The sequence below is a fragment of the Ferriphaselus sp. R-1 genome, assembly GCF_000746095.1.
Taxonomy (GTDB): Bacteria; Pseudomonadota; Gammaproteobacteria; order Burkholderiales; family Gallionellaceae; genus Ferriphaselus.
The window spans coordinates 15,172-72,842 of the sequence record NZ_KN050808.1; the positions used below are offsets into that span (position 1 = coordinate 15,172).

Here is a 57,671-nt window from a genome sequence, read left to right on the forward strand (position 1 = left end):
GTGGCCAAGCCTGTCGAGGTGGCCAAGCCTGTCGAAGTGGCCAAGCCTGTCGAGGTGGCCAGGCCTGTCGAAGTGGCTAAACCAGTCGAGGCCGCCAAGCCTGTCGAGGATGCTGTAGCGATGCCGTTCGCGGGGTCGAAACCTGTCGTCAAGGCAGTTGCGAAGCCTGTTCCGGCCAAGCCTGTCAAGGTCGAGCAGCCTTCCCGGCTAGCACCTGCGGTGGAATCAGCCAAACCAGCGGATGCGCCGGTGGTTGAGCCTCAGCCTGCGTTGAGCAAGCCTGTGGTCAGCAAGCCGATGGCGAAGAGCAAAGCCGTGGAGGTCGTGCCGCCGTCGGAGGTGGCTACACCAGAGGTGGCCCCATCCCAGCCATTTTCGCCGTCGCGGCCAGTGAGAAAGTAACGCCCTGCTCGGGTGAATTGCGAATGCGCCCCCTCTGGGGGCGTTTTCGTTTGTATAATCGGCCATGCCCACCAATATCCCCAATTTATTGACCTGGTTCAGGATCTGGATGATTCCGGTCTTCGTTTGTCTGCTCTATCTGCCGGATACCTTGCTCGATGTCCATCAGAAGCATCTGTTCAGTACGCTGATCTTTGCGTTGGCTGCGGTGACCGACTGGCTGGATGGTTATCTGGCCCGCTCGCTGAACCAGACATCGGCCTTCGGTGCCTTCCTTGATCCGGTCGCTGACAAGTTGATGGTGGCTGCTGCGCTGATCGTGCTGGCGGAGTTGGGCCAAGTGGCGGCGTTCATTGCATTCATCATCATCGGACGGGAGATCACCATTTCCGCCTTGCGCGAATGGATGGCCCAGATCGGTGCCAGCAAGAGTGTGGCGGTGTCGATGATAGGGAAGGTGAAGACGGCATTCCAGATGCTGGCCATCTTGCTGCTGCTGTATCAGGAGCCTGTGATGGGGGTGTCGGCACATCAGGTGGGCACCTGGCTCATTTATCTGGCGGCTGTGCTGACGCTTTGGTCCATGGTGTATTACCTGATGTTGGCCATGCCCCAGATTTCCCGCAAGCAACGCGAGTGAGTCGCAGCCCTGTCGCTGTCCCGCAACAGCGCATCCAACTCGGTCCTTCCTACCTGCTAGCCATGGCAGTACTTGTCGCGCATGGGGTTGCCACGGTCTCCATCGTGGTTCTGGCTGTACCCGCCTGGGTCAAGGTCGCCGTGATCGCGGCACTGCTGTTCAATTGCGCATATGAGCTTGCTCGCGTCGCCCTGTTGCGGGCATCGTCGTCGTGTGTGGCGTTGCGGCTGGATGACTCGGGTGTCGGGATGGAATTACGCGATGGTCGGTCGATGGTGGTCAAATTAGGTGCTGACTGCCTGGTGACTCCGTGGTTGATCGTGCTGGCCCTGATCTCCGAGGATGAGCGGACCACTCGGCGACTGCTCATTTTGCCGGACAGTTTGAATGCCGAGTCGTTTCGGGCCTTGAGGGTCTGGTTGAAGTGGGGCTGGGCAGGCTAGGGCTGCGCGCGCTTGAAGTTGGGCGGTGTGAGGATCGTCGGTTGCGCGCCAGGGAGCGATTCGGGGTAATCCTTGCTGAAATGCAACCCCCGGCTTTCGCGGCGTTGTTGTGCACTGCGTACGATAAGGTCGGCGGAGAGTACCAGATTGCGCAACTCCAACAAGTCTGAGCTGATCCGGAAATGGGCGTAGTACTCGTCGATCTCGTCGTGTAGCAGGCGAATCCGGTTGGCCGCCCGCTGCAAGCGTTTATTGGTGCGTACGATGCCCACATAGTCCCACATGAAGCGGCGCAGCTCGGCCCAATTGTGCGAGATCACCACTTCCTCGTCAGCGTCGGTCACCTGGCTTTCATCCCAGCCAGGCAACTCGGGCAACGTGGCGGGTGGTTGGGCCAGGATGTCCTGTGCAGCGGCTTCCGCGAAGGTCAGGCATTCGAGCAGCGAATTGCTGGCCAGTCGGTTGGCACCGTGCAGCCCAGTGTAGGCGGTTTCCCCGATTGCATAGAGGTGGTCGAGATCGGTGCGCCCGTTCAGGTCTGTGATCAGCCCGCCGCAGGTGTAGTGAGCAGCCGGCACGACAGGGATGGGCTGCCGGGTGATGTCTATCCCCAACGCATGGCAGTGGGCAAGTATGTTGGGGAAGTGTTCCTGCAGGAACGCTTCCGGCTGGTGGGAAATATCCAGGTAGACGCAGTCCAGTCCGCGTTTTTTCATCTCGAAGTCGATCGCACGGGCCACGATGTCACGTGGAGCCAGTTCTGCGCGTGCATCATGCCAGGGCATGAAACGTGTGCCGTCAGGCAATTTGAGCAGCCCGCCTTCACCACGTACTGCTTCAGAGATCAGGAACGAGCGCGCATGGGGATGGTAGAGGCAAGTCGGGTGGAACTGGATGAATTCCATGTTCGCGACCCGGCACCCTGCGCGCCAGCCCATGGCAATCCCGTCACCAGTGGCGGTGTCCGGGTTGGTGCTGTACAGATAGACCTTGCCTGCGCCGCCGGTGGCCAGCACGGTATTGTGTGCTGTGAGCGTGGTGACTTGGCCGGTGACGCAATCGAGTGCGTAGGCACCGTAGCAACGATCATTGGGCAGGCCCAGCTTAGCACCAGTGATCAGGTCGACCGAGTTGTACCGTTCGAGTATGGTGATGTTGGGGTGGGCGGCGGCGCGCGCAGCCAACGTGGCCTGTACCGCATGACCCGTCGCATCGGCGGCGTGAATGATGCGGCGATGGCTGTGCCCGCCTTCTTGCGTCAGGTGATAGCCGCGCTCGCTGGCTTCATCCCGGGTGAAGGCGACACCCTGTGCGATCAGCCAGTCGATGGCGGCCTTGCCATGCTCGACGACGAAGCGGGTGGTGGCCTCGTCGCACAATCCGGCACCGGCGATCAAGGTGTCGCGGATATGGGCTTCGAAAGAATCATCGGATGACAATACGGCAGCGATACCGCCTTGCGCCTGTCCGCTGGCCCCATCCAGAGTGGATTTCTTGGTGATCAGGCCGATCCTTTGCTGGTCGGCCAGTTTGAGTGCCAGTGAGAGACCGGCAAGTCCACTGCCGATGATCAGGGTGTCGAAGCGCACGGAAATTTGGCTAGAGTGATTATGGGCCGAACTATATCCGAAAATCCCGTGTGCAGGGAATGTGGGAAAAATTCCGACATGGGTGAACTAATTGCCAGGCGGATTGTCTGTTCTCACGTGTAGTTTGAAGCTTACCGAACCATCCCTGTGCGGTTATACTAGCGCGCCCTTGTGAGGGCACATATAGCGAGTATAGCGAGACAGAGATGGGTGACAGGGAAGTAGATCAACAACTGGTGGAGCGGACGCAGCGCGGAGACAAGCGCGCGTTCGAGTTGCTGGTCGCCAAATACCAGCGCAAGCTGGGACGGCTGATCTCACGCTTCATCCGCGATCCGGCGGAGGTCGAGGATGTGACGCAGGAAGCGTTCATCAAGGCTTACCGGGCATTGCCGGCCTTCCGTGGAGAGAGTGCGTTCTACACGTGGCTGTACCGTATCGGCATCAATACGGCGAAGAATTACTTGCTGGCAAGTGGGCGACGCGCTCCGACCAGTACGCCATTCGATGCCGAAGAGGCCGAAAGCTTCGAGGATGCCGGCTTGCTGCACGAAGTCAGTACGCCGGAGAATGAGATGATGAGCCGGCAGGTGGTCGATGCGGTGAACGCCTCCTTGCAGCAACTGCCGGATGATTTGCGTACCGCATTGACGTTGCGAGAGATCGAGGGTCTGAGCTACGAGGAGATCGCCAGCGTGATGAATTGCCCGGTAGGAACGGTCCGCTCGCGCATCTTCCGGGCCCGCGAGGCCATCGCACAGAATTTACGCCCACTGTTGGGCACCAACAAAGATACGAGGTGGTAGCTATGAAACAACAAATCTCCGCACTGATGGATGGTGAGCTGTTTGATGATGATGCAGAAGCGCTGCTCGATGTCATGAAGCGCCATCCCGAGGCAGACGAAGATTGGCAGACGTACCACCTCATCGGCGACATCCTGCGTCAGCCGGATCAGGCTCATGCCGATATCAGCGCCAAGTTGCGTGCCCGTTTGCAGGCTGAGCCCACGGTGTTGGCCCCCAGAGCGAGCACGCGCCAGCAGAAGGCCCGCTGGTTCGCGCTGTCCGCCGCCGCTTCGGTGTTGGCCGTCGGGGTGGTCGCATGGATGTCAGTGCAGATCTCTCCGGAAGCCGCTCCCCAGGTCGCGGCCCAACAGCAAGAGCTCAGTGTACGCCCCGCCAGTTACTCCACCGAGGGTGGGGTCGATGATTACTTGATGGCGCATCAGGAGATGTCGCCCAGTTCGGATATCCGGGGAGCCGCGCCCTATGCGCGGACCGTGATTTCTGGGCAGACGGGACGATGATAGTCCGTTGCCTGCGCTATCTGGCGGTGGGGGCCGTTTGTGTGGCTTTGCCCGTTCAGGCTGAACCGGGCAGCCCGGTCGATACCGGTTGGTTACAGACTTTGGCCTTTGCTGCCCACAAGACCGAATTCAGTGGTACGTTCGTCTACCAGCACGGTAGCCATGTGGAGACGTCGCGCATCGCCCATCTGCTGGATGCCAAGGGGGAGCACGAACATATCGAATCGCTGGACGGCCCCCATCGCGAGGTCTATCGGGACAACGGTCAGGTGTGGTGTGTGCTGGGCGAGCACCAAAGCGTGCGCGTAGAGAAGAGTGCGAATCGACGTTCTTTCCCGGACTTGCTGCCCGAGCAACTCACTTCGCTGCGCGAAAACTACCAGATCCATGAGGCCGAGCGTTCCCGTGTCGCCGGGTTCGAGGCGCAAGCGATCATCTTCAAGCCACGCGACGGTTTGCGGTACACCCACAAGATGTGGGCCCATCTCGATTCCGGGCTGCTGTTGAAGAGCATCATGCTGGACGAGCGAGGGGCTCCGGTGGAGCAGTATGCGTTCACCCAGTTGAGTGTGGGCAAGAATCTGGATCGTACCTGGCTGGCCTCGGTGAACACACCTCCGGAGGTGTCGCAGCCAAAGCCAGCTTTGACTGTGCTGGGCAATACGGGCTGGCGGGTGGATGCCATACCGGCAGGATTCAAAAAATTGACGGAGATTCGTCGCCCCTTGCGTGACCGGAAACAACCTGTGATTCAGCAGGTTTACAGCGACGGATTGGCAGGTGTCTCGGTGTTCATAGAGCCGGAGCGCCGCCCGGATGAGGTCGGCGGGCTGACCAGCCACGGGGCCATCAATATCGTTAGCCGTTCCATGGACGGCTTTCGCGTGACCGTAGTGGGTGAGGTGCCTGCCCGTACTGTGATCCAGATAGCCGATTCCGTGCGTTACGCCGGTCAGTGACCATGCTGGAAGCACGCGCCATCGTCGTCCGTACCGATGCCCGGCAAGCCTGGGTCGAGGCGCGTCATGATGTCTCCGGCTGCGCCACCTGTCAGGGCAAGGGCTGCGGCAGCAGCAAACTTTCGCAGATGTTCTGCTCCAACAAGGAGCGCCTGTTCCGTGTCAAAAACCCGATCGCCGCCCAAGCCGGGGATGAAGTGGTCATCGCCATCGGCGAGGGGGCGGTATTGCACGGGGTGGCGATGGTGTACCTGTTGCCTTTGACCGGATTGCTGCTGGGCGGGATGTTCGGAGCTGCCCTGGTGCAGCAGGTAGGTCAGCGTGACGGCTACGCGGCATTCGGGGCGGGGACGGGGTTGTTGCTCGGCTTTTTCTTGTCACACGTACTGACGCGGCGTCGCAGCAAGGCCGGCGGACAGGCCTATATCGCCCGACGCTGGCAGGGAGATTGATCGATAAACTGGAGGAAATATGTGGTCCAATTTTCTTAAGTCATTGGTTTTTGTTCTGTCGTTCCAAGCAAGCGTGGCTTCGGCCAGGGAGTTGCCCGACTTTACTGAGTTGGTCGAGAAGCAAGGCCCTGCCGTAGTCAACATCAGTACCGTCCAGGTCGCGAAATCACCGCAGCAAACGTTTCCCGGCCTGGCCGAGAACGACCCCTTTTTCGAATATTTCCGCCGTTTCTTTCCTCAGCAAGCGCCGCATGACCAGGAGGTCCAGTCGCTAGGTTCCGGTTTTATCATCAGCCAGGATGGCTACATCCTGACCAACGCCCATGTGGTCGACAGTGCCGACAAGATCACGGTGCGGCTGACCGACAAGCGCGAGTTCAAGGCCAAGGTGATCGGAGCAGACAGGCGTACCGATGTGGCCGTGCTCAAGATCGAAGCCCAAGGCTTGCCCGTGGTGGCGACCGGCGCGCCGGACGCGCTCAAGGTCGGGGAGTGGGTAGTGGCGATAGGCTCGCCATTCGGTTTCAGCAACAGCGTGACAGCAGGTATCGTCAGCGCCAAGGGGCGCTCCTTGCCCAACGATAAGGGCGAGAACATCGTGCCCTTCATCCAGACCGATGTGGCGATCAATCCCGGCAACTCCGGTGGTCCCCTGTTCAACATGAAAGGCGAGGTGGTCGGTATCAACTCGCAGATCTACAGCCGTTCCGGCGGCTATATGGGCTTGGCGTTCGCCATTCCCATCGATGTGGCACTGGATGTCGCCGGGCAGCTGCGTACCAGCGGCAAGGTTACGCGCGGGCGTATCGGCGTGTCCATCGAGGAGGTGACGACTGACAAGGCTGAATCCTTCGGGCTGGGCAAGGCTCAGGGCGCGCTTATCAGCAGCGTGGAGAAGGATGGCCCGGCGGATAAGGCCGGCATCCGCTTCGGCGATGTGGTACTCAAGTTCAATGGCAAGGTGGTGGCCACGGCGGGCGACTTGCCGCGCATGGTGCGCAACGCGCGGCCTGGAAGCCAGGCGAGCGTCGAAGTATGGCGCTCTGGTGCAGTGAGGGAGTTGAAACTGACCGTCGGCGAGATGCCGAACGACAACGAGGCCGAGGCCGCGCCGCGCGGGGGCAAGTCGCCGACTGCCGAAGCGAACTATCTGCCACGTCTGGGCATCAGCGTCAGCGAGCGGAGTGCCGAACAGAAAACGCCGCGCGTCAGCGGCGGGCTGGTCGTGGAAGAGGTAAGGGGCAGTGTCGCACGCCAGGCCGGATTGCAACGTGGGGACGTGATCCTCGCCATCGGCAATATCGAGATCGTCAGCCTCGCACAGTTCAACAGTGTGCTGAAGCAAGTCCCGAACGGCAGGAATGTCGCATTGCTGGTACGTCGGGGCGAAGGGGCCTCCTACGTGGCCATCAAGCTGGACGAGAGATGACCCGCTGACCTTTCCTCGGGGCGGTCCGTGCGCCGGATCGCCCACCGTGTCCAGCGCATCGCCTGACCGAATTGCAGTCTTAATCCCGCGTTATTCCGGCCATTGCATTTACTCCGGGTGCCGATAATGGGCATCAGCAAGATTGTCATTTGAGCGGGGAAGCAATGGACTGGCTAGTTAAGCTGCAAGACATCATCAAACGCGCGGGGTTGCGCACGCTGGCAGGGCCGGTACTGATCATCATGATCCTCGGCATGATGGTGCTGCCCTTGCCGCCGTTCCTGCTCGACATCCTGTTCACCTTCAACATCGCCATCGCCATCATGGTATTGCTGGTGAGCATGAACACCACCAAGGCGCTTGATTTTGCGGCCTTCCCGACCATTCTGCTGATCACTACGCTGTTGCGGCTGTCGCTCAACGTGGCATCCGCCCGTATCGTGCTGCTGGAAGGACACACCGGACCGGATGCGGCGGGTAAGGTGATCGAGTCGTTCGGCGAGTTCCTGGTCGGCGGCAACTATGCGGTCGGTATCGTGGTGTTCGCCATTCTGGTGGTCATCAATTTCGTGGTGATCACCAAAGGTGCCGGTCGTATCGCCGAGGTCGGCGCGCGCTTCACTCTGGATGCGATGCCGGGCAAGCAGATGGCCATCGATGCCGATCTGAACGCCGGGCTGATCGGCGAGGACGTGGCGCGTAAACGCCGAGCCGAGATCGCACAGGAAGCCGATTTTTACGGGGCGATGGACGGTGCCTCGAAGTTCGTGCGTGGCGATGCCGTGGCCGGCATCATCATCCTGCTCATCAATATCGTCGGTGGCTTCGTGGTCGGGGTGTTGCAACATAACCTGGACGTGGCGACAGCGGCCAAGAACTACACCTTGCTGACCATCGGTGACGGGCTGGTCGCACAGATCCCGGCGCTGGTGATCTCCACTGCCGCCGGCGTGGTCGTCAGCCGGGTCTCGACCGAGGAGAACATCGGTCAGCAGCTTATCGGGCAGCTGTTCAGCCAGCCGCAGGTGATCGTATTGACGGCCATCATCATCGGCATGATGGGGGCCATCCCAGGTATGCCGCACATTTCATTCTTGTTGCTGGCAGCGGCGATGGGTGGTCTGGCCTACTGGCTGCTCAACAAGCAGAAGGTCGAACGTGAGGCCCCGGTGGCCGAGGCGGCCCCGGTCACGATGACCGAGTCGCAGGAGGCTAGCTGGGAAGATGTGGCGCAGGTCGATGTGTTGGGGCTGGAAGTCGGCTATCGTCTCATCACCATGGTGGACAAGACTCAGGATGGTGACTTGTTGCGTCGCATCAAAGGGATACGCAAGAAGTTCACCCAAGATATCGGCTTCCTGCCGCCGCCGGTGCATATCCGCGATAATCTGGACTTGCGTCCCAATTCCTATCGCATCAGCCTGAAAGGGGCCGAGATCGGGGCGGGAGAAGCTTTCCCGAGCATGTTTCTGGCGATCAATCCCGGCAATGTTTTGGGCGACCTGCCCGGTACGCCGACCAGAGATCCCGCCTTTGGCTTGCCCGCCGTGTGGGTGGAGGCATCCATGCGTGAGCAGGCGCAAGGCATGGGGTATACCGTGGTGGATGCCGGCACCGTGGTTGCCACGCACTTGTCGCATCTGATCCACGTCTATTCGGCGGAGTTACTGGGTCGGCAAGAGGTGCAGCAGCTGCTGGATCATCTGGGCAAGATAGCTCCCAAGCTGACCGAAGACCTGATCCCGAAACTGATGCCGCTCGCTACCGTGCAGAAGGTGATGCAAAGCCTGCTCGATGAGGGCATGCACGTGCGCGACATGCGTACCATCATCGAGACGCTGGCGGAATATGCACCGCAGACGCAGGACCCGTATCAACTCACCTCGCTGGTGCGCATCGCGCTGGGGCCGGCCATCGTGCAGCAATACTGCCCGTCGGCGCAGGAGTTGCAGGTGATCGGCATGGATAAGGAACTGGAATACATCCTGATGCAGGCGATGCAGGCGGGTGGCGGCCATTCCGCCATCGAACCCGGCTTGGCCGATACCCTGTTGCGCGAGGCCCGCTCGGCAACGCAAGAGCAGGAGCAGCTGGGCTTGCCTACGGTCCTGTTGGTGCCCGGCCAGTTGCGTGTCCTGCTGGCCCGCTTCCTGAAGCGCGCCTTGCCCCAGTTGCGCGTGATCTCGCACGAAGAGGTGCCGGACTTCAAATCGGTGCGGGTCACTGCGATGGTGGGAGGTCGGGCCTGACCCTGCCATGCAGGCCGGGTGAGCAAATACTGAAGACATCCGGCGTGTTGCGGAGTAACTTCTTACCTGTGAGGTCTGGCATGCAAAACTATTGGATGGCGTTGCTCGTTGCATTGCTTGCAGCGGCGTGTGGCAAGTCGGAGGAAGTGCCGTATCAGCCTACGTTCAGCCAGCCGGCGAGCGCGGTCGTCAAGGAGTACGTTGTGGGAATCCACCCCCTGCACAATCCCGCGCGACTGTTTGAAGTGTATGGCCCGATCATTGATACGCTCAATGCCGCGATTCCCGGTACCCATTTCCAACTTGAGGCATCGCGTAACTACGAAGAGTTCGACAAGAAGCTCTACAGTGGGCATTTCGATATTGCCATGCCCAATCCCTATCAGACCGTGCGCTCACTCAAATTTGGCTATCGGGTATTTGGCAAGATGGGGGACGATGAGGACTTTCGCGGCATCATCTTGGTGCGCAAGGATTCCGGCATTCGCTCTGTCGCCGACCTCAAGGGCAAGAAGGTTTCCTATCCTGCGCTGACCGCATTGGCAGCTACCATGATGCCGCAGTACTACCTGCATACGCATGGGATCGATGTGAACCGGGATATCGAGAACCGTTATGTTGGCTCGCAGGAGTCGTCCATCATGAACGTGTACCTAGGGGAGGTCGCGGCGGGCGCGACCTGGCCGGTACCGTGGAAGGCTTTTGTGAAAGAGCACCCGGAGCAGGCAGCGCAAATGGAAGTGAAATGGCAGACCGAGGCCTTGCTCAACAACGGTTGGGTCGCGCGTGCGGATGTGCCGACTGAGGTGGTGGATAAAGTAGCCAAGACCTTGTTCGCGTTAAACTCCAGCGAAAGCGGCCGCAAGATTCTGGAGCGTCTTCCCATCTCAAGGTTCGAGTTGGCAAGCAACGCGACCTACCAGCCTGTCGTTGATTATCTGGATCGGTTCTCGCGGACGGTGCGACCGATCGAACGTTGAACAGCATGGATATCAATACGATAAATAACAGATTGTTTGTTGGCTCCAACCGGATGCGGATGATGCTCTGGTTCGGTGTCACCGCGTTGGCGCTGATGTTGAGTTTCGGCTATTGGCAGCTCAACCAGCAGCGTGACTTTGTCTTCAGTGCGACCAACGAGCGAGCCAGTGCGATCAGCCACGAGATGTCGGTGAGCGTTACGTCCTGGGCGCTTGCCGGTGACCTGGTCGGCTTGCAGGAGGTGTTGCTCGGGTTTCGTGCTGCACAGGATCTGCAACATGCTTTTTTCATCGACAATCATGGACGAGTTTTGGCCTCGACCCATCCGGAGGAGATCGGGCTGGTGGTCAGTGACCCCCTCAGCCTGAACTTGTTGGCATCCAAGGTGCATGAGGAGCGCGTGCTCGCCAATCAGGAGAACCTGATCGCGGTCGCGCATCCGGTGGTGGCGGGGGAGCGTCTGGTCGGCTGGCTGCGTGTGGAGATGAGCCGTGACTCGGCGAATTCCAATATCGCAGCGCTCACCCGTGTGTGGCTCAACTTTACGGTCATTTCGGTGTTGCTGGTCATCGCTATCTCTGTCGTGCTTTCCAGGCGGCTCACCCGTGGCCTGAATCATCTGATGGCCATTGCTGCACAGGTCGCGCAGGGGGATAGGCAGGCGCGTGCCCAGATTCGGACGCATGATGAGATCGGTGTCCTGGCTGCGCATCTGAACGAGATGCTGGACACCCTGGAGCAACAGCGACATGACTTGCTGGCGACCACGGTTGCCTTGCGGGAATCGAGGGAGGGTTTTCAGCGTCTGTTGAATACGATGGCCGAGGGAGTGTACGAAGTCGATACGCAAGGCGTGTGCCTCTTCGTCAATCAAGCGTTCTTGCGGATGCTGGGCTATCAGGAGGCGAGTGAGGTGGTTGGGCAGCGCATCCATGAGTTGATCCACCATCACCGGGCGGATGGCAGTGACTACCCGTCCAGCGAATGCAAGATTTATCGCGCTTACGTGAAGGGTGAGGAGCTGAATGTTTCGGATGAGGTGTTTTGGCGCAAGGACGGCAGCGCGCTACCGGTCGAATATTGGTCGCATCCCATCGTCAGCAAGGGCGAGATCGTCGGTGCGATAGCCACCTTTGTGGACATCACTGAGCGTAAGCGGGCTGAAGATGCCCTGCGCGAGAGCGAATCGAAGATGCGCGAGATCGTGGAGAATGCGCCGTTCGGTGCGCATCTGTATGAGCTGATGGTCGATGATCGTTTGGTGTTTGTGGGAGCCAATCACGCGGCTGATTCGATCTTGGGAGTCAGCAACCAGCAGTTCATCGGCAAAACCATCGAAGAGGCGTTCCCTCCCCTGCAAGACACTGACATTCCTGATGCTTATCGCAGCGTGGCGGCGACCGGCAAGCGTTATGAGGTTGAGCAGATCGCCTATTCGGAAGGCAAGATTCATAGTGTTTTTGAAGTCCATGCGTTCCAGACCGGGAAGAACCGTATGGCCGCGTTTTTCAGCGACATCACTGAACGGAAAGGCCACGAAGAGCAGATACGCAACCTGGCGTTCTTCGATGCGCTTACTCAGTTGCCCAATCGCCGCCTGCTTATTGATCGCCTGAATCAGGTGATGGCGGTTAATAAGCGCAGCGGTTTGTTCGCTGCATTGATGTTCCTCGACCTGGACAATTTCAAGCCATTGAATGACTTGCATGGCCATGCTGTGGGCGATTTACTGTTGATCGAGGTAGCCAGTCGCTTGAAACGGTGTGTCCGGGAAATGGATACCATAGCCCGCTTCGGCGGTGACGAGTTCGTGGTCATGTTATCGGAGCTGGACGAGAGCGAAGCTGAATCCACCCAGCAGGCACGAGCCATCGCAGAAAAAATTCGCAGCCACCTTGCCGAGTCTTACGTCTTGGCGATCAAACGTGAGGGAAGTGCAGACACCACGGTGGTCCATCATTGCACGGCCAGCATCGGCGTGATCGTTTTTCAAAGTAATGGAGTTGCGCAGGATGAGCTGCTGAAACGTGCCGATGACACCATGTACGAGGCTAAGGAGCTGGGGCGGAACTTGGTGCATTTTTACGGCGAGGGGGCGGTGTCGAATCGCATTGATGCACTGGCGGAGCCGATATCCGGAGCCAAGTCGGATGAATAAACGTCTGCTCGCTTCGCTGGTGTTGCCATTCATCACCTGCGGCCTGCAATGGCTACTGTGGGATAGCGTGATCAAGCCCTACGTCTGGTTCCTGTTTTTTCCGACGGCATTTTTCGGCGCCTGGTTAGGTGGCATCCGTGGCGGCTTGGGCAGTGGCATGATCGGAGCTCTGCTGGCCTGGTATGTTTTCATGCCACCGCAATTTACCTGGGATATCCGTGGAGTCGGGCAGATCGCATCCATTCTGCTGTTCATCGGCATGTCCGGCTTGTTCGGTTGGGTATTCGAGCGCCTGCATCAGACCATGCGACGCATGGACGAGGCCAAGGCGGAAATCACCCGGCTCTACAACAACTCGCTGGAAGCTCCCTTTGAGCAGGCGGCGGTGGGTATCGCGCTGGTCGCTCCCGACGGACATTGGTTGCGCATCAATCGAAAACTGTGCGACATCGTGGGCTACACGCAGCAGGAGTTGTTGGCGATGACCTTCCAGGACATTACCCATCCTGACGATCTTGACGCGGATCTTGGGTTCATGCGCCGCGTGCTGGCACGCGAGATCGACACCTATTCCATGGAAAAGCGCTACATCCGCAAGGACGGCAGCACGATATGGGTCAACCTCACGGTCGCATTGTTGTGGACACCCGAAGGCAAGCCGGACTACTTCATCTCGGTGGTCGAGGATATCTCGAAGCGCAAGGCTGCCGAGGCAGCCGTGGCCGAGAGCGCTAATCTGTTGCATGCGACCAGCCGCTTGGCCAAGTTGGGACACTGGCATTGGGATCTGCGCACCGATCAGCATCGCTGGTCAGAGGAAATCTATGCCTGCTATGGACGTGATCCGTCGTTGCCGCCTGCGGTATATCCCGAGGTGCAGCACTATTTCACGCCGGAAAGCTGGAGCGTACTCGCCGCTGCCGTGGAGCGCGGCATGGCTACAGGCGCGCCGTATGAGTGTGATGCCGAAGTTGTGCGACCGGATGGCACGCATTGCTGGGTCACTGCGCGGGGCCAGGCGATACGGGATTCCGCTGGCAACGTCGTTGAGCTGTATGGAACGGTGCAGGACATCACGGCTCGCAAAGAGGCCGCACTGGCCTTGCTGCAAAGCGAGCAGCGCTACCATCTCATACTGGACAATGCGGCAGACGCGATTTTCATCGTCGATGTGCAGGGTCACTATCGCTACGTCAACCGGCAGGCGCAGGCTATGCTCGGCTATTCCGCCGAGGAATTCGCCGGGATGTCCATACGCGACATCACGCCGGATGAGGATGCCGCGCACTCGGCAGCTGCTTTTGGCGAGTTGCTGCAAAACGGGCGTGTGACTACGGAGTTGTTGCTGAAATGCAAGGATGGGCGCGTGCTCCCGGTGGAAATCAACGCCATCCTGTTGCCGGACGGGACGGCCTATGGTGCGTGCCGCGACATCAGTGAGCGGCGCGAGTTTCTCAGGAAAATGGCGGTTTATCAGGCGGACCTGGAGGAGCAGGTTCGTTTGCGCACGCAGGCTTTGCACGAGCTGCAAGGCAAGGAGCAGACGGTGCGTGAACTGGCGCAAGCCATCGAGCAAAGCCCGGAGAGTATTGCCATCACCGATCTGGATGCGAACCTGCAATATGTCAATGAAGCGTTCGTCCGCAACACCGGTTATAGCCGCGAGGAAGTCATCGGCAAAAACCCGCGCATCCTGCACTCCGGGAAAACGTCCAAGGACAATTACGATGCGCTATGGCGCAGTCTGACGGCGGGGCAGACCTGGCAGGGTGAGTTCGTCAACCTGCGCAAGGATGGCAGTGAATATATCGAACATGCCATCATCAGCCCATTGCGACAACCGGATGGGCGTATTACGCACTACGTTGCGGTCAAGGAAGATGTCACCGAGAAAAAGCGCGCCCAAGCCGAGATTCATCGCCTGGCTTACTACGATGCGCTGACCGGTCTGCCCAATCGAGCCTTGCTGCTGGAACGCATGATGCAGACGCTGGCCACTACGCGTCGCGCCGGACACCACAGTGCATTGATCGTGCTCAACATCGATCGCTTCAAGAATGTCAACGATGCGGGCGGACCGCCGATGGGGGATGCCTTGCTCTGCGCGGTCGGCGAGCGGCTGCAACATGTCCTGCGCGAAGGCGATGTATTGGCGCGAACGGCGGGGGATGAGTTCAGCATCCTGCTGACCGATCTGTCCCCGCAACAGCAAAATGCGGCGCATTACGCCATGCATGTCGCGGAGAAACTGCACCAGACGCTGGACGCTCCGTTTGATATTGGCGCAGGCCTGACCATCACCGTATGTCTGGGCGTGGCACTGTTCCCGCATGGGGAGGGCGATACGTCGCTAGACATATTGCGGCGTGCCAATGCCGCATTGCATGGGGCCAAGGCGCGCGGTGATCGGCAAACCTCGTTCTTCGATTCCGGTATCGACAGCGAGGCACATCGGCGCTTTGACATCGAGCGGGGCCTGCATCACGCCCTGGCACAGGGTGAGTTGCGCGTCTATCTGCAATCGCAGGTGGATGCCGAGGGTGCGGTGGTCGGCGCGGAGGCGCTGGTGCGCTGGCAACACCCGCAGCAGGGGTTGATGCCGCCGGCCACATTCATTTCCATTGCCGAGGAGTCGAACCTCATCATCGAAGTCGGCATCTGGATGTTGACCGAGGTCTGCCGGATCATGGCACGGGAAGAGATCGCCTGCCGGCCATGGCGGTTTTCGGTGAATATCAGCCCGCGCCATTTCCGTCGTCCGGATTTCGTTGAGCAGGTCGAACACATCCTGCGGGTCACTGGTGCCGATCCGGGGCATTTGACACTGGAAGTCACCGAAGGCATGTTGATCGACAATCTGGGCGATATCGTGGCCAAGATGGGCGCGCTCAGTGCGCGGGGTATCCATTTTTCGATGGATGACTTCGGCACCGGCTATTCCTCCTTGTCGTATCTGAAACGTTTGCCGATACACGAACTGAAGATCGACAAGTCATTCGTGCAGGAAGTGACCTCCGATGCCAGCAATGCTGCGCTGGTCGAAACCATATTGCTGGTCGCCAAACACATGCATCTGAAGGTGGTGGCAGAAGGCGTGGAGACCCGTGCGCAGGCCGATTTCCTGAATCATCACGGTCCCGTGATCCATCAAGGCTATCTGTTTGGCAAGCCGCAACCTGCCGATGTCTGGCTGAGCAAACTGGCGGATAGCGCCGCTGGGTAAAGAATTGGGCGGAATTGCCGATGACACGCTGGTTGGTGGCGTTGTGCGGGTGAACCTGGGGGCGGATTTGAGCTACTTGAAAAATACCAAGTCCATCGTGATGCTGATGGCGCTTTTGCTGTGTGTTTGGGTAGGGGCTGCATGGCTGGTCTCAGACGGGCTGTACCAGCGTGAGTTGAATGCCTTGGCAAGTCAAGAGCAGCAGCATACGCAGGAGCTGGCGGATGATGTGGCGGATAGCTTTCGCAGGAATCTGCATTATGTTTCCGGCGTTCCGGATACGTTCCAGCACGCGTTGCGTGTGTGGAAAGTCGTTCAGAAGTTTGGCCCACAGGCAGAGCCGACTCGATTGTCACGGGAAGATGCCATCAAGCTATGGAGCACAGATGCAGATTTGAGTGACCTGAATCGCTATCTGGAGCTGATACAGAAATCACTGGGCGTGGATGGTCTGTTCGTGGTGAATGCGGCCGGTGATTGCGTGTCGGCCAATAACTGGAATACGCCGGAGTCTTCGATCGGGGCCAATTTTTCTGATCGCAAATGGTTTACTGATGCGCGTAACGGGCATCGAGGCATGCAGTATGCCGTGGGCAGAACCACGCATATCCCAGGTTTGTATTTTTCTTCCCCGATCGAACTGAATGGTCAATTCATGGGGGCGATCGTCGCCAAAATGAATCTGTCCTCGTTGTCATTTCTGACGCGTCAGGCCGATGCCTACGTAGTTGACTCGAATGGGGTCATCATCCTTGCACATGATGCCTCCCTGTTGATGAAGAGCATTCCCGGAGGCTCGGTGGGCGCCATGGCTGTGGCTGACAGAATGGCGCTGTATCAGCGCAGCAGTATTGAGGCGCTCAAGCTGGAGCCATGGGCGAATCGCGCTTCAGCGCGGCTGTGGCGGATCCAGGGTGAACCGTTTCCGCATCTGCTTGCCTCTACCCAACTTCCAGAGTTCGGGCTGACGGTCTATGCTGAAAGTGACTTGCGTGGACTGTCTAATCTGGAATCCGAACAGGCCAGCCGATTCGTGATCTTCAGCTTGCTGGGCGGCGTGCTGGTGGTGATCGCAGGCAGTTTGCTGCTGTACTTTCGCTCTGTCGGCGAATCGAAGGCACGTGTGGAGGCGAGCGAGGAGCGTCTGCGTTTGTTGCTGGAATCAGTGAATAGCGGTATTTGGGGGCAGTCACCCGAGGGGAATTGCACCTTTATCAATGCAACTGCAGCTGAATTGCTGGGATATTCATCCGAAGAGTTGATCGGAAAACCCTTACACGCCTTGGTTCATCACAGTCACCCGGATGGTCAGCACTATCCTCAGGGCAGTTGCCCGATGTTCGCTACCGGCAAGGATGGGCAGCCACGTGAGGCAGCCGATGAGGTCTTGTGGCGTAAGGATGGAAGCAGTTTTCCGGTCGAATACGCGACCTATCCGATCCGCAAGGATGGAGTGTTGGCCGGGGCAGTGGTGGTATTTGATGATATTTCCAGACGCAAGGCGCTTGAGCAGAAAATGCAGGAACAGGAGGCCATCTATAGTGCTGCGATCCAGACCTCGGTTGATGGATTCTGTGCGGTCGATATGTGCGGAAATATCGTGGAGGTGAATGACGCCTACTTGATGCGATCAGGCTACAGCCGACAGGACATGCTGACCATGCGCTTCGCGGATATCGAGGTGGCTGAGGATTCCGGCAGCACGCTGGATTTAGCGCGCGTGGTCGACTCAGGGAGTGATCGATTCGAGAGTCGGCATAAGGCCAGTAATGGTGAAGTGTGGGATGTTGAAGTCTGCGTGTCACACGTTGCCGTTGCGGGCGGGCGTATGTTCTGTTTCATCAAAGACATTACCGAACGCAAACTGCATGAACAGCAGATGGAAAGTGCTCGCGACAAGGCTGAGTCTGCCAATCGGGCCAAGAGTGACTTTCTGGCCAATATGTCGCACGAGATACGGACTCCGATGAATGCGGTGATCGGCCTGTCGGGTTTGGCGCTGGATAGTACCGATGCACAGGAGCAGCACGATTATCTACGCCAGATTCTGGAGTCATCCAAAGCTTTGCTGGGCATCCTCAACGATATTCTCGACTTGTCCAAGATCGAAGCGCGGCAAATGTCTATCGAGCCTCATGAGTTTGCGCTGGATGCCTTGTTGGACGGTGTGGTGCGCATGTTCGACCTGCGCGCGAAGGAGCAGGGGCTGCACTTCACCTTGAACCGCGATCCGCAAGTTCCCAACCTGCTGATAGGCGACCCGCTGCGGCTGAAGCAGATTTTGACCAACTTGTTGGGGAACGCCTTCAAATTCACGGCGCATGGACACGTGGCACTTCAAATCTTGCAGCTGAGTCGGGATGGAGAGGAGGTCAGGCTTGATCTCGTAGTTCGGGACAGTGGTATCGGCATGACTCCTGAACAGGTGGATGGTTTGTTCCAGCCTTTCGCTCAGGCAGACAGCTCGATCACCCGCCGCTTCGGAGGGACGGGCCTGGGCTTGGCCATCAGTCGTAATCTGGCGAACTTGATGGGCGGCGACATTCGTGTTGAGAGTCAGTTGGGCGCAGGCAGTACCTTCCATTGCGAGATCAGACTTGGCGTGGCGGATGGATCGCAAGTGGAGGCTCAGGCCACGCATTCGCTCGTCGGCAATGCGATCGGCATGCCTCGCGATGCGGGCATGGTCTTGCGCGGCAAACGCGTGTTGCTGGTCGAAGATAATCGCGTCAACCAACTGGTGGCCAAGCATATGTTGATCAAGCTTGGGGTGGAGGTCGAGATTGCCAACGATGGCGTGGAGGCCATCAAGTGCGTGCAGGAGGGGCATTACGATATTGTGCTGATGGATATACAGATGCCGGTAATGGGCGGCCTGGAGGCGACCCGTTTGATACGCGAGGACGTGCGCTTCAGCGCCCTGCCCATCGTCGCGATGAGTGCCGGCGTGACTCTGGATGAGCAGGAACGATGTACCCGTGCCGGTATGACCAGTTTTATCGGCAAGCCCATAGATTCGGTGCAACTCACCCAGAAACTCCTTGAACTGTGTCATTACGATAGTTCCGGAGTTGGGGATTAACAGACTCGGGGAAGTATGTTGCAATTGGTCAACTTTAGTCTGGGGCGTGGCAATTTCCTATAACTCTTCAATGAAACCCGTGGGCGCGCAGCAACAGCCGTTGGTGCTATCGTTGCTTTTGCGTATCGTGCTTGGCTGGCTACTGGGTGGTGGTTTGCTGTTGTCTGCCGTTAGCTATGCTGGGCAGCCGATCAGCACACACGCGGTGGAAGTCAGTGAGTTGGGTGACGAGCCTTTGTCGCTAACCAGGCACCTTGCCGTACTCGAAGATGCCAGCCTGACATTGTCGTTAGCCGATGTGCAAGCCGCTGATATTGCTGGACGATTCAAATATTTTCCAGCAGAGGGAGCGGCGATGAGCTTCGGCTTTAGTCACTCTGCCTATTGGCTGCGCCTACGCTTACACAATTCCAGCGAGCAGCCGGTCGAACGCATGCTTGAGGTCGGAAGCTCGCTACTTTCTGCAGTGCATGGCTATCTACCGCAGGCGGATGGTTCCTACCAGGTGATCCGTACTGGCCAAGCGCAACCTTTTGCCACGCGGGCCTACAAAAACCGGCACTTCGTTTTTCCGATCGTCTTGCCTGCGTATTCTGAGTATGCCTATTACCTGAAGATACAGTCGGACGATGCCATTGTGGTGCCAGTGGCGCTCTGGTCGCCTAGCGCATTCCATGAGTACGAGCGAAACGACTACCTCGCTCAAGCCGGGTATTTCGGAATGGCGATGGCGATGGTTTTGTTCAACCTCCTGCTCTACATCGCGCTGCGAGATGTCATTCATCTCTGGTACGTACTTTTTGTCGCTAGTGTGTTGTTTGCCTTGGCGGCACTCAGTGGTATGGCTCATGAGTTCCTGTGGCCGGAGGCGATGCGCTGGTCGAATAGCTCGGTGTTTGTTGGCTTTGCAATTTCGATTGCCGCTATTTTGCAGTTTATGCGGGTGATGCTGGAAACAAATATGCGGATGCCGAGGCTTGATCGTCTTATTCTGTTGCTGGTAGGTATCCATCTTTTGCTCGTCATCGGCTTGCTCGCTGCGCTGCCCACTTTTGCGATTTACGCCGAAGTATTGAATATCGCGACTGGCTTGCTGTTGCTGACGGTTATCGTGCATTGCGCCTATCGGCGACAGCGTAGTGCCTATTTCTTTGTGGCCGCTTTTACTACTCTGTTACTGGCGGGCTTCGTGGTGGGGCTGAAAGATTTTGGCTTATTGCCTTCTAATATACTTACTGAGAACGCGCTGCAGATCGGCTCTGCGATTGAGATGTTAGTGTTGGCCTTGGCTTTGGCGGATCGATTTAACTTGATTCGACAAGAAAAGGCTGAAGCTCAACAGGGTAAGCTGGCCGCTCAGGAGGACTTGCTTGAGCACCTGCTCAACTCTGAGCGTGAACTTGAGGCTCGTGTGGCGCAACGTACCGCTGAATTGAAGCTGCTTAACGACAAACTGGAAGCGCTAAGCGCGACCGATGGTTTGACCGGGCTGGCAAATCGTCGGCGCTTTGATGAAGTGCTTGCAATCGAGTGGGTGCGCGCTGAGCGAGTCGGCCAGTCGCTCGCCTTGGCCGTGCTCGATGTGGATTGGTTCAAAACGTACAACGATCATTATGGCCACCAGGCGGGGGATGAGTGCTTGCGTCAGGTGGCGAGCGTATTGGTGGCGAGTATTTGTCGCACAGGTGATTTCGTGGCGCGTTATGGCGGGGAAGAGTTTGTGTTCATTGCACCTGCCACTGATGGAGCAAGTGCTTTGAAAATGGCGCGAAAAGTCTGTGAAGCGCTACAGGCCAAAGGCCTGCCACACGAGTCCTCGATATTCGGGTGTGTGACGGTCAGCATCGGGGTGGCGGCGGTGGTTCCCAGCGAGAAGTTTTCGGCTGAGGATTTACTCAGAGAGGCGGATCATGCGCTCTATCAAGCAAAAAATAATGGCCGCAATCAGTCGGTCCTAGCTCGCACCAACGCGGAATAGTGCAGCAATCCCCCCCTTATTCGCCTGATTGAGTTGAAGTCATTCCCTGATAATGGCCCTGACTGAAGGAGCCTCGGTGTTGCGGGGCGATCAAAGATGGTGACTCGGGGGTGGGGTATGAACGCTAAGAGATTTGTGGCAGCGACTTCGCGTGAGGCATTGAAGCTGGTGCGCGATGACTTGGGGGCGGACGCGGTGATTCTGTCCAACCGCAAAGTGGAGGCCGGTGTCGAGATCGTGGCTTTGGCCGGGACCGAGTTGTCGGCACTTGCCGAGATACGTACCCAGCAAAGTACCCCCGTTCAGGCTCCCAGGAAAGTATCCAGCGGGGCAGAGCAGCTGGTCGCAACCTATGCGGCGCGCGCTTCGACGACTGCAGCGGCCCCGGCACCTGCACCCAAGCCTCAAACTTCTGCGGCACCGGCGGCCAAGGTCATCGCGGAGCAACAAGGCGCGCTGATGAGCGAGATCAAGTCGATGCGCAACATGTTGCAAGAGCAACTGGCTTGCATCGGCTGGTCGGAGATGCAGCAGCGTAGCCCGGAGCGTACCAAGTTGCTGCGCGACCTGCTGAACTCCGGATTCAGTCCGGCGTTGGCCCGTCATCTGCTGGAAAAATTGCCCGACGACGCAGGCCCGTCATGGATACGCAAGGTCATCGAGCACAACCTTAAGGTCATCAAGCAGGAGGATAGTCTGGTCACCCGAGGCGGTGTCTATGCCCTGGTCGGTCCGACCGGGGTGGGCAAAACGACTACCACTGCCAAACTGGCCGCGCGTGCCGTAGTGCGTTATGGTGCCAGCAAGGTGGCGTTGATCAGCAGTGACAGCTACCGTATCGGGGCGCATGAGCAACTGAGCATCTACGCCAAGATGTTGGGCGTGGCGGTGCATTCCGTGCACGATGCCGCCGAGTTGAAACGTACGCTGGCTTCCTTGCGCGACAAGCACTTGGTGCTGATAGATACCATAGGCATGGGGCAGCGCGATGGCCGGGTGGCAGTGCAGACGCAGATGTATGACTCCTGTGGTGTGAAGCGTCTGTTGTTGCTGAACGCCACCAGTGGCGGCGATACGCTGGAAGAGGTGGTGCGTAAATACCGCACCGTCGGCGTGGTCGGTTGCATCCCTACCAAGCTGGATGAGGCGGCATCGCTGGGTACTGTGCTGGATGTGGCCGTGCGCCACCAGATTCCGCTGCACTATATCGCCAATGGTCAGCGAGTCCCGGAAGATTTGCATGAGGTCAATGTGGACTACCTGTTGCATCGCGCCTTCAAGCAGGCAGCGCAGCCTGCGCCGTTCGCGCTCAAAGAGTTGGAGCTGCCGGCCTTGATGTCGGGTCAGGGGAGCGTGCCCGCCGCTGGGCGCAGAGTGGCTGGGCTAATTTGAGTAGAAGCGGTGACAGCATGCTTGCAGAATGTACAATGTCGGCGGGGAATCCGGACATTAAAAAAGAATTCAAAATCATGTACACCGCGACCGGGAGAAACGACAAGGAACAGTGCCTGAGAGACTACGCACCGCTGGTGAAGAGGATCGCGCATCACATGATGACCAAGCTGCCGAGCAGTGTCGAGGTGAATGACATCATTCAGGCGGGCATGATGGGATTGCTGGATGCGGCAGGGCGATATGACGAGTTGCGCGGGGCGCAGTTCGAGACATATGCATCGCAACGTATACGCGGGGCCATGCTGGATGAGTTGCGTAATGCCGATTGGTTGCCGCGCAGCTTGCGCCGTGACATGCGGCGCATCGAGGCCAGCATCAGCAAACTGCAGCAAAAGCTTGGCCGGGCACCGTCCGAGAGTGAGATCGCCAAGGAAATGGGGGTTTCCTTGGCGGAATATCAAGAGCTGCTGGGTGAGTCGCGCGGGGCGCAGCTTGTCTATTACGAGGACTTCCATGAGGAGGGTGACGAGGATTTCTTCGAGCGCCACGAGTTCGGGGAGGATGCGGACCCGTTGGAGTTGCTGCAGGATGATCGCTTCAGAAAGGCGTTGATCCAGGCGATCGACCATCTGCCGGAGCGCGAGCGGATGATGATGGGTATGCATTACGAACAGGATATGAACCTGCGTGAGATCGGCGAGGTGCTCGGGGTCAGCGAGTCTCGTGTTTGCCAGTTGCATAGTCAGGCCGTGTCGCGCCTGCGCACCAATCTGAAAGGTTATTGATGGATACGCTGAGCCTGTTCGGACTGCTCATCGCGATCACTGGGATCATTGGGGGGCAGTTGCTCGAAGGAGGTACACTGGGCAGTTTGTTCCAGCTTGCCGCTTTCTTCATCGTGTTTGGCGGAACATTGGGGGCGGTGATGTTGCAGAGTCCGCGCCATGTGTTCTTCAATGGTCTCCGTATGGGGCGCTGGGTCTTTGTGCCGCCTCACCCCGATCTCAAGCTGCTGATCTCGCAAGTGGTCGAATGGAGCGTGTTGTCCCGGCGTGACGGTATCCTGATGCTGGAGAATCGCCTGTCCGAGATTCATGAGCCCTTCATCCGCAAGGGGGTGCAACTGCTGGTGGATGGTAACAGTGCTGAAAAGATCCGGGAGGTGCTGGAGGTCGAGGTCGACACCCACGAGCAACTGAGCTGGCAGTCGTCTCGGGTGTGGGAGTCTGCAGCAGGCTATGCGCCCACCATAGGCATCATCGGCGCGGTGTTGGGGCTGGTGCATGTGATGCAGACGCTCGGAGAGCCCTCCAAGCTGGGGGCGGGGATCGCGGTGGCATTCGTTTCCACCATCTATGGTGTGGGTTTGGCCAATCTGGTGTTCTTGCCCATCGCCAACAAGTTGAAATCCTACATCATGGTCGAGTCCAAGAGGCGGACGCTGGTGATCGATGGTTTGATGATGATCGCCAACGGCGAGCATCCATTGTTCATCGAGACCAAGCTGCAAGGCTATCTGGAGTGATGCGGACATGGCCCTGCGTCGTCGTAAGCGGCAAGACCATGAGAACCATGAACGCTGGCTGATCTCGTATGCCGATTTCATCACGCTGCTGTTCGCCTTCTTTGTGGTGATGTACGGCATCTCCTCGGTGAACGAGGGGAAGTTCAAGGTATTCAGCTACTCTTTGTCGGAGGCATTCAATGGCGGAGTGCAATCTGCGGGGACGGTGGCTCAACTGACGCAAGAGGATCTGTTCCTGCGTTCAGTCGCGGACAGGCGCAATGCTAGGCAAGCCGAGGCCCAGCGCAAGCGTGACGAGTTCGTCAAGAAGGTGACGAGTGACTTGAACCGTGTGATGGGGGCCTTGATCAAAAGCCAGCAGGTCTCGGTATCGCAAACCAGTCGTGGCATCGAGTTGGAGATCAATGCCAGCGTGTTGTTTGAAACGGGGCAGGCTGAGATACAGACTGCTGCTCTGGGGGTGCTTGCGGAGGTGGCGAAGCTGCTGGCGGGGGACGATCACAGCATCGAGGTGAATGGGCACACTGACGACATTCCCATACACACGGCCCAGTTCCCTTCCAACTGGGAGCTTTCATCGGCGCGCGCATCCAGCGTGGTCCGTCTGTTCATCGAGCAAGGTGTCTCATCCAGGCGACTGACGGCGGTGGGGTTGGCCGACAACTTCCCGTTGGTGCCCAACATCACGCCCGATGCGCGTGCCAAGAATCGTCGTATCGCCATCTCCATCCTTGCTCCGCAAGCCGAGCGCACGGGGGCGCTGCCCGCGCAGTAGTGATTAAGTGCTGATTGTGAGTGGGGGAGCGGCTGTTCAGCCGGTGCCCAAAGTGCGGCGGGGGGCGGAGAGATTGGGTTGACCATCCCGACCATACAGCCCGGCACTGTTGCTGGCGGCGCTGTGCAGTACTCCCAATGCTTGCAGATTGTGACGCATCCGTACCTGGATCAGTTCTCCATTGACGCTGTTCAGGTGCTGCGCGCGCTCGGCAAGCTGTCGTATCTCATGCCATATCGGCAATGACTGGGGGGCCCGGCGTGACAGCCAGGTGTCCATGTCACCAAATCCGGAGTCGTCGAGTTCTTTGCGTCGTGCCGAGATGATGGCCGTCAAGCGGTGGGCGAACTTGCTCTTCTCTTCGGCCAGTGTGAGCAGGGAGTCGGTGTTCTCGCTGGTCAGGATGCGTTGTTCGGATTCGAGCAGCGAGACGAACGCTTGCAACTCGGCACGTTCGTCACCCAGAAATGGAAGGTGGTCCGGCATCGGGCGGTGCGTCACTGGCGAGTATCGGCACCCAGCAATTCGCGTGCAGATGCGATCAGGCGGTCGGCGACTACGCCGGAGTTGATCTGGAAACGTCCTTCGCTGATGGCCTGTTTGATCTCGGCGACCTTGGCCACATCCACTACGGGGGTTCCGGCCATGCTACTTTCCATGCTGCGCAGCTGGGCAGAAGTTGCGCCCAGATGCACGGCGGTGCTGGAGCCCGAGTTGCTGCTCGCTGGTCCTCCGCGCGTCGTGGCCGAGGGTCGCCCGCCGTCACCCGCGTGGGCGGGTGCGATCGGTTTGCTGCTGGTTTTCTCGATTTTCACAGGTCACCCCGAATTTTGAGTTTGATTGTCAGCATCATCGGCTAGTTGAGTGGAAACTTTAGCCGGCCCCGCAGGCCGGATGTCTCGCTCGTCCTGCGCGATGAACGGCCCCGCTTTATACCTCAGCGCGTACTTGCGGGCAATCCGGCTTTGGGCGTATGGACGATTCCTCGCGCCGGGGCTGAGTGATGCTAGAATCCCTCGCCGAATCTACCCCTGTCACATGCCACCATGCAAAACCGCCTAGAGACCGTCGCTGATCCGCAGATGGACCAGATCAAGCTGCCCCCTCATTCCATCGAAGCCGAGCAATCGGTGATCGGTGGCTTGCTGCTGGATGCAGGTGCCTGGGATAAGGTCGCCGATGTGGCCCATCTGGAGGATTTCTACAAGCGCGAGCACAAGCTCATCTTCGAGCACATCATGCGCTTGTCCGAGCGAGCTCGCCCGGTGGATGTCATCACGGTGGCCGAATCGCTGGAGGTTGCCGGCAAGCTGGATGAGGCGGGCGGCCTGGCCTATCTCGGGACGCTGGCGCAGAACGTGCCTTCCGCTGCGAATATCAAGCGTTATGCCGAGATCGTGCGTGAGCGCGCCATCATGCGTCAGCTGGTGGAGGTTGGTCATGATATCGCCGCCAGCGGTTTCGCTCCGGCTGGACGTGATGCCGGACAGTTGCTGGATGAGGCCGAGAGCAAGGTGATGAAAATCGCAGAGGCCGGCTCCAGAGGCAAGCAGGGTTTCTTGTCGATGCCGCCGCTGCTGACGCAAGTGGTCGAGCGTATCGAGACGCTATATGCGCGGGAGAATCACAGTGAGGTGACGGGGGTGGCGACCGGCTTCATCGATCTTGATCGGATGACCTCGGGTTTGCAGCCCGGTGATCTGATCATCGTGGCGGGGCGGCCCAGTATGGGGAAGACGGCGTTTTCCATCAATATGGCGGAAAACATCGCTCTGGAGACCTCCAAGCCCGTGGCCATCTTCAGTATGGAAATGGGCGGGGCGCAGCTGGTGATGAGAATGATCGGTTCGATCGGACGCTTGAATCAGCACTCCCTGCGTACAGGCAAGTTGGAGGCTGATGATTGGTCCCGGCTCACGCATGCCATCGGCCTGCTCAACGATGCGCCCATTCATATCGATGAGACGCCGGGTTTGAATGTGCTGGAACTGCGTGCGCGATCGCGCCGCTTGGCCCGACAAAGCGAGCATGGCTTGGGTTTGATCGTCATCGACTATTTGCAATTGATGAGCTCGCCGGCGGGCAAGAATAGTGAGAACCGGGCTACCGAGATCTCCGAGATATCACGCTCGCTCAAGGCCTTGGCCAAGGAGCTGAATGTACCGGTGATTGCGCTGTCGCAGCTCAATCGCAGTCTGGAGCAACGCCCCAACAAGCGCCCGGTCATGTCCGACCTGCGCGAGTCAGGGGCCATCGAGCAAGATGCTGACTTGATCCTGTTCATCTACCGCGACGAAGTGTACAACCCTGACTCTCCGGACAAAGGTAAAGCGGAGATCATCATCGGGAAACAGCGTAACGGCCCGATAGGGACGGTCGCACTGACCTTCCGGGGCGAATTCACCCGCTTTGAGAACTGCGCGCAGGGTTGATCCGTGGCGGAATTTTATGTTGACCGGCTTGGGTGCTGTCGGTAATAATCCGACACCTCCAACGAGGTGGCAGGCTGGGTGACAGGGTATAGTCACATGGCAAAAACGCAGGCTGCGAAGAAGTCTCGGGATATGACAAGAACAAACCCGATTCGCGCGGTTGGCCCAAAATAATGAGCGGTGCCGAGGGTATGGTGCCGAAGTGTGGTGCAGAGGGGAGAAGCTCTGATGTTGGAAAATTACTTTCCAGTCTTGTTGTTCATCTGTGTCGGATTGGCGGTGGGTGTGGTGCCTATGGTGCTGGGCAAACTGGCCGCTCCGAATCGTCCTGACGATGCCAAGCTGTCGCCTTACGAGTGTGGCTTTGAGGCCTTTGAAGATGCGCGCATGAAGTTCGATGTGCGCTACTACCTCGTCGCTATCCTGTTCATTCTGTTCGATCTGGAAATCGCGTTCCTGTTTCCTTGGGCTGTCGTGCTCAAGGAGATCGGTATGTTCGGTTTCGTTTCCATGATGATCTTCTTGGCCATCCTGGTGGTTGGCTTCGTGTATGAGTGGATGAAGGGGGCTTTGGAGTGGGAATAGAAGGCGTTCTTGAAAAGGGGTTCGTGACCACCTCGCTGGATACGGTGATCAATTACACCCGTACCGGCTCCTTGTGGCCGATGACCTTCGGTCTGGCGTGTTGTGCTGTGGAGATGATGCAGGCGGGCGCTTCGCGTTATGACCTGGACCGTTTCGGCATCGTGTTCCGTCCCAGCCCGCGTCAATCCGACCTGATGATCGTGGCGGGTACCTTGTGTAACAAGATGGCTCCCGCCTTGCGCAAGGTGTATGACCAGATGGCCGAACCGCGCTGGGTGCTCTCCATGGGTTCCTGTGCCAATGGCGGCGGTTACTACCATTACTCTTACTCTGTAGTGCGTGGCTGCGATCGCATCGTGCCGGTGGATGTCTATGTGCCCGGCTGCCCGCCCACTGCCGAGGCGCTCCTGTACGGTTTGATCCAGTTGCAGAACAAGATCAAGCGCACCAATACCATCGCGCGTTAGGACTAGATATGGCTGACCTGAATGTATTGGCTACCAAGCTGAGTGAGGAGTTTTCCGAGTGTCTGGTGAGCAGCATGGAAGCGTTGGGCGAGCTGACCATCGTGGTGCGTGCGCGTGATCTGTCCGACGTGATGCTCAAGCTGCGGGATGGCGATGGTTTGCGCTTCGAGCAACTCACCGACCTGTGCGGCATGGACTACTCGACTTACGGCGACGGTGCCTGGGAGGGCAAGCGTTTTGCCGTGGTGTATCACCTGATCTCCGTGGCCAACAACTGTCGTCTGCGTGTGCGCGTGTTCGCCGAGGATGATGATTTCCCGGTGGTCGCCTCGGTCAATGATATCTGGCCTGCCGCCAACTGGTTCGAGCGCGAGGCCTTCGATCTCTACGGCATCATCTTTACCGGGCACCCAGATCTGCGTCGCATCCTGACGGATTATGGTTTCATCGGCAGCCCGTTCCGGAAGGACTTCCCGCTGTCCGGCCACGTCGAGATGCGTTACGACGCCGAGCAGCGCCGGGTGATCTACCAGCCAGTGACGGTCGAGCCGCGTGAAGTCACGCCGCGCATCGTGCGCGAAGAAAACTTTGGTTGCAACTAACAGGGTGCGTTGCGATGTCTGAAATTAAAAACTACACCATGAACTTTGGTCCGCAGCACCCGGCAGCACACGGTGTGCTGCGTCTGGTGCTGGAGCTGGATGGCGAAGTGATCGAGCGTGCCGATCCGCACATCGGTCTGCTGCATCGCGGTACCGAAAAACTGGCCGAGCACAAGACCTTTCTGCAGTCCGTGCCGTACATGGATCGTCTCGACTACGTGTCGATGATGTGCAACGAGCATGCTTACGTGATGGCCGTCGAGAAGCTGGCCGGCATCGATGTGCCGATCCGTGCTCAATACATCCGCGTCATGTTCGACGAGATCACCCGCATCCTGAACCACCTGCTGTGGTTGGGTGCTCACAGTCTGGACGTGGGCGCGATGACCACTTTCCTGTACGCCTTCCGCGAGCGCGAAGACCTGATGGATGCCTACGAGGCAGCTTCTGGTGCGCGTCTGCATGCGGCTTACTACCGTCCGGGCGGCGTCTATCGCGACCTGCCGGACACCATGCCGCAGTACGAAGCCTCCAAGATTCACAACGCCGAAGCTATCCGCAAGATGAACGAGAACCGTCAGGGTTCCCTGCTCGATTTTCTGGATGACTTCTGCCGCCGTTTCCCCAAGTATGTGGACGAATACGAAACGCTGCTGACTGATAACCGTATCTGGAAACAACGTCTGGTCGGTATCGGCGTGGTCACTCCTGAACGTGCGCTGGCGCTGGGCTTCACCGGCCCGATGTTGCGCGGTTCCGGTATCGCTTGGGATCTGCGCAAAAAGCAGCCGTATGAAGTCTACGACAAGATGGATTTCGACATTCCGGTCGGCACCGAAGGCGACTGCTATGACCGTTACTTGGTGCGCGTCGAAGAGATGCGCCAGTCGAATCGCATCATCAAGCAGTGTATCGACTGGCTGCGCGTCAATCCGGGGCCGGTGATGTCGTCGAACCTGAAGTACGCACCGCCCAAGCGCACCGACATGAAGGACAACATGGAAGCGCTGATCCATCACTTCAAGCTGTTCACTGAAGGGATGCATGTCAGCGCGGGCGAGTGTTATTCCGCTGTGGAGCATCCCAAGGGTGAGTTCGGCATCTATCTGGTGTCGGACGGCGCGAACAAGCCATATCGCCTGAAGATCCGCGCACCGGGCTATGCCCACTTGGCCGGCCTCGATGAGATGTCGCGCGGCCATATGATTGCAGACGTGGTGACGATTATCGGCACCCAGGATATTGTGTTTGGGGAGATTGACCGCTGATGTTATCCGAACAAGTTCAAGCCAAGACTGACCGCGAACTGAAGAAGTATCCGGCAGATCAGAAGCAGTCGGCGGTGATGGCCGCCCTGCGTTTCGTGCAGGATGAGAAGGGCTGGATCTCCAGTGATGACATGGCCGACGTGGCTGCCTATCTGGGCATGCCCAAGATGGCGGTGTATGAGGTTGCCACCTTCTACCACATGTACAACCTCAAGCCCATGGGCAAGAATACGCTGACCGTGTGTACCAATCTGTCCTGTACCTTGTGCGGCGCACATGATGTGCTGGAACATCTGGAGCACAAGCTGGGCGTTGGTCTGAACGAGGTCACGGCAGATGGCAAGTTCGGTATCCGCGAGGGTGAGTGCATGGGAGCGTGCGTGGCGGCTCCGCTGCTTACCGTCAACAACAAGCGTATCTGCTCCCACCTGACCTCCGAGAAAATTGACCAGCTTCTGGCAGAATTGGATAAGCAATGAACGGGCCGGTTATTTACACGACACTGGGATTCGACCAGCCATGGACGCTGGAGAATTATCTCAAGGTAGGCGGCTACCAAGCGCTGCGCAAGATCCTGACCGAGAAGATCGCGCCCGATGCCATCATCGCTGAAGTCAAGACTTCGGCACTGCGCGGGCGCGGTGGTGCGGGCTTCCCCACTGGCCTCAAGTGGAGCTTCATGCCGCGCAACTATCAGGGCGACAAGTACATCGTCTGCAACACCGACGAAGGCGAGCCGGGTACCTGCAAGGACTGGGACATCCTGCGCTACAACCCGCATGCGTTGATCGAAGGCATGGCCATCGCGGCCTACACCATGAACGTGAAAACCGGTTACAACTACGTTCACGGCGAGATCTTCGAGGCTTACGAGCGTATGGAAGCGGCGTGCGAAGAAGCGCGTGCCGCCGGTTACCTCGGCAAGAACATCCTGGGCTTCGACTTCGAGTTCGATCTGCACAACCACTTGGGCTACGGCGCCTATGTGTGTGGTGAAGAGACTGCGCTGCTCGAATCCATCGAAGGCAAAAAGGGCCAGCCGCGCTTCAAGCCGCCGTTCCCGGCCAGCTTCGGCCTGTACGGCAAGCCGACCACCATCAACAACACCGAGACCTTCGCCAGCATCCCGTACATCATCCGCGAAGGCGGGCAGAAGTTCCTCGAACTGGGTCGCCCCAACAACGGCGGCACCAAGCTGTTCTCGGTTTCCGGTCACGTCAACAATCCGGGCAACTTTGAAGTGCCGCTGGGCACGCCGTTCGCCAAGCTGCTGGAAATGGCCGGTGGCGTGCGTCACGGTCACAAGCTGAAAGCCGTCATCCCCGGCGGTTCTTCGATGCCGGTGCTGCCTGGCGAGATCATGATGCAGACCGATATGGACTACGACTCGTTGCAGAAGGCGGGTTCCTATCTGGGCAGCGGTGCGGTCATCGTAATGGATGACACCGTGTGCATGGTCAAGGCGCTGGAGCGACTGGCATATTTCTACTTTGAAGAATCCTGCGGTCAATGTACGCCGTGCCGTGAAGGTACCGGCTGGCTGTATCGCATCATTCATCGTATCGAACATGGCGAGGGCAAGCCGGAAGATCTGGATTTGTTGCTGAGCCTGTGCGACAACATCGCTGGTCGTACCATTTGCGCGCTGGGCGATGCCGCCGCGTGGCCGGTGCAGGGGATGCTCAAGCATTATCGTAGTGAGTTCGAGTACCACATCGAACACAAACGTTGTCTGGTGTAAGGCGGGAAAGCAATGATTAACATCGAGATTGACGGACAAGCGGTTGCGGTCGAGAACGGCAGGACGGTGATGGATGCCGCCCACGAGATCGGCAAATACATCCCGCATTTCTGCTACCACAAAAAGCTCTCCATCGCGGCCAGCTGCCGCATGTGTCTGGTGCAGGTGGAAAAGGCTCCCAAGCCACTGCCTGCCTGCGCGACCCCGGTGGTCGAGGGCATGAAGGTGCACACGCACTCCGAGTACGCCGTGAAGGCGCAACAGGGCGTGATGGAGTTCCTGCTGATCAACCATCCGCTGGATTGCCCGATTTGCGATCAGGGTGGTGAGTGTATGTTGCAGGACGTGGCCATGGGCTACGGCGGAGTCGGTACCCGATTCACCGAAGCCAAGCATCAGGTGCTGGGCAAGCCGCTGGGTGCGCTGATCTCCGCCGAGGAAATGAGCCGTTGCATCCACTGCACCCGCTGTGTGCGTTTCGGTCAGGAAGTTGCCGGCGTGATGGAACTGGGCATGGCCAATCGGGGTGAGTTCTCCGCCATCATGACCTTCGTGCAAAGCTCGGTCGACTCCGAACTGTCCGGCAACATGATCGACCTGTGCCCGGTCGGTGCTTTGACCAGCAAGCCGTTCCGCTACACCGCACGTTCTTGGGAATTGTCCCGCCGCAAGTCGGTCAGCCCACACGACAGCCTGGGTTCCAACCTCACCGTACAAGTCAAGAATGGCCGCGTCGCACGCGTCACTCCGCTGGAGAACGAAGCCGTCAACGAATGCTGGATCTCCGACCGCGACCGTTTCAGTTATGAAGGCCTGAATTCCGCCGAGCGCCTGACCAAGCCCATGCTGAAGCAGGATGGCAAGTGGATCGAGGTCGAATGGCAAGCTGCGCTGGAGTATGTGGCCAACGCGCTGCGCCAGATCGGTAACGGCGCCGGTGCTGAGCACATCGGCGCGCTGGCTACCGGAACCTCCACCGCCGAAGAACTGTACCTGTTGCAAAAGTTGGTGCGCGGTCTGGGTTCCGAGAATGTGGATTTCCGTCTGCGCCAAGCTGACTTCTCTGCCGACGGCAAGCGCGCAGGCGCTCCCTGGTTGGGCATGGAAGTCGCCGAGATCGGCAAGGCGGATCGCCTGCTGCTGGTGGGCAGCTTCCTGCGCAAGGATCATCCGCTGCTGGCGCATCGCGTGCGCGATGCGGTCAAAAAGGGTGGGCAACTCAACGTGGTGCACTCGGCTGACGACGATCTGCTGGTGGATGTGGCGAACAAAGCCATCGTCGCACCTAGCGATTTGCGCGCAGTGCTCACACAGATTCTGGCGGCTCTGGCTGAGTCCAAGCAGGCCATGCTGTCCAATGATGTGCAGGCGGCGGTCGCCGGTGTCGTGCCCTCGGCTGAGGCGCGCAGCATCGCTGGCAGCCTCGCAAGTGGCTCCAACGTAGCCGTGCTGCTGGGCAATTTCGCGGCACAGCATCCGGAAGCGGCGCAATTGCAGCGTCTGGCGCAAGAGATCGCGGCCCTGACTTCGGCCAAGTTCGGTTTCCTGGGCGAGAGCGCCAACAGCGTTGGCGGTTACCTGGTCAATGCCGTACCTGGGGTCGGCGGCCTGAACGCAGCCGCGATGCTGGATCAACCGCGCAAAGCTTACCTGCTGCTGAATGTCGAAGCCGAGCTGGATACGGCCAATTCCCAGCAAGCGGTGGCGGCGATGAAAGCGGCCGATCTGGTGGTGGCGATGTCGGCCTACAAGCATGGCGCAGTCGATTACGCCGATGTGCTGTTGCCGATTGCTCCGTTCACCGAGACTTCTGGCACTTTTGTCAGCACCGAGGGGCGCGTGCAGAGCTTCAAGGGTGCGGTCAAGCCGCTGGGCGAAGCGCGTCCGGCATGGAAGGTGTTGCGCGTACTGGGCAATCTGCTGGATGTCGCCGGTTTCGACTACGACAGCAGCGAAGCCGTGCGTGCTGACGCTTTGCCTGAGAACGTAGCGCCTGCATTGAACAACAAGCTGGATGGTGTGGCAGTGAGTGCGACGGCGAATGTGGCGGCTGGTTTGCAGCGCGTCCCCGACGTGCCTATCTATGCCACCGATTCCATCGTACGTCGAGCACCTTCCCTGCAACAGACCCGTGATGCTGCCACGCCGACCGTGGCGATGAACGCTGCCGAGCTGGCGAAGCTGGGTGCCGGATGCGGTGACAGCGTCAAGGTCAGCCAGGGGCAGGGTAGTGCCACGCTGGTAGCCAAGGCGGATGACACACTGCCGGCAGGCGTGGTGCGTGTGGCTGCCGGACATCCCGCGACGGCTGCGCTGGGCGCGATGTTCGGAACGATTAGCGTGGAGCGTGCGTGATGATTGAGACATTGCAAAACCTGTTGGGCGTGGCGTGGACACCGTTGTGGACCTTGGTCAAGATCGTCCTCATCGTTGCTCCGCTGATGGTGGGTGTGGCCTACCTGACCTACGTCGAGCGCAAGGTGATCGGCTACATGCAGGTGCGTATCGGCCCGAACCGCGTGGGCTATTACGGCTTGCTGCAACCGCTGGCCGACGGCATGAAGCTGTTCTTCAAGGAGATCATCATCCCGGCTGGATCGAACAAGTTCCTGTTCGTGCTGGCTCCGGTGCTGTGCCTGATGCCCGCACTGGCAGCCTGGGCGGTGGTGCCGTTCAATGCTGAGCTGGTGCTGGCGAACGTCAACGCCGGTCTGCTGTACATCCTCGCGATGACCTCGCTGGGCGTGTACGGTGTGATCCTGGCGGGCTGGGCTTCCAACTCCAAGTATGCGTTCCTCGGTTCGCTGCGCTCCGCTGCACAGATCGTGTCCTACGAGATCGCCATGGGCTTCGCGCTGGTGTGCGTGCTGATGGCCTCCGGTAGCCTGAATCTGGGCGACATCGTGAACGGACAGAAGGGGGCTGGTCTGCTGAGTTGGTACATCATCCCGCTGTTCCCGATGTTCCTGGTCTACCTGATCTCCGGTGTGGCCGAGACCAACCGCGCACCGTTCGACCTGGCTGAAGGCGAATCCGAGATCGTGGCCGGTTTCCACGTGGAATATTCAGGCATGGCGTTCGCGCTGTTCTTCCTGGGCGAATACGCCAACATGATCCTGATCGCGTTCCTGACCGCTATCATGTTCATGGGCGGCTGGCTGTCGCCGGTGACCTTCCTGCCGGACAGCATCGTCTGGCTGTTGGCCAAGGCTTCCTTCGTGTTGTTCCTGTTCCTGTGGTTCCGCGCGACGTTCCCGCGTTACCGTTATGACCAGTTGATGCGTCTGGGCTGGAAGGTGTTCATCCCTATCTCCCTGATCTGGGTAGTGGTGGTGGGCTTGTGGATGCAGACACCGTTGTGGCTGTGGTAAACGGTTGAGGATTTGACGATGATCCAGAGATTTTTCAAGACTTTCCTGCTGCTCGAACTGCTCAAGGGCATGGCGCTGACCGGGCGTCACCTGTTCGAACGCAAGATCACGGTGCAATACCCGGACGAGCGTACGCCGCAGAGTTTTCGCTTCCGTGGCTTGCACGCCCAGCGTCGCTACGCCAACGGCGAAGAGCGTTGTATCGCCTGCAAGCTGTGCGAGGCGGTGTGCCCGGCACTGGCGATCAAGATCGAGGTTGCACAGCGTGCCGATGGTTCGCGCCGCACGACGCAGTACGACATCGACCTGACCAAGTGCATCTTCTGCGGTTTCTGCGAAGAGTCTTGCCCGGTCGATGCCATCGTCGAGACACGCGTCTTCGACTATCACGGCGAGAATCGCGGCGACCTCTACTACACCAAGGAGATGTTGCTGGCTGTGGGCGACAAGCATGAAGCACAGATTGCCAAAGATCGCGCGGCAGATGCCAAGTACCGTTAACAAGGGGTGGAATCAATGAATGTGGAATCACTGGTTTTTTACGTATTCGCGGCGCTGATGATCTTCGCCGGGCTACGTGTCATCACGGCCCGTAACCCGGTGCACTCGGCGATGTTCCTGGTGCTGGCGTTCTGTAGCGCATCGGGCATCTGGATGTTGCTGGAAGCGGAGTTCCTCTCTATCACGTTGGTGCTGGTCTATGTCGGTGCGGTGATGGTGTTGTTCCTGTTCGTGGTGATGATGCTGGACATCAATCTCGACCAGTTGCGCGAAGGTTTCTGGCGCTGGTTCCCGTTCGGTGCGGCGCTGGCGCTGGTGATGGTCGGCGAGATGGTGTATGTGCTGGGCAATCGCAAGACTGCCGCGACTGAAGGGCTGGTGCGTCACGCGGCTGACTACAGCAACATCAAGGAACTGGGCCGCCTGATCTACACCGACTACGTCTATCCCTTTGAGATCGCCGCCGTGGTACTGCTGGTGGCGATGGTGGCCGCAATCGCACTGACGCTGCGTCGCCGTATCGGAGTCAAGTCGCAGAATCCGGGCAAGCAGGTATTGGTCAAGAAAGCGGATCGTCTGCGCATCGTGCCGGTCGCCGCCGAGAAGTCCGGCAGCGACAGAGCCGCTTAAGGTATCGGGGAGAGAAAGAACACTATGTTGACCTTGTCGCATTACTTGGTACTGAGCGCGATCATGTTCGCAATCAGTGTGGTGGGGATCTTCCTCAACCGCAAGAACGTGATCATTTTGCTGATGTCGATCGAGATGATGTTGTTGGCGGTGAACACCAATTTCGTCGCGTTCTCGCACTATCTGAACGACCCATCCGGGCAGATATTCGTGTTCTTCATCCTGACTGTGGCAGCCGCTGAAGCCGCTATCGGTCTGGCTATCCTGGTGGTGCTGTTCCGCAATCTGCGTACCATCAACGTGGATGACCTGGAAAGTTTGAAAGGCTGACCCGATGAGTATGCAATCTACCTACCTGATGGTTCCTGCCGCGCCGCTCATCGGTGCGATCGCGGCTGGCCTGTTCGGCAAAGTGCTGGGCCGCGTCTGGTCGCATCGCATCACCATCCTGATGGTGGCGGTCGCCTTCGGCCTGTCTGTCTCCATCTTCAACGATGTGATGGCTGGCCACACCTTCAATGGCTCGGTCTACACCTGGATGACGACCGGCGATACGCGCTTCGAGGTCGGCTTCCTGATCGATCGCCTGACCGTGATGATGATGCTGGTGGTGACCTTCGTGTCGCTGATGGTGCACATCTACACCATCGGCTACATGCAGGAAGATCCCGGCTACCAGCGTTTCTTCAGCTACATCTCGCTGTTCACCTTTTCCATGCTGATGCTGGTGATGTCCAACAACTTCATGCAGCTGTTCTTCGGCTGGGAAGCGGTGGGCCTGGTGTCTTACTTGCTGATCGGTTTCTGGTTCACCCGCCCGACCGCGATCTACGCCAACCTCAAGGCTTTTCTGGTCAACCGCGTTGGTGATTTCGGCTTCCTGCTCGGCATCGGCCTGGTGCTGATGGTGTTCGGCACGTTGGACTACGCCTCGGTATTCGCCGCTGCTGGTCAGCATGCCGCTGACATGGCACCCATTCCCGGCATCTCTGCCAACCTGATCACCGCGATCTGCATCCTGCTCTTCATCGGTGCGATGGGTAAGTCGGCGCAGTTCCCGCTGCACGTCTGGCTGCCCGATTCGATGGAAGGCCCGACCCCGATCTCCGCGCTGATCCACGCCGCGACCATGGTGACCGCCGGTATCTTCATGGTGGCGCGCATGTCGCCGCTGTATGAGATGTCCGAGGCCGCACTGTCCTTCGTGATGGTCATCGGCGCGATCACTGCGCTGTTCATGGGCTTCCTCGGCATCGTCCAGCACGACATCAAGCGCGTGGTGGCGTATTCCACGCTGTCGCAACTGGGTTACATGACCGTGGCGCTGGGCGCTTCCGCCTACTCGGTGGCGGTGTTCCACCTGATGACGCACGCCTTCTTCAAGGCGCTGCTGTTCCTGGCCGCAGGTTCGGTGATTATCGGTATGCACCACGATCAGGATATGCGCAACATGGGCGGCCTGAAGAAATACATGCCCATCACCTGGATCACTTCGCTGATCGGCTCGCTGGCGCTGATCGGTACACCGTTCTTCTCCGGCTTCTATTCCAAGGACAGCATCATCGAGGCGGTCGGCCTGTCGCATCTGCCGGTCGCCGGTGTCGTCCACGTGGCGGTGCTGATCGGCGTGTTCGTGACCGCGTTCTATTCCTTCCGCATGTACTTCCTGGTGTTCCATGGTGAAGAGCGTTTCGGCAAGGCGCATGACGACCATCACGCTCACGACGCGCACGGTCATGACGATCATGCAGCGCATGCTGATGCCCACGATGCCCATGACGGCGACCATGATGACGAGGAAGTGTCGCACGACCACCACCATGGCTTGGCTCCGGGCCAGAAGCCGCACGAGTCGCCTTGGGTGGTGACGCTGCCCTTGGTCCTGCTGGCGATCCCGTCGGTGGCTATCGGCTTCATCGCCATCGAGCCTATGCTGTTTGGTCACTACTTCACCGATGCGATCTTCATCTCCGAGCACCACGAGGCGCTGCACGAGATGCACGAAGAGTTCCACGGTGCGGTGGCGATGGGTCTGCATGCGTTCACCAGCCTGCCATTCTGGCTGGCACTGGCCGGTGTGTTGACCTCCTGGTTCTTCTACATGAAGCGTCCGGACATCCCGGAAGCGATCAAGCAACGCTTCTCCTGCATCCACAACATGCTGGAAGAGAAATACTTCTTCGATCGGTTCAACGACTGGTTCTTCGCCTCCGGTGCGCGCGGTGCCAGCCGTTTCCTGTGGCGCTTCGGTGACGTGCGCCTGATCGACGGTCTGGTGGTGAACGGCTCGGCCTGGCTGGTCGGTCGTGTGTCCGGCGTGGTGCGCCACGTGCAATCGGGTTATATCTACCACTATGCTTTCGCCATGATCACCGGGGTGTTCGTCCTGTTGACCATCCGGAATTGGTTCGAATAAGCGCAAGATTTAGAGGAACGACAGCATGATTTTTGGATTACCTGTACTGAGCGTCGCCATCTGGCTGCCCATCATCTTCGGCGTGCTGGTCCTTGCCACTGGTGACGACCGCAATGCGCCCCTGGCGCGCATCATCGCGTTGGTCGGCGGGGTGCTGGGCTTTCTGGTGACCATCCCGCTGTACACCGGCTTCGACAAGGTGACCAGCGCCATGCAGTTCGTGGAGATGAAAGACTGGATCATCCGTTACAACATCCACTATCACCTGGGTGTGGACGGTATCTCGGTGTTGTTCATCATCCTGAACAGTTTCTTCACGCCGCTGGTGGTGATCGCCGGATGGCAGGTGATCGAGAAGCGCGTGGCCCAATACATGGCGGCTTTCCTGATCATGTCCGGCATCGTCAACGGCGTGTTCGCGGCGCTGGATGCGGTGCTGTTCTACGTGTTCTGGGAAGCCATGCTGATCCCGATGTTCATCATCGTGGGCGTGTGGGGCGGCGCGAACCGCGTGTATGCGGCGGTCAAGTTCTTCCTCTACACCTTGCTCGGTTCGCTGCTGATGCTGGTTGCCTTGTTGTACCTGTACAACCAGTCCGGCGGCAGCTTCGAGATCCTTGACTTCCATCAGATGCCGATCCCGATGACCGCGCAGATCTTGGTGTTCCTGGCGTTCTTCATGGCGTTCGCGGTGAAAGTGCCGATGTTCCCGGTGCACACCTGGTTGCCGGATGCCCACGTGGAAGCGCCGACCGGCGGTTCCGTGATCCTGGCGGCGATCATGCTGAAGGTGGGCGCGTACGGTTTCCTGCGTTTCTCCATGCCCATCGCGCCGGATGCCAGCCACTCGCTGGCCGGCATGATGATCGCGCTGTCGCTGATCGCCGTGGTGTACATCGGCCTGGTCGCGTTGACCCAGTCCGACATGAAGAAGCTGGTGGCGTACTCTTCCATCTCGCACATGGGCTTTGTGACGCTGGGTTTCTTCATCTTCAACGCCTACGGCATGGAAGGCGCGCTGGTACAGATGATCTCGCACGGCTTCGTGTCGGGTGCGCTGTTCCTGTGTATCGGTGTGCTGTATGACCGCATGCACTCGCGTAAGATCTCGGATTACGGCGGTGTGGCCAACAAGATGCCGGTGTTCGCCGCCTTCTTCATGCTGTTCGCCATGGCTAACTCCGGCCTGCCGGGCACCAGCGGTTTCGTCGGCGAGTTCGTCGTGATCCTGGCGGCGGTCAAGGCCAACTTCTGGTACGGCTTCCTGGCTGCCACGACACTGATCTTCGGTGCTGCCTACACGCTGTGGATGTACAAGCGCGTGATCTTCGGTGCGGTGGCCAACCATCACGTGGCTGAACTGACTGATCTGAACGGACGCGAAAAACTGATGTTCATCATTCTGGCCATCACCGTGCTGGGCATGGGTTTGTACCCGCTGCCGTTCACGGAAATCATGCACGCATCGGTGAACGACCTGCTGGTGCATGTCGCCCGTTCCAAGTTGTAAGCCCTAAGTTACTGAGGTTGATATGAATCTGGCTACCAATCTGTACCACGCTGGCGCGGAAGTCTTCCTGCTGACGATGGTCTGCGTAATTTTGATCGCTGATCTGTTCGTTGCCGGGCGCGGCAAGATGTTCACCTACATGATGGTGCAACTGACCTTGCTGGGCTGTTCCTTCATCACGGTCGCGACCCACACTGACGGTGTCGCCATCGTGTTCAGCAATATGTATGTCGATGATCTGATGTCCGACGTGCTGAAGCTGCTGGCTTATCTGGCGGTTTCCATGATGCTGGTCTATTCCCGCACCTATCTACTGACGCGCGGGCTGTTCAGCGGCGAGTTCATGTCGCTGGCGCTGTTCGCCCTGCTGGGCATGATGGTGATGATCTCGGCCAGCCACTTCCTGACCCTGTATCTGGGCCTGGAGTTGCTGTCGCTGTCGCTGTACGCGATGGTGGCCTTGCAGCGTGACTCCGCCGTGGCGACCGAAGCGGCGATGAAGTATTTCATCCTGGGTGCGCTGGCTTCCGGCCTGCTGCTCTACGGCATGTCCATGATCTACGGTGCCACCGGCTCCCTGGAGATCTACAAGATCTCCGACGCGATCGAGCAGGGCGTGTACAACAAGCAGCTGCTGGTGTTCGGTCTGGTGTTCGTGGTGTCCGGTCTGGCCTTCAAGCTGGGCGCGGTCCCCTTCCACATGTGGGTGCCGGATGTGTATCACGGCGCACCGACACCGATGACGTTGCTGATCGGCTCGGCTCCCAAACTGGCGGCCTTCGCCTTCGTGATGCGCATCCTGGTCGAGGCACTGCAACCGCTGGCGATCCAGTGGTCCAGCATGCTGGCGATCATGGCCATCCTGTCCATCGCCATCGGCAACCTGTCGGCGATTGCGCAGACCAACATCAAGCGCATGTTTGCCTACTCGACCATCGCTCACATGGGTTACCTGCTGTTGGGTGTGCTGAGTGGCACCATCGAGGGTTATAGCTCGGCCATGTTCTACGCCGTGACCTATGTGCTGATGACGCTGGGTGGTTTCGGCATGATCATGCTGATGTCGCGCGAAGGCTTCGAGGCTGACAACCTGTCCGATTACAAGGGACTGAACCAGCGCAGCCCGTGGCTCGCGTTCATGATGCTGTTGCTGATGTTCTCGATGGCTGGCGTGCCGCCCACCGTTGGCTTCTATGCCAAGTTCTCGGTGCTGCAGGCCGTTGTCCAGACCGGTCACTTCGCCCTAGCCATCATCGCGGTGCTGTTCTCGCTGGTCGGTGCGTTCTTCTACCTGCGCGTGGTCAAGCTGATGTATTTCGACACACCGGAAAGCCACGAGCCCATCCAGTATCAGGCCGACACCTCCTTGCTCATCACCTTCAACGGCTTGGGTGTGCTGTTCCTTGGTATCCTGCCGGGCACGCTGATGTCGATTTGCGCGGTGTCGGTGCAGCAGTCGCTGTTGCTACATTAGTCTAGGCGTTAGTTACGACGACACTCCCGCCCTGTGCGGGAGTGTTCATTTGTGGAGTAAGGAATGGATCTGAAAGAAACCCGGATGACGACGGCGCTGGTGTACGACGGCGCGTTCCTCAAGGTACACAAGGACGATGCGCGGCTGCCCGACGGCAGTGTCAGCCAGCGTGAATACATCACCCATCCCGGCGCGGTGGCGGTGCTGGCGATACTGGACAACGGCAACTTGTTGTTCGAGCGCCAGTATCGTTATGCTCCGGCACAGGAGTTCATCGAGATACCTGCCGGCAAGATCGATCACGGCGAAGACATCCTACTCACCGCCCAGCGCGAACTGCTGGAAGAGACCGGCTACGTCGCCCGCGAGTGGATGCATCTGACCACCGCTTGGCCATGCATAGGCTATGCCGACGAGCGCATGGAGTATTTTCTGGCACGCGGCCTGACTCACCAAGGTCGCCGCCTGGACGAGGGCGAGTTCCTTGAAGTGTTCGAACTGCCGTTCGCCGAGGCCATGGCCTGGGTCAAGGACGGTCGCATCAACGACAGCAAGACCATGCTCGGCCTGTTCTGGCTGGAAAAGCATATGTCGGGCTGGGACAAATAGGGGGCGACATGCCTGGTCTGCGCAGTTTCCTGTTCTCGGTGCTCTTGCTGGCCACGTTCGGTGCGTCGGCTCAGGAGTCCTTCGTCACCCGCACTGGCAGCAGCTTGCTCTTGGACGGCAAGCCGTTCCGCTTCATCTCGGTCAACATTCCCAACTACTTCATCCTCGAAGATACCGGCGATGTAAGCGAGCCGTCCTGGCATCGCGTCACCGCCTTCGAACAGCGCGATGCGGCGCGGGCAGTCAAGCGTTTGGGCGGGCAAGTGTTCCGCGCCTATTGCTTCGCCGTCGAGGGCGGACGCAATGTCGATGGGCGCATGGCGCACATCTACGCGGATGCGAGCGGCAAGATTATCTATAACGAGCAACTGTTCCGCGATGTGGATCGTGGCCTGGCCATCGCGGCGGAGGAGGGCGTGCGCGTCATCCTCCCGTTGGTGGATAACTGGGAATGGTTCGGCGGTTATGCTGAATGGGCGAAGCTGGCTGATGCGCAGGATTTCTGGACGGATGCTAAGGCCAAGACCGCCTACAAGGAATTTCTCACCTGGCTGCTGAATCGCAAGAACACCGTCAATGGTCGCCTCTACAAAGACGATCCGGCCATCATGGCGTGGGAGCTGGGCAACGAGATCGACAAGGCCAATGCGAACTGGCTCAGCGAGATGGCCGCGCATCTGAAGCGGCAGGACCGCAATCACCTGATCGTTGATGGCGGCCACAAGGCCATCCCCGCCGTGTCGCTGCAGGATGCTAACATCGACATCGTGACCACCCATTACACCGACGACCGTTTTGTCAGTTTTGCCGAGCAGGCGGCGCGGGCGGGCAAGGCCTATCTCTACGGCGAATTCGACCCGTCCGACTTGCAGCGGGTGAGCAAGATCGTTAGCCAGACCATGACCTCGCCTGCGGCGGGGGCGATGGCGTGGTCGCTGCGCTTCCGTGCCGAGTCGGGCGGGTTCTACTATCACCTGGATTTCGACGGCCATAGCGATTCGCTGCAATATCCCGGCTTCAGCACCAATCTGCCGCAGGGCGAGCGGCAGATCTTCTCGGTGCTGCGTCAGGCGGCGTATGCCATCCGTGACCTGCCCGTGCCGCCCGAAGACGCACCGGATACGCCCACGATGTTGCCGATACGCTTCCCCGTCGCGCTCAACTGGCAAGGTTCAGCCGGAGCCGACAGCTACGAGGTCCAACGTGCCGGGGCCGACGGGCGCTGGCAGACGCTGGCGACGGACATCGGTGATGCCCAGCCGCAGATGCTGGACGGCAAGCCCATCCCGCGCATTTCCCTGTACCGCGACCATCCAGCAGCGGGTACGTGGAGTTATCGCGTCATCGCGCACAACGCCAATGGCGACTCCGCCCCCTCCAATGCCGTGCAGGTGGTCGTTCCTTAGATGCAGGGCGATTCCTTCGCGGCTCGGTTGATCCGCTGGCAGCGCCGATACGGGCGCCATGACCTGCCTTGGCAGGGCGGTGATGCCTACCGCGTGTGGCTGTCCGAGGTGATGTTGCAGCAGACCCAAGTCGCCACCGTCGTGCCGTACTTCCTGCGTTTCGTCGAACGTTTTCCCACAGTCGACGCGCTTGCCGCTGCGACCGAGGACGAGGTCCTCGCGTTGTGGAGTGGGCTGGGTTATTACTCGCGCGGACGCAATCTGCATCGCGCCGCACAGCGGGTGATGGGCCAGTTCTGCGGCCAATTTCCTGAGCAGTTCGAGCAACTGCAGGAACTGCCCGGCATTGGACGCTCCACCGCCGCCGCCATTTGTGCGCTGGCCTACCATCAGCCGCGCGCCATCCTGGACGGCAACGTCAAGCGTGTGCTGGCGCGTCACGGCGGGGTCGCCGGTTGGCCGGGCGAGGGCAGAGTGGAAGCGGAGTTGTGGACGTTGGCCGAAGCTCGGTTGCCAGCCAACGATGTCGCCATCTATACCCAGGCGCTGATGGATATGGGCGCGACGCTGTGTCGCCGCAGCAAGCCGCGTTGTCAGGATTGCCCGGTGCACAGCGATTGCGCCGCTTATTTGAGTGGCCGGGTGGCGGAGTTCCCCGCACCGCGCCCGAAGAGGCTCGTGCCCGAGCGTCAGGCGGTTTTTCTGCTGGCCATGCACGGCAGCGACATCCTGCTGGAAAAACGCCCAGCCACCGGGATCTGGGGCGGGCTGTGGAGTTTGCCGCAGTTCGATACGGCAGCGCAGGCGCTGGCCTACTGCCAGCGTGCCGGGATCGAAACGGGCGAAGTCTGCGAGCTGTCCGGCTTCGTCCATACCTTCAGCCACTTCAAGTTAAGCGTCCATCCCTTGCTGGTGAGCGCGCAGTGTAAGCCAGTCCAGGCAGCGGAGGCGGGCAGTGTCTGGCTGGAGATCGGCGATGCCCTGCAAGCCGCCATTCCCGCACCCGTCCGGCAATTGCTGCTCACACTGAGCGGGTACTGAGAGCGCAGGCAAAATAAAAACCGCACGGCTTGCACCGTGCGGTTTTGTCCGTTCCCAAGATCAGGAGCGGGTCTCTACCTGTTGCAGTGGGCCACTCTCCTCGTACACCTCGCGCGGACGTGAACGACGGCGATTAGGCGCACGCGGAGCTTCGGCGGGGACGGCAGCCACGGTTGCACGCTTGCCCGGATCGGTCTCGATCTGGACCAGATCGCTAGCGGGGGCGGCGACTGCGGCCACGACCGGGGCGATAGCTGCGACGGCTTCCGCAGCGGGTGCTGCCTCGACCACGGTAGCCTCGATCGCGACCTCGGCCAGCGGAGCTAGCGCTTCAGCAACCGTCTCGGCGACTTCGGCCACCGGCGCGGCGGTGGTTTCATCGACGGTCACGCTGGGCTCGGCATCCTGCGCAGGAGCCGTGACCGGAGTGGTCGCGACTTCAGCCGGAGCGGGCGCGAGCTCGTCACCTGCTTCGCTGGCGGCCACCTCGGCGGCGACTTCCAGCGCTACAGCGCTTTCACCGTTCTGCTGCTCACGGCGTTCGCGTTCGCGACGACCACCACGGCGACCACGGCGACGACCTGCCTCACGCGCACCGTTCTCTGCCGTTGGCTCGACACCTGCCTCGGCTGCCGGGGCAGCGATCACTTCCGCTACCGCCTCTGGAGCGGGCTGCTCGGGGGCGGGACGCGGCTGGCGTGGCGGACGCGGTTCACGCGGTGGGCGTGGCTCGCGCGGCTGGCGTTCCTGACGCTCGCTAGCGGCTTCGGCAGGTTTGGCAGACTCCTGGCGGGCGGGCTTATCGGCAGACTTCTCGGGGCGTTCGCCGCGTGGCGCGTCGTCACGGTCACGGCGGTTGCGACCACGGCCACGACCACCTTCACGATTGCCGTCGCGGCCTTCACGCTCGCGGCGTGGCTGGGCGCTGCGCGGCTTCTCTTCTGCCGGTTTCTCTTCAACCTTGGCTTCGCTCTTGTCGCCTGTCAGCCAGCCGAACAGCTTGCCGAGGATGGACGATTGCTTGGGCGCAGGGGCGGCGGGCGCGACTGGAGCGACCGGTTCGACATGCACCGGTGCTGGTTGCGCCGGGGTGATACCTTGTACGGCGGCCTGGGCGCGCACGGCCTTGGCCTCTTGCGAAGCTTTCACGGCAGATTCTTCGGCAGGCTTCTCGACCAGCTTGTAGCTGGCTTGCAGTACGTCGCCGGTCAGATCGTCCTGGCGCAGACGGGTGACGCTGTAGTGCGGTGTTTCCATGTGCGGGTTGGGGATGAGCGTGACCCCGACGCGCAGGCGTGACTCGATGCGGTGGATGTCGGCGCGCTTCTCGTTGAGCAGGAAGGTGGCAACATCGACCGGCACTTGCACGTGGATGGCGGCACTGCTCTCCTTCATCGCCTCTTCCTGGATGATGCGCAGGATGTGCAGCGCGGAGGACTCGGTGCCACGTATGTGGCCGATGCCGTTACAGCGCGGGCAGGGCGTGTAGGACAGTTCGCTCAAGCTGGGTTGCAGGCGCTGACGCGACAGTTCCAGCAGGCCGAAGCGCGAGATCTTGCCGGTCTGGACGCGGGCGCGGTCATAGCGCAGTGCATCGCGCAGGCGGTTCTCGACTTCGCGCTGATTCTTGCTGGACTCCATGTCGATGAAGTCGATCACGATCAGGCCGCCCAAGTCGCGCAGGCGCAGTTGGCGGGCGATCTCGTCCGCCGCTTCAAGGTTGGTGTTGAAGGCCGTGGTCTCGATGTCGCCGCCGCGCGTGGAGCGGGCGGAGTTGATGTCAATGGCGGTGAGCGCTTCGGTGTGGTCGATCACGATGGCACCGCCGGACGGCAGGTTGACCTGACGGGCGTGAGCCGATTCGATCTGGTGTTCGATCTGGAAGCGCGAGAACAGCGGCACGTCATCGTGGTAGCGCTTGATGCGGTTCACGTTGGCCGGCATCACCGTGCCCATGAAGGCTTGTGCCTGCTGGAAGATGTCGTCGGTGTCGATCAGGATCTCGCCGATCTCGGGGTGGAAATAGTCGCGGATGGCGCGTACCACCAGGCTGCTTTCCAGATAGATCAGCGACGGTGCTTTTTCGCTCTGGGCGGCGCCTTCGATGGCATCCCACAGTTGCTTGAGGTAGTTCAAGTCCCACTGCAGCTCTTCCTCGTTGCGACCGATGCCGGCAGTGCGGGCGATGATGCTCATGCCTTGCGGCACTTCGAGGTGACTCAACACTTCGCGCAGCTCGTTGCGGTCCTCACCCTCGACGCGACGCGACACGCCGCCGCCGTTAGGGTTGTTGGGCATCAGCACGATGTAGCGGCCAGCCAGACTGATGTAGGTGGTGAGTGCAGCGCCCTTGTTGCCGCGCTCGTCCTTTTCCACCTGAACCAGCAGTTCCTGGCCTTCCTTCAGCGCTTCCTTGATGGTGGGGCGACCGGTGGTGCCGGGTTGGTAGAACTGGGGGGCGACTTCCTTGAAGGGCAGGAAGCCGTGACGACTGCCGCCGTACTCGACGAAACAGGCTTCGAGGCTGGGCTCGATGCGGGTGATGACCGCTTTGTAGATATTGCTCTTGCGTTGCTCTTTACCGGCAGTCTCAATGTCGAGATCGATCAGTTTCTGACCGTCGACAATGGCGACGCGGAGTTCCTCCGGCTGCGTCGCATTGAACAGCATGCGTTTCATTTTTATTCTTTCCCGCGCTCGTACACGGGCAGGACACTGCTACACGCGGCTAGCCGCGCGCCAGAAAATCTATAGTGCTATCAGCAAGTTGTAATGGGAGCCGAAGGCGGTTCAAATCTGGTGCTCTGAGTAGTTATGTCTAAATTCGATGCCGCTATTTTGTGTGCGGCACCACTAAAATTCCGCAGTGCTTTGAGCGCGTAAATCAATTACCATCACTGCTTTTACGGGAAGTTGCCGACTTGCTCCACTGCGGAGCACGCCAAGAGATGGTTCCATCGGGGCGTTTCATCGGGGACCTACCGTCCGGTGAGAGACATTAACCGGGGGCGCGGGAGCGAGGCAACTGCTTGCCGGAACATCGGGATGGAGGTTGCGCCTCTCATCTCGTGCCGCTACCGTCACGCGAGCCGGGAGTATATTTCAATATGAATCAGTTAAGCAAAGAATCTGTCACCTTTGTTGAGGTAGACGAGGGCAGTGCCGGGCAGCGCATCGACAATTTCCTGATCCGCCACCTCAAGGGCGTGCCCAAGAGCCATATCTATCGCATCCTGCGCGGCGAGGTGCGGGTGAACAAGAAGCGCATCGACCAGACGTACCGCCTGCAAGAGGGCGACCTGCTGCGCATCCCGCCGGTGCGGGTGGCGACGCGCGCAGAGGTCGAGTCTTTCGTTCCGGCGATGGAATTTCCGGTGCTCTTCGAGGACGATGCCCTCATCGCGCTGAACAAGCCTGCCGGAGTGGCAGTACACGGCGGCAGCGGGGTGAGCTTCGGAGTCATCGAGCAACTGCGCCGGGCGCGGCCACAGGCCAAATTCCTGGAGCTGGTGCACCGGCTCGACCGCGAGACTTCCGGCGTGCTGTTGATCGCCAAGAAACGATCCGCGCTCACCGCGATGCACGAGATCATGCGCGAGGGCAACAGCGACAAGCGTTACTACGCGCTGGTGCTGGGCGAGTGGAAGAACGCCCGCCAGCACGTCAAGTTGGCGCTGCATAAGTTCGATACCCCGCAGGGCGAGAAGCGCGTGATGGTGCGCGATGACGGCCAACCGTCGCACACCGTGTTCAATCTCAAACAGTCGTTGGGTGATTACACCCTGCTCGAAGCCGAACTCAAGACGGGCCGCACCCACCAGATACGCGTCCACCTGTCGCATCTGGGCTATCCCATCGCAGGCGACGATAAATACGGCGACTTCGCCCGCAACAAGGAACTGGCCAAGCTCGGCTTGAAGCGCATGTTCCTGCACGCCCATTCCATCACCTTCAATCATCCGCTTAGCGGCGAACCGCTCGTACTCACGGCCCCGCTGGCTCCCGAGTTGCAACGATTTCTGGATGGATTGGCGCGGAGCGCGGGCTGAGTTTGGTATCATCCGCCGCCATGAACACCTCTCCCGACTCCCTCCAGCGTTTCCTGTTTGAAGCCGCGCCGATACGCGGCGAATTCGTCCATCTCGATGCGAGCTGGCGCAGCGTGCTGGCGCGACATGACTATCCTTTGCCCTTGCGTAGCTTGCTGGGCGAGCTGATGGCAGCGGCGGCGCTGATGGCAGCGATGCTGAAATTGCAGCAAGGCTCGCTCATCTTGCAGATACAGGGCCATGGGCCGGTGAGTCTGTTGGTGGTGGAATGTTCCGGCGACTTGCAGGTACGTGCCACAGCCAAATGGGACGGCGAACTGGCGGCGGGCAGCAGCGCTACCGAGTTGATCGGCGACGGGCGTTTCGTCATTACGCTCGACCAGAAGACTGGCGGCCAGGTCTATCAAGGCATCGTCGCGCTGGAAGGCGAGAGCGTCGCGGCGATGTTGCAGAACTACATGCTGCGCTCCGAGCAACTGGAAACTCATCTCTGGCTGGCGGCGGATGGCGAACACGCCGCCGGTCTGATGTTGCAGAAGCTGCCCGAGCAGGCAGGCGGCGACGACGATGCCTGGCCCCGCGTCGGTGCGCTGGCCGAGACGGTGACTGCGGCAGAGCTGCTGGCGCTGACCGCGCCCGAGTTGCTGCATCGCCTCTATCACGAAGAAGACGTGCGCCTGTTCGATGCCCAGCCGGTGGCGTTCGGCTGCTCCTGTTCGCGTGAGAACGTGGCCGAGATGCTGAAGATGATAGGCAGCGACGAAGTGGATGCCGTGCTGGAAGAGCAGGGCTCCATTCAGGTGTGCTGCGAGTTCTGCAACCAGTGCTACGTGTTCGAAGAAGACGACGTGGACGAGATCTTCGCTGCGCCGGCTGTTGTTACGCCAGACGAAATCCAGCACTGACTCAGCCACTTCACGCCAGTCGGCGTGTGATAAAATGCGCGCCTTTCTTAATTCGTCCGCTGGAAGGCTAGTCATGTTCTCTCGCACAAACACCCTCGCTGTTACCGATCCCGAACTTTGGGCTGCCATGCAGCAGGAGGTCGCCCGTCAGGAAGACCACATCGAACTCATCGCTTCGGAGAACTACACCAGCCCAGCGGTGATGGAGGCGCAGGGCAGCCAGTTGACCAACAAGTACGCCGAAGGCTATCCGGCCAAGCGCTACTACGGCGGCTGCGAGTATGTGGACATCGCCGAGCAGCTGGCGATTGATCGCGCCAAGGCACTGTTCGGCGCGGAATACGCCAACGTGCAGCCGCACTCCGGTTCGCAGGCCAACCAAGCGGTGTACGTTTCCGTGCTGAAGCCGGGCGACACCATTCTGGGTATGAGCCTGGCCCACGGCGGCCACCTGACCCACGGCGCGTCGGTGAACATTTCCGGCAAGCTGTACAACGCGGTGCAGTACGGCCTGAATGACAAGGAAGAGATCGATTACGACGAAGTGCAGCGTCTGGCGCTGGAGCACAAGCCGAAGATGATCGTCGCCGGTGCATCCGCCTACGCGCTGGTGATCGACTGGAAGCGCTTCCGCCAAATCGCCGACAGCGTCGGCGCTTACCTGTTCGTCGACATGGCGCACTACGCCGGTCTGATCGCTGCTGGTTACTACCCGAACCCGGTGGGCATCGCCGACTTCGTGACCACCACCACCCACAAGACCCTGCGCGGTCCGCGCGGCGGCTTGGTTCTGGCCAAGGCGGAACACGAGAAGGCGCTGAACTCGGCCATCTTCCCGCAGTTGCAAGGCGGCCCGCTGATGCACGTCATCGCCGCCAAGGCCGTGGCGTTCAAGGAAGCTGGCAGCAAGGAATTCAAGGCCTACCAGAAGCAGGTGATCGACAACGCTCGCGTGATGGCCAAGGTGCTGGTCGAGCGCGGCGTGCGCATTGTCTCCGGTCGCACCGACAGCCACGTGTTCCTGGTCGACCTGCAAGCCAAGCACCTGACCGGCAAGGACGCTGAAGCCGCGCTGGGCAAGGCGCACATCACCGTCAACAAGAACGCGATTCCGAACGACCCGCAGAAGCCCTTCGTGACTTCCGGCATCCGCATCGGCACCCCGGCGATGACCACCCGCGGCTTCAAGGAACTGGAAGCCGAAAAGCTGGCCCACCTGATCGCCGACGTGCTCGACGCGCCGAATGACGAAGCCGTTCTGGCGCGCGTCGCTGGCGAAGTGAAGAAGCTGACAGCAGCGTTCCCGGTGTACGGCGCTTAAGTTGTCAGTCGTGAGACGTAAGTCATTAGTGATCTGGCATCGTCTATCCAAGAATCCGTTCGCATTGAGCTTGTCGAAATGTGAGCGGATTCTTGTGCTTCGACAAGCTCAGCACGAACGGCTTTCAAGTTATGCCGGATCAATAGTTGGGTTTGTCGCCGCTGCGCGGCGAGCTTTAACTTACGACTTACGTCTTGCGTCTTACGTCTGCCTCCAATGAAGTGCCCCTTCTGCAAACACCCCGATACCCAAGTCATCGACTCGCGCGAGAACGATGAGGGCGACAGTATTCGTCGTCGTCGTCGCTGCTTGTCGTGCGACAAGCGTTTCACCACCTACGAGACGGTGGAGTTGCGCATGCCGCAGGTGGTGAAGCAGAACGGCAATCGCGCCGAGTTCGATCCCGAGAAGTTGCGCAAGAGTTTCCGTCTGGCCTTGCACAAACGTCCGGTGCCGACTGAGCAGGTCGAGGCCGCTATCGATCAGGTGACGCAACAGGTGTTCGCGCTGGGCGAGCGCGAGGTCGATTCCAGCGAGATCGGCGCGATGGTGATGGAAGCGCTGCGCAAGCTGGACAAGGTTGCGTTCATCCGCTTCGCCTCGGTCTATGAAGGTTTCGAGGATGTCGGCGACTTCGCCGATGTCATCAAAGAGCTGGGCAAGTCGCCCCGCCGCTCCCGCCCCGTTGCCCACTGAGATGGCGGACGCTGCCGACAGTCGCTGGATGGCTCAGGCGCTGCGGTTGGCGGAACGCGGTCTTGATACCACATCCCCAAATCCCCGCGTCGGCTGCGTCATCGTCAAGTATGGCGCGGTGGTCGGTGAGGGCTGGCATGAACGCGCCGGTGAGTCGCATGCCGAACCGCTGGCGCTGCTCGCCGCCGGTGAGCGCGCTTGTGGCGCGACCGCCTACGTTACTCTGGAGCCATGCAGTCACTTTGGCCGCACGCCACCTTGCGCCGACGCGCTGATCTCGGCGGGCATCACTCGCGTGGTGGTCGCCATGCAAGACCCGAATCCGCTGGTTTCCGGTAACGGCATCGCCAAGCTGCGCGCGGCGGGTATCGCAGTCGAGTGTGGGTTGATGGAAGCGGCGGCGCGCGAGTTGAACCTCGGCTTCGTCAGTCGGATGACGCGCGGCCTGCCCTGGGTGCGCAGCAAGATCGCTGCCAGCCTGGATGGTCGCACTGCGCTGGCCAACGGTGTCAGCCAGTGGATCACCGGCCCCGAGGCGCGACAGGACGTGCAGCGCTGGCGCGCCCTTTCCTGCGCCGTGCTCACCGGCATCGGCACCGTGCTGGCAGACGACCCGCAACTCAATGTGCGCGATTCGGATCGCAGTCGCCAGCCGTTGCGCGTGGTGCTGGATAGTCAGTTGCGCACGCCGCCAAGCGCCAGAATCCTGCGCTCCTCGCCTGCTGGCGGAAAAGCGGGCGTGCTGATCTATACCGTTACCGAAGATGCCGCCAGGATCAGTGCGCTCGAAGCGGCAGGTGCGCAGGTGGCGGTGCTTCCGGCTATAGGTCGGCAGGTTGACTTGCTCGCCATGCTGCGCGACCTGGCGCAACGCGGCATCAATGAGGTGCTGGTCGAGGCGGGGGCGACACTGAACGGCGCGCTGCTGCGTGGCGGCTGCGTGGATGAGCTGATCCTGTACCTTGCGCCGCAGTTGCTGGGCGATGCTGCGCGGGGTCTGGCCGCGCTGGGCGAACTCACGGCCCTGGATCAGCGCGTGACTCTGGTGTGGCGCGATGTGCGCCAGGTCGGGGGCGATCTGCGCCTCGTGGCGCGAGTCGGTCAAGCGCAGTAGGCGAGTTTGCATTTACGCTCACCCGCGCCGCTGTTAGAATGCGCGCCGGTTTTTGCTCAAGTGCGGCCTCGCCGCACTTTGTTTTTAAGGAAGAATATGCCAGTCATCACCTTGCCGGACGGTTCACAGCGTAGTTTCGATCAGGCGATCACCGTCGCCGGGGTCGCGGCCAGTATCGGCGCGGGTTTGGCGCGTGCAGCTCTGGCGGGCAAGGTGGATGGCAAGCTGGTCGATACTTCGCACCTGATCGAGAGCGATGCGCAACTCGCCATCGTGACGGACAAGGATGCGGACGGGCTGGAACTGATCCGCCATTCGACTGCTCACTTGCTGGCCTATGCGGTGAAGGAACTGTTCCCCGAGGCGCAGGTGACCATTGGCCCGGTGATCGAGAACGGTTTCTATTACGACTTTGCCTATTCGCGCCCGTTCACGCCGGAAGATTTGACCGCCATCGAGAAGCGCATGGCGGAGCTGGCGAAAAAAGATTTGCCGGTGACGCGCAAGGTGGTGGCGCGCGACGAGGCAGTGGCTTATTTCAAGTCGCTGGGTGAGAAATACAAGGCCGAGCTGATCGAGGCGATCCCGGCTGATCAGGACGTGTCGCTCTACAGCGAAGGCGAATTCACCGACCTGTGTCGCGGCCCGCACGTTCCATCCACCGGCAAACTGAAGGCGTTCAAGCTGATGAAGGTGGCCGGGGCCTACTGGCGCGGCGATTCCAAGAACGAGATGCTGCAGCGCATCTACGGTACGGCCTGGGCGAAGAAGGAAGACCTCGACGCCTACCTGTTGCAGATTGAAGAAGCCGAGAAGCGCGACCACCGCAAGCTGGGCAAGCAGCTCGACCTGTTCCATATGCAGGACGAAGCGCCGGGCATGGTGTTCTGGCATCCCAAGGGCTGGGCGATGTGGCAGGTGATCGAGCAGTACATGCGCGGCGTGTATCGCGACAACGGTTATCAGGAGATTCGCTGTCCGCAGATCATCGACCGCGTGTTGTGGGAGAAATCCGGCCATTGGGAGCACTACAAGGCCAACATGTTCACCACCGAGTCGGAGAAGCACGACTACGCCATCAAGCCAATGAATTGCCCCGGCCATGTGCAGGTGTTCAACTCCGACTTGCGCTCCTACCGAGAGCTGCCGCTGCGCTATGGCGAATTCGGCTCCTGCCACCGCAACGAGCCGTCCGGTGGTCTGCATGGCCTGATGCGGGTGCGCGGTTTCGTTCAGGATGATGGTCACGTTTTTTGCACGGAAGAGCAGATCGAGTCTGAAGTGACGGCATTCAATGCGCTGGTGCTCAAGGTGTACAAGGATTTCGGCTTCCATGAGGTGCGCGTGAAGCTGGCGCTGCGCCCCGAGAGCCGTGTCGGTTCCGATGAGATATGGGATAAGTCGGAATCCGCTCTGCGCGCCGCGCTGCGTGCGTCCGGTATGGAGTGGGAGGAGCTGCCGGGTGAGGGGGCATTCTATGGCCCGAAGATCGAGTTCCATATCAAAGATGCCATTGGTCGTTCTTGGCAGTGCGGCACGATACAGGTGGACTTCTCCATGCCCGGACGTCTGGGCGCGGAGTATGTGGCTGAAGACAATAGCCGCAAGGTGCCGGTGATGCTGCACCGCGCCGTGCTGGGTTCGCTGGAGCGTTTCATCGGCATTCTGGTGGAAAATCATGCCGGTGCCCTGCCTCTGTGGTTGGCACCAATGCAGATGGTGGTAATGAATATCTCGCAGGCGCAGGAGGAATATGCCTCGCAAGTGGCTGAAACCCTGAAAGCTGCCGGCTTGCGTGTGCAATCGGATTTGCGTAATGAGAAGATTACCTATAAAATCCGCGAACATAGCTTACAGAGGCTGCCTTATCAGCTGATTGTGGGTGATAAGGAAGTGGCCGCTGGCCTTGTTGCCGTGCGATCCCGGACAGGTGAAGACCTGGGGCAGATGACTGTGGAGGCGTTGTTGCAGCGCTTGAAACAGGAACTGGCGGGAAGCGCGGTTTAATTTTTGTTGGAGAACTGCAATAGCTCAGGATAAGTCACAACGCCTCAATGAACAGATCAATGCACCCCGTGTGCGGTTGGTGGGAGTAGAAGGCGAGCAACTTGGTATCGTGTCATCAGCAGAGGCCCTGCGTATCGCCGATGAAGCGGAATTGGATCTGGTCGAGATCGCGCCAATGGCGGAGCCGCCGGTGTGTCGCATCATGGATTACGGCAAGTTCAAGTATGCCGAAAGCAAGAAGCAGCACGAGGCCAAGCTCAAGCAGAAGCAGATACAGATCAAGGAGATCAAGTTCCGTCCGGGTACCGACGAGGGCGATTACCAGATCAAGCTGCGCAATCTGATCAAGTTCCTGAACGAAGGCGACAAGACCAAGATCACGCTGCGTTTCCGGGGGCGCGAGATCGCGCACCAGCAGATCGGGATGCAGTTGCTGGAGCGGGTGAAGGCAGACTTGGCCGAACACGGCAACGTCGAGCAGTTCCCCAAGATGGAAGGCCGCCAGATGGTGATGGTGCTGGCGCCGAAGCAGAAGAAGTAAGGCCGATTTACGCTGGCGCGTCCGACAGGCGGGGCGCGTTGGTCAGGAAGTACACAGCCGATACAAGTGGCGAGCGGGTCATCAAGTGTTCCTGTCAGGAACCACCTGGCGTCATAACTTAAGGAGTAGTCATGCCTAAGATGAAAACCAAGAGCGGTGCGAAGAAGCGTTTCGTCGTCCGCGCCGGTGGCAGCATCAAGCGCTCGCAAGCGTTCAAGCGCCACATCCTTACCAAGAAGACCACCAAGAACAAGCGTCAGTTGCGCGGTACTGCTGGTGTTCACGCAACCAACACGGCGTCTGTGCGCGCCATGATGCCCTACGCTTAAGGAGTTAGAACATGGCAAGAGTCAAACGTGGTGTAACGGCGCGCGCGCGCCACAAGAAGGTTCTCGATCTGGCCAAGGGCTATCGCGGCCGTCGCAAGAACGTCTACCGTATCGCCAAAGAAGCGGTGATGAAGGCAGGTCAATATGCTTATCGTGACCGTCGTCAAAGGAAGCGTCAGTTCCGCACTCTGTGGATCGCCCGTATCAACGCCGCTGCGCGTGAGCAGGGTATGGCCTACAGCGTGTTCATGAACGGCCTGAAGAAGGCGATGATCGACATCGACCGCAAGGTGCTGTCCGATCTGGCCATCTTCGACAAGGCTGCGTTCGCGCAACTGGTCGCCCAAGCCAAGGCCAGCCTCGCAGCCTAAGTTTGCTGCGATGTGAAAAAGGAGGCTTCCGGCCTCCTTTTTTCGTTTCAACCTCCCGCTCGCCCGGACAGGCGACAGTTGGAGCAGATGATGCAAGAGCTACAAACGATACTCGACGACGCGCTGGCAATATTCGCGGCGACGAACGATGCGAACGCGCTGGAGCAGGCCAAAGCGCGTTATCTCGGCAAGGAAGGTAGCCTCACCGCCCTGTTGAAGGGCTTGGGCAAACTGTCCGCCGAAGAGCGCCCTGCTGCGGGTGCGCGCATCAATGTGGTCAAGCAGCAGATCGAAGCCGCGCTGAACGCGCGCCGTGATGCCATCCAGCAACAGGCGCTGCAACTCAAGCTGGCTGCCGAATCGCTGGACGTGACCCTGCCTGGACGCGGCCTCGCCGCCGGTGGCTTGCACCCGGTGACCCGCACGCTGGAACGCATCGAGACGCTGTTCCATACCATCGGATTCGACGTGGCCGACGGCCCCGAAATCGAAACCGATTTCTACAATTTCACCGCGCTGAACATCCCGGAGAACCATCCGGCGCGCGCCATGCACGACACTTTCTACATCGACGACAAGCATGTGCTGCGCACACACACCTCGCCGATCCAGGTGCGCTACATGCAGGCGCACATGGAAAAGTTCGGCGCTGACGCGACCATGCCGGACATCCGCATCATCGCGCCGGGGCGCGTCTATCGCGTGGATTCCGATGCCACCCACTCGCCCATGTTCCACCAGGTCGAAGGCTTGTGGATCGGCGAGCAGGTCAGCTTCGCCAACCTCAAGGGCGTGGTGCAGGATTTCCTGCAACGCTATTTCGAGCGCGACGACCTCACCGTGCGCTTCCGCCCGTCCTTCTTCCCGTTCACCGAGCCGTCCGCCGAAATGGACATGAGCTGGGGCGACGGCTGGCTGGAAATCGGCGGCTGCGGCATGGTGCACCCCAATGTGCTCAAGCACGTCAACATCGACAGCGAAAAGTACATCGGCTTCGCCTTCGGGCTGGGCGTGGAGCGGCTGGCGATGCTGCGCTACGGCGTGAACGACCTGCGCCAGTTCTACGAGGGCGACCTGCGCTTCCTCAAGCAATTCAACTGAGAGTGATCCCATGAAATTCTCTGAAAACTGGTTGCGCACCTGGGCCAATCCCGCGCTGTCCAGCGCCGAGTTGGGCCACCAGCTCACCATGGCCGGGCTGGAAGTCGAAGAAGCGACACCCGCCGCGCCCGCCTTCAACAACGTGGTGGTGGCCGAGGTGCTGGAAGTGGTCAAGCATCCCAATGCCGACCGCCTCAACGTCTGTCAGGTGAACGTCGGCGAAGCCGCGCCCATCACCATCGTGTGCGGTGCGTCCAACGTGGCCGTGGGCGTGAAAGTGCCGTGCGCCCGCATCGGTGCGGTGCTGCCGGGCGACTTCAAGATCAAGCAGGCCAAGGTGCGCAATGTCGAATCCTTCGGCATGTTGTGTTCGGCCAAGGAACTGGGGCTGGCAGAAGAAAGCCAAGGGCTGTGGTTGCTGCCTGCCGACGCGCCGGTCGGCACGACGATCCGCGACTACCTCGACCTCGACGACACGCTGTACACCCTCAAGCTAACGCCCAACCGCAGCGACTGCCTCGGCATCGCCGGGCTGGCGCGCGAAGTGGCGGCCATTACCGGCTGCGCGGTGGAGGCGGTCAGCATCGCGCCAGTG

The 57,671-nt window shown here is 59.7% G+C and carries 50 protein-coding genes and 1 pseudogene (1 of these 51 running past the window's edge); 47 read left to right on the forward strand and 4 right to left on the reverse strand.

Annotated features, from left to right (window positions below; all coding sequences use genetic code 11):
* The 3 genes and pseudogenes from DM08_RS13055 to DM08_RS11735 form a co-directional block, all read left to right on the forward strand.
* A pseudogene (locus DM08_RS13055) lies at positions 1 to 402 on the forward strand (hypothetical protein); the annotation flags it as partial.
* A 64-nt stretch (positions 403 to 466) separates the two neighbouring features.
* Positions 467 to 1,042: a CDP-diacylglycerol--glycerol-3-phosphate 3-phosphatidyltransferase gene (pgsA, locus tag DM08_RS11730; protein ID WP_035384854.1), complete on the forward strand. Its 576-nt coding sequence runs from the start codon at positions 467 to 469 to the stop codon at positions 1,040 to 1,042.
* Complete coding sequence (locus DM08_RS11735; RefSeq protein ID WP_035384855.1) at positions 1,039 to 1,485, forward strand: protein YgfX; 447 nt, start codon at positions 1,039 to 1,041, stop codon at positions 1,483 to 1,485. Before pgsA ends, DM08_RS11735 begins: the two co-directional genes overlap by 4 nt.
* Here DM08_RS11735 and nadB read toward each other — a convergent pair.
* A complete protein-coding gene (gene nadB, locus DM08_RS11740; protein WP_035384856.1) occupies positions 1,482 to 3,074 on the reverse strand; it encodes an L-aspartate oxidase in 1,593 nt (530 codons plus the stop codon). The genes DM08_RS11735 and nadB overlap by 4 nt on opposite strands.
* Positions 3,075 to 3,280: 206 nt before the next feature.
* Here nadB and rpoE point away from each other — a divergent pair, with 206 nt between their 5' ends.
* From rpoE to motD, 15 genes are all read left to right on the forward strand, one after another.
* Positions 3,281 to 3,880, forward strand: coding sequence for an RNA polymerase sigma factor RpoE (gene rpoE, locus DM08_RS11745; protein WP_035384857.1), 600 nt, complete (start codon positions 3,281 to 3,283; stop codon positions 3,878 to 3,880).
* A 2-nt stretch (positions 3,881 to 3,882) separates the two neighbouring features.
* Positions 3,883 to 4,383: a sigma-E factor negative regulatory protein gene (locus tag DM08_RS11750; protein WP_035384858.1), complete on the forward strand. Its 501-nt coding sequence runs from the start codon at positions 3,883 to 3,885 to the stop codon at positions 4,381 to 4,383.
* Positions 4,380 to 5,342 (forward strand): MucB/RseB C-terminal domain-containing protein, encoded by a 963-nt coding sequence (locus tag DM08_RS11755; RefSeq protein WP_051938221.1) that lies wholly within the window; start codon positions 4,380 to 4,382, stop codon positions 5,340 to 5,342. Before DM08_RS11750 ends, DM08_RS11755 begins: the two co-directional genes overlap by 4 nt.
* A gap of 2 nt (positions 5,343 to 5,344) precedes the next feature.
* Positions 5,345 to 5,794 carry a SoxR reducing system RseC family protein gene (locus DM08_RS12420; protein ID WP_051938223.1) on the forward strand — a complete coding sequence of 150 codons (450 nt, stop codon included), beginning with the start codon at positions 5,345 to 5,347 and terminating at the stop codon, positions 5,792 to 5,794.
* Positions 5,795 to 5,813: 19 nt separating this feature from the next.
* The gene (locus tag DM08_RS11765; protein WP_035384859.1) at positions 5,814 to 7,223 is read left to right on the forward strand and encodes a DegQ family serine endoprotease; all 1,410 of its coding nucleotides are present in this window, start codon (positions 5,814 to 5,816) and stop codon (positions 7,221 to 7,223) included.
* A gap of 164 nt (positions 7,224 to 7,387) precedes the next feature.
* Positions 7,388 to 9,472, forward strand: coding sequence for a flagellar biosynthesis protein FlhA (flhA, locus tag DM08_RS11770; protein WP_035384860.1), 2,085 nt, complete (start codon positions 7,388 to 7,390; stop codon positions 9,470 to 9,472).
* An 80-nt stretch (positions 9,473 to 9,552) separates the two neighbouring features.
* On the forward strand, positions 9,553 to 10,452 hold the full coding sequence (locus DM08_RS11775; protein WP_035384861.1) for a phosphate/phosphite/phosphonate ABC transporter substrate-binding protein: 900 nt from the start codon (positions 9,553 to 9,555) through the stop codon (positions 10,450 to 10,452).
* Positions 10,453 to 10,511: 59 nt separating this feature from the next.
* Complete coding sequence (locus DM08_RS12425; protein WP_051938225.1) at positions 10,512 to 12,611, forward strand: diguanylate cyclase domain-containing protein; 2,100 nt, start codon at positions 10,512 to 10,514, stop codon at positions 12,609 to 12,611.
* Positions 12,604 to 15,834, forward strand: a complete 3,231-nt coding sequence (locus DM08_RS12430) for a PAS domain S-box protein (RefSeq protein WP_051938227.1) — start codon at positions 12,604 to 12,606, stop codon at positions 15,832 to 15,834. The genes DM08_RS12425 and DM08_RS12430 overlap by 8 nt, the downstream gene beginning before the upstream one ends.
* 67 nt (positions 15,835 to 15,901) lie before the next feature.
* A complete protein-coding gene (locus DM08_RS12435) occupies positions 15,902 to 18,916 on the forward strand; it encodes a PAS domain S-box protein (RefSeq protein WP_152555841.1) in 3,015 nt (1,004 codons plus the stop codon).
* Positions 18,917 to 18,995: 79 nt separating this feature from the next.
* Positions 18,996 to 20,894: a diguanylate cyclase gene (locus DM08_RS11795; RefSeq protein WP_237560288.1), complete on the forward strand. Its 1,899-nt coding sequence runs from the start codon at positions 18,996 to 18,998 to the stop codon at positions 20,892 to 20,894.
* Positions 20,895 to 21,011: 117 nt separating this feature from the next.
* Positions 21,012 to 22,286 carry a flagellar biosynthesis protein FlhF gene (gene flhF / locus DM08_RS11800; RefSeq protein WP_035384862.1) on the forward strand — a complete coding sequence of 425 codons (1,275 nt, stop codon included), beginning with the start codon at positions 21,012 to 21,014 and terminating at the stop codon, positions 22,284 to 22,286.
* A gap of 77 nt (positions 22,287 to 22,363) precedes the next feature.
* Positions 22,364 to 23,074: an RNA polymerase sigma factor FliA gene (locus DM08_RS11805; RefSeq protein WP_035384919.1), complete on the forward strand. Its 711-nt coding sequence runs from the start codon at positions 22,364 to 22,366 to the stop codon at positions 23,072 to 23,074.
* Positions 23,074 to 23,814: a flagellar motor protein gene (locus DM08_RS11810; RefSeq protein ID WP_035384863.1), complete on the forward strand. Its 741-nt coding sequence runs from the start codon at positions 23,074 to 23,076 to the stop codon at positions 23,812 to 23,814. The genes DM08_RS11805 and DM08_RS11810 overlap by 1 nt, the downstream gene beginning before the upstream one ends.
* A 7-nt stretch (positions 23,815 to 23,821) precedes the next feature.
* Positions 23,822 to 24,589 carry a flagellar motor protein MotD gene (motD, locus tag DM08_RS11815; RefSeq protein ID WP_035384864.1) on the forward strand — a complete coding sequence of 256 codons (768 nt, stop codon included), beginning with the start codon at positions 23,822 to 23,824 and terminating at the stop codon, positions 24,587 to 24,589.
* 36 nt (positions 24,590 to 24,625) lie between these two features.
* Here the strand turns inward: motD and DM08_RS11820 are convergent, their stop codons facing one another.
* Together DM08_RS11820 and flgM are read right to left on the reverse strand one after the other, a co-directional pair.
* Complete coding sequence (locus DM08_RS11820; RefSeq protein ID WP_035384865.1) at positions 24,626 to 25,075, reverse strand: flagella synthesis protein FlgN; 450 nt, start codon at positions 25,073 to 25,075, stop codon at positions 24,626 to 24,628.
* An 11-nt stretch (positions 25,076 to 25,086) separates the two neighbouring features.
* Complete coding sequence (gene flgM / locus DM08_RS11825) at positions 25,087 to 25,404, reverse strand: flagellar biosynthesis anti-sigma factor FlgM (RefSeq protein ID WP_035384866.1); 318 nt, start codon at positions 25,402 to 25,404, stop codon at positions 25,087 to 25,089.
* 231 nt (positions 25,405 to 25,635) lie between these two features.
* Between flgM and dnaB the strand changes: the two genes are divergently transcribed.
* The 18 genes from dnaB (at position 25,636) to mutY (ending at position 44,642) form a co-directional block, all read left to right on the forward strand.
* A complete protein-coding gene (gene dnaB, locus DM08_RS11830; protein ID WP_035384867.1) occupies positions 25,636 to 27,021 on the forward strand; it encodes a replicative DNA helicase in 1,386 nt (461 codons plus the stop codon).
* A 228-nt stretch (positions 27,022 to 27,249) separates the two neighbouring features.
* Entirely contained in the window at positions 27,250 to 27,606 is a 357-nt protein-coding gene (locus DM08_RS11835) for an NADH-quinone oxidoreductase subunit A (protein WP_035384868.1), read from the forward strand.
* On the forward strand, positions 27,597 to 28,073 hold the full coding sequence (locus DM08_RS11840; protein ID WP_035384869.1) for a NuoB/complex I 20 kDa subunit family protein: 477 nt from the start codon (positions 27,597 to 27,599) through the stop codon (positions 28,071 to 28,073). Before DM08_RS11835 ends, DM08_RS11840 begins: the two co-directional genes overlap by 10 nt.
* Before the next feature lie 8 nt (positions 28,074 to 28,081).
* Entirely contained in the window at positions 28,082 to 28,675 is a 594-nt protein-coding gene (locus DM08_RS11845; protein ID WP_035384870.1) for an NADH-quinone oxidoreductase subunit C, read from the forward strand.
* A gap of 14 nt (positions 28,676 to 28,689) precedes the next feature.
* Positions 28,690 to 29,943, forward strand: a complete 1,254-nt coding sequence (locus DM08_RS11850) for an NADH-quinone oxidoreductase subunit D (RefSeq protein ID WP_035384871.1) — start codon at positions 28,690 to 28,692, stop codon at positions 29,941 to 29,943.
* Complete coding sequence (gene nuoE, locus DM08_RS11855; RefSeq protein ID WP_035384872.1) at positions 29,943 to 30,422, forward strand: NADH-quinone oxidoreductase subunit NuoE; 480 nt, start codon at positions 29,943 to 29,945, stop codon at positions 30,420 to 30,422. The genes DM08_RS11850 and nuoE overlap by 1 nt, the downstream gene beginning before the upstream one ends.
* Positions 30,419 to 31,684, forward strand: coding sequence for an NADH-quinone oxidoreductase subunit NuoF (gene nuoF, locus DM08_RS11860; RefSeq protein ID WP_051938232.1), 1,266 nt, complete (start codon positions 30,419 to 30,421; stop codon positions 31,682 to 31,684). Before nuoE ends, nuoF begins: the two co-directional genes overlap by 4 nt.
* Positions 31,685 to 31,696: 12 nt before the next feature.
* Entirely contained in the window at positions 31,697 to 34,039 is a 2,343-nt protein-coding gene (nuoG, locus tag DM08_RS11865) for an NADH-quinone oxidoreductase subunit NuoG (protein WP_035384873.1), read from the forward strand.
* Entirely contained in the window at positions 34,039 to 35,055 is a 1,017-nt protein-coding gene (nuoH, locus tag DM08_RS11870; protein ID WP_051938234.1) for an NADH-quinone oxidoreductase subunit NuoH, read from the forward strand. Before nuoG ends, nuoH begins: the two co-directional genes overlap by 1 nt.
* A gap of 18 nt (positions 35,056 to 35,073) precedes the next feature.
* Positions 35,074 to 35,556 (forward strand): NADH-quinone oxidoreductase subunit NuoI, encoded by a 483-nt coding sequence (gene nuoI / locus DM08_RS11875; RefSeq protein WP_035384874.1) that lies wholly within the window; start codon positions 35,074 to 35,076, stop codon positions 35,554 to 35,556.
* 15 nt (positions 35,557 to 35,571) lie between these two features.
* Positions 35,572 to 36,186 (forward strand): NADH-quinone oxidoreductase subunit J, encoded by a 615-nt coding sequence (locus DM08_RS11880; protein WP_035384875.1) that lies wholly within the window; start codon positions 35,572 to 35,574, stop codon positions 36,184 to 36,186.
* A 24-nt stretch (positions 36,187 to 36,210) separates the two neighbouring features.
* Positions 36,211 to 36,516: an NADH-quinone oxidoreductase subunit NuoK gene (gene nuoK, locus DM08_RS11885; protein WP_035384876.1), complete on the forward strand. Its 306-nt coding sequence runs from the start codon at positions 36,211 to 36,213 to the stop codon at positions 36,514 to 36,516.
* A 4-nt stretch (positions 36,517 to 36,520) separates the two neighbouring features.
* Positions 36,521 to 38,602, forward strand: coding sequence for an NADH-quinone oxidoreductase subunit L (nuoL, locus tag DM08_RS11890; RefSeq protein ID WP_035384877.1), 2,082 nt, complete (start codon positions 36,521 to 36,523; stop codon positions 38,600 to 38,602).
* A gap of 25 nt (positions 38,603 to 38,627) precedes the next feature.
* Positions 38,628 to 40,112 carry an NADH-quinone oxidoreductase subunit M gene (locus DM08_RS11895; RefSeq protein WP_035384878.1) on the forward strand — a complete coding sequence of 495 codons (1,485 nt, stop codon included), beginning with the start codon at positions 38,628 to 38,630 and terminating at the stop codon, positions 40,110 to 40,112.
* A gap of 22 nt (positions 40,113 to 40,134) precedes the next feature.
* Positions 40,135 to 41,586, forward strand: coding sequence for an NADH-quinone oxidoreductase subunit NuoN (nuoN, locus tag DM08_RS11900; RefSeq protein ID WP_035384879.1), 1,452 nt, complete (start codon positions 40,135 to 40,137; stop codon positions 41,584 to 41,586).
* Positions 41,587 to 41,649: 63 nt separating this feature from the next.
* On the forward strand, positions 41,650 to 42,195 hold the full coding sequence (locus DM08_RS11905) for an NUDIX domain-containing protein (protein ID WP_035384880.1): 546 nt from the start codon (positions 41,650 to 41,652) through the stop codon (positions 42,193 to 42,195).
* 8 nt (positions 42,196 to 42,203) lie between these two features.
* Positions 42,204 to 43,601, forward strand: a complete 1,398-nt coding sequence (locus DM08_RS11910) for a glycoside hydrolase 5 family protein (RefSeq protein WP_035384881.1) — start codon at positions 42,204 to 42,206, stop codon at positions 43,599 to 43,601.
* Positions 43,602 to 44,642, forward strand: a complete 1,041-nt coding sequence (gene mutY, locus DM08_RS11915; protein ID WP_035384882.1) for an A/G-specific adenine glycosylase — start codon at positions 43,602 to 43,604, stop codon at positions 44,640 to 44,642.
* A 60-nt stretch (positions 44,643 to 44,702) separates the two neighbouring features.
* Here the strand turns inward: mutY and DM08_RS11920 are convergent, their stop codons facing one another.
* A complete protein-coding gene (locus tag DM08_RS11920) occupies positions 44,703 to 47,321 on the reverse strand; it encodes an Rne/Rng family ribonuclease (protein WP_035384883.1) in 2,619 nt (872 codons plus the stop codon).
* Between the two features lie 428 nt (positions 47,322 to 47,749).
* On the opposite strand from DM08_RS11920, the gene DM08_RS11925 reads away from it, so the two are divergent.
* From DM08_RS11925 to pheT, 11 genes are all read left to right on the forward strand, one after another.
* A complete protein-coding gene (locus tag DM08_RS11925; RefSeq protein WP_035384884.1) occupies positions 47,750 to 48,691 on the forward strand; it encodes an RluA family pseudouridine synthase in 942 nt (313 codons plus the stop codon).
* Between the two features lie 20 nt (positions 48,692 to 48,711).
* Entirely contained in the window at positions 48,712 to 49,596 is an 885-nt protein-coding gene (gene hslO / locus DM08_RS11930; RefSeq protein WP_035384885.1) for an Hsp33 family molecular chaperone HslO, read from the forward strand.
* Between the two features lie 73 nt (positions 49,597 to 49,669).
* A complete protein-coding gene (gene glyA / locus DM08_RS11935; protein WP_035384886.1) occupies positions 49,670 to 50,917 on the forward strand; it encodes a serine hydroxymethyltransferase in 1,248 nt (415 codons plus the stop codon).
* A gap of 216 nt (positions 50,918 to 51,133) precedes the next feature.
* Positions 51,134 to 51,613 carry a transcriptional regulator NrdR gene (nrdR, locus tag DM08_RS11940; protein ID WP_035384887.1) on the forward strand — a complete coding sequence of 160 codons (480 nt, stop codon included), beginning with the start codon at positions 51,134 to 51,136 and terminating at the stop codon, positions 51,611 to 51,613.
* Position 51,614: 1 nt separating this feature from the next.
* Positions 51,615 to 52,727, forward strand: coding sequence for a bifunctional diaminohydroxyphosphoribosylaminopyrimidine deaminase/5-amino-6-(5-phosphoribosylamino)uracil reductase RibD (gene ribD, locus DM08_RS11945; RefSeq protein ID WP_035384888.1), 1,113 nt, complete (start codon positions 51,615 to 51,617; stop codon positions 52,725 to 52,727).
* A gap of 96 nt (positions 52,728 to 52,823) precedes the next feature.
* Entirely contained in the window at positions 52,824 to 54,734 is a 1,911-nt protein-coding gene (thrS, locus tag DM08_RS11950; protein WP_035384889.1) for a threonine--tRNA ligase, read from the forward strand.
* 19 nt (positions 54,735 to 54,753) lie between these two features.
* A complete protein-coding gene (gene infC / locus DM08_RS11955) occupies positions 54,754 to 55,275 on the forward strand; it encodes a translation initiation factor IF-3 (RefSeq protein WP_081908908.1) in 522 nt (173 codons plus the stop codon).
* A gap of 131 nt (positions 55,276 to 55,406) precedes the next feature.
* A complete protein-coding gene (gene rpmI, locus DM08_RS11960) occupies positions 55,407 to 55,604 on the forward strand; it encodes a 50S ribosomal protein L35 (RefSeq protein WP_035384891.1) in 198 nt (65 codons plus the stop codon).
* A gap of 11 nt (positions 55,605 to 55,615) precedes the next feature.
* Positions 55,616 to 55,975: a 50S ribosomal protein L20 gene (gene rplT, locus DM08_RS11965; RefSeq protein WP_035384892.1), complete on the forward strand. Its 360-nt coding sequence runs from the start codon at positions 55,616 to 55,618 to the stop codon at positions 55,973 to 55,975.
* Between the two features lie 90 nt (positions 55,976 to 56,065).
* Positions 56,066 to 57,076 carry a phenylalanine--tRNA ligase subunit alpha gene (pheS, locus tag DM08_RS11970; protein ID WP_035384893.1) on the forward strand — a complete coding sequence of 337 codons (1,011 nt, stop codon included), beginning with the start codon at positions 56,066 to 56,068 and terminating at the stop codon, positions 57,074 to 57,076.
* A gap of 10 nt (positions 57,077 to 57,086) precedes the next feature.
* Positions 57,087 to 57,671: the 5' portion of a phenylalanine--tRNA ligase subunit beta gene (gene pheT / locus DM08_RS11975; RefSeq protein ID WP_035384894.1), read on the forward strand. 1,767 nt of this gene lie beyond the right edge of the window; the window shows 585 of its 2,352 coding nt (coding positions 1-585); the start codon lies at positions 57,087 to 57,089; the stop codon falls past the right edge of the window.

Bases quoted from the DNA above. Each gene is read 5' to 3' on its own strand.
- DM08_RS12430 (WP_051938227.1), top strand. From the start codon at position 12,604: ATGAATAAACGTCTGCTCGCTTCGCTGGTGTTGCCATTCATCACCTGC.
- ribD (WP_035384888.1), top strand. From the start codon at position 51,615: ATGGCGGACGCTGCCGACAGTCGCTGGATGGCTCAGGCGCTGCGGTTG.
- nuoN (WP_035384879.1), top strand. From the start codon at position 40,135: ATGAATCTGGCTACCAATCTGTACCACGCTGGCGCGGAAGTCTTCCTG.
- DM08_RS11920 (WP_035384883.1), bottom strand. From the start codon at position 47,321: ATGAAACGCATGCTGTTCAATGCGACGCAGCCGGAGGAACTCCGCGTC.
- DM08_RS12425 (WP_051938225.1), top strand. From the start codon at position 10,512: ATGATGCTCTGGTTCGGTGTCACCGCGTTGGCGCTGATGTTGAGTTTC.
- DM08_RS11765 (WP_035384859.1), top strand. From the start codon at position 5,814: ATGTGGTCCAATTTTCTTAAGTCATTGGTTTTTGTTCTGTCGTTCCAA.
- rpoE (WP_035384857.1), top strand. From the start codon at position 3,281: ATGGGTGACAGGGAAGTAGATCAACAACTGGTGGAGCGGACGCAGCGC.
- DM08_RS11845 (WP_035384870.1), top strand. From the start codon at position 28,082: ATGGCTGACCTGAATGTATTGGCTACCAAGCTGAGTGAGGAGTTTTCC.
- DM08_RS11895 (WP_035384878.1), top strand. From the start codon at position 38,628: ATGATTTTTGGATTACCTGTACTGAGCGTCGCCATCTGGCTGCCCATC.
- nuoE (WP_035384872.1), top strand. From the start codon at position 29,943: ATGTTATCCGAACAAGTTCAAGCCAAGACTGACCGCGAACTGAAGAAG.
- DM08_RS12420 (WP_051938223.1), top strand. From the start codon at position 5,345: ATGCTGGAAGCACGCGCCATCGTCGTCCGTACCGATGCCCGGCAAGCC.
- thrS (WP_035384889.1), top strand. From the start codon at position 52,824: ATGCCAGTCATCACCTTGCCGGACGGTTCACAGCGTAGTTTCGATCAG.
- flhF (WP_035384862.1), top strand. From the start codon at position 21,012: ATGAACGCTAAGAGATTTGTGGCAGCGACTTCGCGTGAGGCATTGAAG.
- nuoF (WP_051938232.1), top strand. From the start codon at position 30,419: ATGAACGGGCCGGTTATTTACACGACACTGGGATTCGACCAGCCATGG.
- glyA (WP_035384886.1), top strand. From the start codon at position 49,670: ATGTTCTCTCGCACAAACACCCTCGCTGTTACCGATCCCGAACTTTGG.
- nuoI (WP_035384874.1), top strand. From the start codon at position 35,074: ATGATCCAGAGATTTTTCAAGACTTTCCTGCTGCTCGAACTGCTCAAG.
- DM08_RS11750 (WP_035384858.1), top strand. From the start codon at position 3,883: ATGAAACAACAAATCTCCGCACTGATGGATGGTGAGCTGTTTGATGAT.
- DM08_RS11820 (WP_035384865.1), bottom strand. From the start codon at position 25,075: ATGCCGGACCACCTTCCATTTCTGGGTGACGAACGTGCCGAGTTGCAA.
- DM08_RS11905 (WP_035384880.1), top strand. From the start codon at position 41,650: ATGGATCTGAAAGAAACCCGGATGACGACGGCGCTGGTGTACGACGGC.
- nuoK (WP_035384876.1), top strand. From the start codon at position 36,211: ATGTTGACCTTGTCGCATTACTTGGTACTGAGCGCGATCATGTTCGCA.
- DM08_RS11835 (WP_035384868.1), top strand. From the start codon at position 27,250: ATGTTGGAAAATTACTTTCCAGTCTTGTTGTTCATCTGTGTCGGATTG.
- DM08_RS11850 (WP_035384871.1), top strand. From the start codon at position 28,690: ATGTCTGAAATTAAAAACTACACCATGAACTTTGGTCCGCAGCACCCG.
- DM08_RS11810 (WP_035384863.1), top strand. From the start codon at position 23,074: ATGGATACGCTGAGCCTGTTCGGACTGCTCATCGCGATCACTGGGATC.
- nuoL (WP_035384877.1), top strand. From the start codon at position 36,521: ATGAGTATGCAATCTACCTACCTGATGGTTCCTGCCGCGCCGCTCATC.
- pgsA (WP_035384854.1), top strand. From the start codon at position 467: ATGCCCACCAATATCCCCAATTTATTGACCTGGTTCAGGATCTGGATG.
- nuoH (WP_051938234.1), top strand. From the start codon at position 34,039: ATGATTGAGACATTGCAAAACCTGTTGGGCGTGGCGTGGACACCGTTG.
- dnaB (WP_035384867.1), top strand. From the start codon at position 25,636: ATGCAAAACCGCCTAGAGACCGTCGCTGATCCGCAGATGGACCAGATC.
- DM08_RS11880 (WP_035384875.1), top strand. From the start codon at position 35,572: ATGAATGTGGAATCACTGGTTTTTTACGTATTCGCGGCGCTGATGATC.
- nuoG (WP_035384873.1), top strand. From the start codon at position 31,697: ATGATTAACATCGAGATTGACGGACAAGCGGTTGCGGTCGAGAACGGC.
- DM08_RS11910 (WP_035384881.1), top strand. From the start codon at position 42,204: ATGCCTGGTCTGCGCAGTTTCCTGTTCTCGGTGCTCTTGCTGGCCACG.
- motD (WP_035384864.1), top strand. From the start codon at position 23,822: ATGGCCCTGCGTCGTCGTAAGCGGCAAGACCATGAGAACCATGAACGC.
- flhA (WP_035384860.1), top strand. From the start codon at position 7,388: ATGGACTGGCTAGTTAAGCTGCAAGACATCATCAAACGCGCGGGGTTG.
- pheS (WP_035384893.1), top strand. From the start codon at position 56,066: ATGCAAGAGCTACAAACGATACTCGACGACGCGCTGGCAATATTCGCG.
- rpmI (WP_035384891.1), top strand. From the start codon at position 55,407: ATGCCTAAGATGAAAACCAAGAGCGGTGCGAAGAAGCGTTTCGTCGTC.
- nrdR (WP_035384887.1), top strand. From the start codon at position 51,134: ATGAAGTGCCCCTTCTGCAAACACCCCGATACCCAAGTCATCGACTCG.
- DM08_RS11805 (WP_035384919.1), top strand. From the start codon at position 22,364: ATGTACACCGCGACCGGGAGAAACGACAAGGAACAGTGCCTGAGAGAC.
- hslO (WP_035384885.1), top strand. From the start codon at position 48,712: ATGAACACCTCTCCCGACTCCCTCCAGCGTTTCCTGTTTGAAGCCGCG.
- rplT (WP_035384892.1), top strand. From the start codon at position 55,616: ATGGCAAGAGTCAAACGTGGTGTAACGGCGCGCGCGCGCCACAAGAAG.
- DM08_RS11755 (WP_051938221.1), top strand. From the start codon at position 4,380: ATGATAGTCCGTTGCCTGCGCTATCTGGCGGTGGGGGCCGTTTGTGTG.
- DM08_RS11925 (WP_035384884.1), top strand. From the start codon at position 47,750: ATGAATCAGTTAAGCAAAGAATCTGTCACCTTTGTTGAGGTAGACGAG.
- mutY (WP_035384882.1), top strand. From the start codon at position 43,602: ATGCAGGGCGATTCCTTCGCGGCTCGGTTGATCCGCTGGCAGCGCCGA.
- DM08_RS11775 (WP_035384861.1), top strand. From the start codon at position 9,553: ATGCAAAACTATTGGATGGCGTTGCTCGTTGCATTGCTTGCAGCGGCG.